This window comes from Pseudobacillus sp. FSL P4-0506 (assembly GCF_038003025.1).
Classification (GTDB): domain Bacteria; phylum Bacillota; class Bacilli; order Bacillales; family Domibacillaceae; genus Pseudobacillus.
Genome location: NZ_JBBOOI010000001.1, coordinates 3,152,952 through 3,210,622, shown reverse-complemented (window position 1 = coordinate 3,210,622; position 57,671 = coordinate 3,152,952). Strand labels below are relative to the sequence as shown.

Sequence of the window (57,671 nt, the reverse complement as noted above, 5' to 3'; positions counted from 1 at the left end):
TAGCCAAGACGCCTTTGCCTACACCCGATTCACCATGAATGAAAATAGAGGAATCTGTTGGCGCAACTCTTTCAGCTAGTTGAAGGGTAGAAATCATGTTTTGAGATTGTGTGATAAATTTTTGAGAACCAATCGTTCTTTGTGTGATCGGCGCGCCCTGATCCTGTTGGGCAGACTGCTTTTCCATTAACTGCCTCTTCATTTCTACAAGCTCTGAGATATCCCGTGAATTGCACACAATTCTGTATAATTTTCCTTCCTCGTCGAAAACGGGTGTCGCCGTGGCAAGAACGGTTTTTCCACTCGGATATTCTTGTTCTACAGAATGAATGGTATGTGTAGCCATGGTTTTCAAGGTAACTGAATTGGTGATGATGCCCTTGTCCACCAACTCATGAATATTTCTGTTGATAAATGCTTCCGGAGGAAGGCCCGTAAAATGCTTGCATGATTCGCTTACAAATAACACATTGCCTTTCTCATCTGTTACAAAAATTTCATCGTAAGTGGAATTTAATATTTGAGTAAATTCCTTGTTCTTTCTTAAAGCGATTTCCAGCTGTTCATGAAGTGATTGGTTGATCCCCAGCAAGCCATTGATTTTTTGTTGGTATTTCCATTCTCTTACTTCAGAGGCTGTATAGCATATGTATTGGCCTTCCCCCTCCATAATGAAGAAATCGTAGTGATAAGGATCATTTTCGCTTATCTCAGTTAATGAAGAGATCCTTAAAAAACGGAGGCTAATACAATTCTCAACTAGCTCATTTTTTCCTTCTGCTCTCTTTTTCCAAACACAGTTATCATCCAGCACACCCACCAAATAATTTAGTTTATCCACGACTAGAATAGGCCCCTGCTGAAACGGCAGCCAATTTTCCAATTCCTTTATGCGAATATGAGAGAAGACAGAAACCGCTTGTTTATTTTTTATATCCATCCTATTGCCACTCCTTTGCTTAAAATTGAACCTTTTTTGCATCAGAATTTGCTGTTTTTTTACGAGAAGGAAGTTTCTGCTGAATATATATCAAGGCATTAAGTGATATGAACCTTTTTTGCAACAATGGTGCAGAAAAGGTTCAGTATAATCTTCATTATAAGGGATAAGGTGTTTAATAGTAAGAATATTTCGTCTGCAATAGTCGGTCTTGAAGTGAATTTTGACCCTCTCCCAATGAAAAACAGTTGGTATGATTTTTGCTTATTAAAAGACAAAAGCCCAGTTTAGGAGTGAGGAATATGACACAATTTAAGCACCTATTCAGCCCAGTAACCATTGGCTGTATGGAATTGCCAAACAGAATATTAAGCACAGCTCATCAGACGAATCATGTGGTCAATGGTGTCCCCACCTCTGATATGACAGCCTATCATGTGGCAAGAGCAAGAGGGGGAGCAGGACTGCTGATTCTGGAGGCTGCCGCTGTTCACTCATCAGGAATGCTGACCACTCATACCATTGCCGGATATGACGAAAAGGTGGTCCCTGCTTATTTAGCACTGACAAAAGAAGTTCACAAATACGGAACGAAGGTGGTCCAGCAGCTGTTCCATGGAGGAAGAGAGGTGGTCTCCAGCGACTATCGAAGCCCGGCTTGGGCACCGTCTGCTGTTCCGAGTTTGCGATTTGGTACAATGCCAAGACCAATGAGCGTGGAAGAGATTCAAGAAGTGATTGAAGGTTTTGCTGTTTCAGCGAGGTTAGCAAAAGAGGGAGGAATGGATGGAGTAGAAGTTTGCTGTTCACATGGATACCTTCCTGCACAGTTCTGGTCAGAACATGCAAATCATCGAACGGATGAATACGGAGGTTCTTTTGAAAATAGGATGCGGTTCATTGTTGAAGTAATGCAGCGTGTGTGGGAGGAAGTAGGCAATGATTTCACTGTCGGCATACGGATGAGCGCAGATGAAATGACGATGGATGGTACAGACGTTAAAGATGCTGTGAAAATCGTAGAATATCTGGTCGATCAAGTAAGGGTAGACTTTGTGAACGTGACAGCAGGGGATTCCAGCACATATGCCGGCTCAACGCACATTGTGCCTCCATCGCCTATGAAACATGCATACGTTTCTCCACAAGCGTTCAACATACGGATGGCTGGTGCTGTTCCCGTATTCGTCGGATCCCGTATAGTTGACCCTGTTGAAGCTGAGCAAATTGTGGCGAAAGGGAAAGCGGATGTCGTAGGAATGACGAGAGCATTAATCGTTGACCCGGAAATGCCGAATAAAGCCAAGTCAGGAAATCACCATTTAATAGATGCCTGCCTTGGTTGCCTTCAAGCTTGCATAGGACATTATCATAAAGGACTGCCTATCGGCTGTGTGCAAAACCCGTCAACCGGAAAAGAAGCAGAGGTTCAAGCCCTGGAAGAAAGTCTTCGAGAGAAAAAGAAAGTAATGGTCATAGGGGCCGGTCCGGCTGGTTTGAAAGCAGCGTTAACGCTAGACGAGCTGGGGCATGAAGTCATATTGGCTGATAAGTGTGAGGAGGTCGGTGGGCTATTGCATGCATTAAAACGTGCACCGATGAGAAAAGAATTAGCTGAAACGATGCTTGATAATTATAGAAGAAAGCTGCTAAACAGCAGCGTGCAGCTGAAGCTTGGATGGGACGTAGGACCAGAAGAGGTTCTAAATGCGGCACCGGACGCTATTTTATGTGCCAGTGGTTCAAGGCCATTCATCCCTAAAATTCCTGGAATCCATGATCCGAGAGTGAAGACAGTCGATGAGCTTTTTAATAATCAACATAAAGAAATCGGGGAGAATGTATTAGTCTTTGACTTCGGAGGAGATTGGCCTGGAATGGAAGCAGCCATTCATCTGGCAGAAAAAGGTCATCAAGTGACATTGATTTCATCGAAGCTTTACATTGGGGAAGAGGTTCATCAATATTTGCGGAATGAATACTTGAAAAAGCTGTATCAACTAAAGATTAACATGATCACGCACCATGATCTGGGGGAGATAAGGAACAATCAAGCCATCATCCGGAACTTATTCTCATACGAGAAAGAAACAATGGAGAATTGGGACTCTATTATTCTGTCGCTTGGCCGTGTCCCGAATGTAGAGCTATATAACAGCATTAAAAATTTAAATTTGGAAGTTTATCAAATAGGGGATTGCTTAGCTCCAAGAACGTTAGAAGAAGCTACCTATGAAGGATTTATGACATCGTTACAAATTGGCATTCAGGAAGAAATTAAAATATAGGAAGAAAGAGGGTGTCTCCGAAGCATAGCTTCGGGGACACCCTCTATTCTGTAGAGGCGGCCATTTAAAGCTAACTATTGTTCGATGGTATAGCTACGCAGTTTAACTTAATGGCTCTGTTAAAGCTAAATGTTGTTTTTTACTCGTTGATTGTAACGGAAATCTCCCGCCTGCAGTGAAAATCAACACTCAAGTATAACAGAGCCAGCTTAATAAGTGGTTTATCCAGAACGAGGGCTAAACTTACGAATATAGTTAGCAATTTTGAAAAGATACACCCGTAGAGGATTGTACACCTACAGACGAGAATAGAATAATAATTTTAATAAGGATTTAGAGTTCTAATGAGAAATGTTTTCAAATTGATTGTTGAGAAGGAGAGCATAAATTATAATGGAAGTAAAGATTAAATTACCTATATTATAAGTGAGCTGATTCCATGATGAATGTGCAAGAAATGATTGATATTGATTTTTTGCAGAAGGTGCAGGATACATTTGCAAAAGCAACTGGGTTCGCTGCTGTAACGGTCGATTTTCGTGGAAATCCTATAACAAAATATAGTAATTTTTCTCCTTTTTGCAGTCTTGTCCGTCAAGACCCGCGGTTTGTGGATTCATGTCTAAAATGTGATGCTTATGGCGGATTAGAAGCGGCAAGAAGAGAGAAGCCTCATGTATATCATTGTCATGCCGGATTGGTTGATTTTGCTGTTCCTATTATTGTGAAGGGGAAGTTGGTAGGTTCTATGCTTGCGGGTCAGGTGACACTGCATGAACTTGATAATGGAAAGCTTTCTTCAATCACGAATGATCGTTCTTCCTGGGAGGAGAATGAGGAGATTGCAAGGGAGTATGCAAATATTCCGTCTAAATCCTATGAGAAAATCTATGCGGCAGCTGAGATGATGTTTTATGTTATCAACAACATGTTCGAAAAAGATATGAGGCATTATGTGAAGGAAGAATGGAATGAGAAAAAACATCAAATGATTGATCAGTTGAAAGTACAAGCAAATTTGGAACAAGAATTAACAGAAAAACACAAACAACCGTCCCATTCGTTTATAGACCCTCACTTTTTATTTACTGCTATGAATACACTGTCGTGTTTAGCCATTATAGAAAAGGCACCACAAACACAGGATACGATTTTAACCCTCACTGCTATGATGAACTATATGCTAACAACAAATGAGAGTCGTTTTGTCCCATTGGGGGAGGAAATGGATTATATTGAGCAATATGTAAAGCTGCAAAATGTAAGATTTAAAGCTGAGCTGTATGTTCTTATGGATATTCCTGAAGAGTATCAATCTATTTTTATCCCCTCCTTTATTCTCTACTCTATTATCAATCAGGCCATTCAACATAAAATAGAATCTAAAATGGGACATGGAAAGATTGTGATTAAGGGATATGTATATGGCGATGATTTCATTATAGAAGTTTCCGATCATGGGATGAGCTTCTCAAAAGAGCAATTAGCTGATCTTTACGACGTTTCACATTATGGAAGAAACTATACATTGACGGCTCATCCAAATCTGGAGGGAGGGACAACGGTTAAGATAAGAATTCCAAATGATGGGGTGGAGGGTTCGTATCGTGTATAAAGTACTTCTCTTAGATAACGAAGACTTGATGAGAGAAACCTTAAGATGTATTTTGGATGAGTTAGAAGAGATAACCGTCATTGGTGAGGCGGCTTCAACTGACGAAGCTCTCACATGGATTAATGTTGGGGACCCTGATATTATTTTCCTTAGTATAGATAATCCTGGAATAAATATTCAGAATTTATGTAATTATTTGAAAAGTGACTTGCGTAAACATCGTGTAGTTCTACTAATGGGTATTGATTCTTTCAGTAACCGGAATAAGCGGGTAAAAATAAAAGCGGATGGCTTCATAAGAAAGCCTATCAGCAAACAACATATCATCAAAAGTATTGGTCAACATGTACCTGTACATAGAAGCGGCAGAAAGAGTTTAGAAGAGATGATTGATGAATTCGTATCAGCGGTTTTTCAAAACGATGTTAGAAGTATAAAGAATGAGTGGAAAAAGCTTGCACAACTGCTTATTTCATCATGCAGCCACGATGTAAATAGTATGGGTTCGATTGTAGAAACAATAGTCGAGAAATTAGAAATTCTTTCTTATAAAGAAGGGTTATTCGCTGGCAAAGAAATAAAATGGAAAGAAAAAACGAGATGCGTAGATAAATATACATTAGAAAGTACAATGTTCGATCTTCTGGAAGAGCTATTTGCCGAAATGATCGAATATAAGCCTACCCGCAAAAAGAAAGAGATTCAATCAGCCCTCCATTATATTGAAAATAACTTTCATAAGGGAGTGACACTAGAAGAGGTGGCTTCTCATGTTCACTTAAGTCCATTCTATCTCAGCAAGCTTTTTAAGAAGGAACTAAATGTGAACTTTGTGAGTTACGTAACGGAAAGGAAAATGGAGAAGGCGAAAGAACTTCTCCAATCGACGGATATGCCGGTTTTAAATATTGCATTAGAACTAAACTATCAAGAGCCTAATTATTTTAGCAAGGTATTTAAAAAAGTAACAGGTATGACCCCATCAGATTTTAGGAAGACAAAGGAAAAAAGAGGAAATGACGCATTAAGAAAGCACCACCATATTCAAAATGGAAAATGGTATATATAAAAAGCAAATCCCTTCAGCCTGCATGTATTGGACGAAGGGATTGCTTTTTGTCTTGGGGAATCACGAAAATAATTAAATATAACAATAAATTACATGATTACAGCAAAAAAATTTCTTTTATATTTACTTGTTCAGTTCCTCAAAAATCAAAAGCAAAAATATATCTGAATATTCCAATTATTTTCACTTAGAGAGCAAGAACCTACAGCAAGTGCGGACAGTATTTTAGATATAGTAATTGTAAGCGTTATCAGCGAGGGAGTTAAGAAATAAGACCTCTTGATAGTTGCATGAAAAAATGGGGCTAAGGAGGGTTCGATATGCTTAAGGAAGCATTAGGAATGGTGGAAACAAGAGGTTTGATTAGCGCAATTGAAGCGGCAGATGCAATGGTTAAATCAGCAAACGTTACGCTGATGGGCTATCAAAAAATTGGATCAGGTCTTATTACTGTGATGGTTAGGGGCGATGTCGGAGCGATAAAGGCAGCAACGGATGCAGGGGCTGCTGCTGCAGAAAAAGTAGGTGAAGTCATATCTGTACATGTCATACCAAGACCGCATACAGAAATAGAAGGCATTTTACCTAAGGATGAACAAGAAAGAGTGGAGGGGAAGGTTAAGTGATGAGAGAGCAATTAATTGAAAAAATTATGGAAGAGGTAATAAAACAGGTCGATACGCCAAAGGCAGATGAAGCGCCAAAAAAAGAAGAAAAGAAGTATAGCAGCTTAACTGAATTCGTTGGTACAGGCATCGGTGATTCTATTGGTTTGGTGATTGCGAATGTAGACAACAGCATTCATGAAGCGATGAATCTTGATAAGAAATACCGTTCGATTGGTATTTTAGGTGCTCGTACGGGAGCAGGTCCGCAAATTATGGCAGCGGATGAAGCGGTGAAAGCAACAAATACAGAAATTTTAGCGGTAGAACTGGCACGTGATACGAAGGGTGGGGCAGGTCATGGCAGCTTGATTATTTTTGGAGCGGAGGATGTAGCGGATGCACGTCGAGCGGTAGAAGTGGCCCTTAAAGAGCTGGACCGGACGTTTGGTGATGTGTATGCCAATGAAGCAGGCCACATTGAACTTCAATATACGGCACGTGCAAGCTATGCGTGTGAAAAAGCATTTAATGCGCCAGTTGGCAAGTCCTTTGGATTGGTTGTTGGTGCGCCGGCTGCTATTGGGATTGTACTGGCAGATACAGTGGTGAAAGCGGCGAATGTGGATGTTATTAGCTACAGCTCTCCTGCTAAAGGGACGAGCTTTACCAATGAAGTGATTTTAACATTTAGCGGTGATTCAGGAGCCGTTCGTCAGGCGTTAATTACCGCAAGAGAAGCAGGGGTTGAGTTGTTAGGAACACTTGGAGATACAGCTGTTTCTACGACAGTTCCCTATATTTGAAAGAAGATCCGTCTTTGAAAGGAGAGGAAAATATGAAATCAAAACGTTTTGAAGTATTAGCAGCGCGACCAGTGAATCAAGACGGCTTCGTGGCCGAATGGCCGGAAGTAGGATTGATCGCTATGGATGGACCAAATGATCCCAAACCTAGCATCAAAATTGAAAATGGCCAAGTCATAGAACTAGACGGAAAAATGCGTGAGGAGTTTGACTTCATTGATCATTTCATCGCTAATCACAGCATTAATATCGAAAAAGCGGAAGAAGCTATGGCGATTGACTCTCTAGAGATTTCAAGAATGCTCGTAGACATTCATGTACCAAGAGAAGCTATCATTCCTTTGACTACAGCCATCACGCCGGCAAAAATCTGTGAAGTCGTTGGAAGAATGAATGTCGTTGAAATGATGATGGCTCTTCAAAAAATGAGGGCAAGAAAAACACCTTCAAACCAGTGCCATGTGACAAGTGTAAAAGACAATCCTGTCCAGATTGCGGCAGATGCGGCAGAGGCCGCAGTTAGAGGATTTGATGAAATGGAGACGACTGTTGGCATCCTTCGTTACTATCCATTTAATGCATTAAGCCTATTGGTTGGTTCCCAAACGGGGCGTGGCGGAATTTTAACTCAGTGTTCGGTAGAAGAAGCGACAGAGCTTCAGCTCGGAATGAGAGGATTAACTAGTTATGCAGAGACTGTATCTGTATATGGAACCGAGCAAGTATTCATAGACGGAGATGATACCCCATTTTCTAAAGCATTCCTTACCTCTGCTTATGCTTCCCGCGGATTAAAAATGCGTTTCACTTCAGGCACAGGCTCGGAAGTGCAGATGGGATATGCGGAAGGAAAGTCGATGCTTTATTTAGAAGCCCGCTGTGTTTTCATAACGAAAGGAGCAGGAGCTCAAGGTTTGCAAAATGGTTCAATCAGCTGTATTGGTGTTCCGGGAGGCGTGCCATCAGGTATACGGGCAGTATTAGCTGAAAATTTGTTTACGACCATGCTCGATATGGAAGTCGCTTCAGGAAACGACCAGACATTCTCCCACTCTGACATTAGAAGAACGGCTCGCACGCTGATGCAAATGCTTCCTGGCACAGACTTTATTTTTTCTGGCTATAGTTCCGTTCCGAACTACGACAATATGTTTGCGGGTTCCAATTTTGATGCGGAAGACTTTGATGATTACAACGTATTGCAACGCGATTTAAAAGTAGACGGCGGATTGCGCCCAGTTACCGAAGAGGAAGTCGTTGCTATTCGCAATAAAGCGGCGAAAGCTTTGCAGGCAGTGTTTGAAGAGTTGGGCCTCCCTGCTATTACTGATGAAGAAGTAGAAGCAGCCACTTATGCACATGGAAGTAAAGACATGCCGGAGCGCAATGTGATCGAAGATTTACGAGCTGCTGAAAATATGATGAAACAAGCCGTTAATGGACTTGATGTCGTAAAGGCGTTAAGCAAACACGGTTTCGAAGATGTGGCTCAAAATCTTTTAAATATGTTAAAGCAACGTGTATCCGGAGATTATTTGCATACATCAGCTATTATTGATGAAGACTTTAACGTTATCAGCGCGGTGAATGACGTCAACGATTATACGGGACCGGGAACAGGATACCGAATAAGTGACGAAAGGTGGGAGGAAATCAAAAACATTCCTCGAGCCATCAGCCCGGAAGATGTGAATTAAGAATGAAGAGAGGTGGAGAGAGATGGCTATTAATGAACAGATCATCCGTGAAGTAATTGAAGAAGTATTACAGAGCTTCAATAAGGAAGAGAAACAAAAGCAAAAGATAGAAGGCGAGCAAGAGCTTCCTGTTGAACAGTCAGACTTCCAAGCGGCCCATTCGAAGGAATTAGAGCTGATCGAAAAAGATGTAGCTGTACCAGGACTAAGAAAAGATGAAGTAGTCATTGCTCTTACGGCAGCTTTCGGCATCCATCAAACAAAAAGCATCGTAGGCATTCCACATAATGAATTGTTAAGAGAAGTGATTGCCGGCATAGAAGAAGAGGGGTTAACAGCTCGAATCGTTCGAGTCCATCGTACATCCGATGTCGGGTTTGTGGCACATGAGGGAGCTAAGCTAAGCGGATCTGGGATAGGCATCGGCATTCAATCAAAAGGAACAACAGTCATTCATCAAAAAGATCTTCAGCCATTAAATAATTTAGAACTGTTCCCCCAGGCACCTTTACTGGATTTAGAGACATTTCGTTTGATCGGAAAGAACGCTGCCAAATATGCGAAAGGAGAATCGCCAAATCCAGTACCCACAAGAAATGACCAAATGGCACGGCCGAAATATCAGGCTATTGCAGCATTGCTTCATATTAAAGAAACCCAATATGTTGATCCAAACAAAAAACCAATGGAATTACAAGTTACTTTTCATTAAGTGGAGGTAAATAGGATGAACCAACAACTCATTGAGCAGATTGTCAAAGAAGTGATGTTGTCTATAAGCGAAGCAAAAGAAATGGGTGAAGAAACAGCGGTAGCTGTCGCTGAACCAAAACCAGCTTTGGAGTCCGTATCGAAAGAAGATTATCCATTAGCAAAGAAACGGCCGGAGCTGATTAAAACGCCAACAGGAAAAACATTAGATGATATTACGCTGCAAGAGGTTCTTGGTGGAGCTGTAAAACCAGAAGATGTACGGATTTCCCCTGAAACATTAGAATTGCAAGCCCAGGTGGCAGAGTCTGTAGGGAGAGAGCCGTTTGCGCGGAACCTTCGCAGGGCAGCTGAGCTAATCACTGTTCCGGATGATAGAATCTTAGAGATTTATAATGCTTTACGGCCATATCGTTCAACGAAGGAGGAGCTCTTAGCTATCGCAGATGAACTGGAACATCAGTATAGCGCAAAAATAAATGCACATTTAGTTCGGGAGTCTGCAAAAGTATATGAATTGCGAGACAGATTGAAAAAGAATTAACTCTTTCGTCGTGTTGGGAGGTAAAGGAATGAAACTGGTTGCAGGCGTGGATATTGGAAATGCCACTACAGAGGTAGCGATTGCGGCTGTAACGGATGATCATCAAGTAACGGTTCTAACAAGCGGATTTGTAAAAACAACTGGGATCAAGGGAACACGCCAGAACATTCATGGTGTTCTTGATACAATGAGAAACACTCTTTCTGAGATTGATCGAACAATAGCTGATTTAAATCTTATTCGTATCAATGAAGCAGCTCCTGTTATCGGGGACGTGGCGATGGAAACCATTACGGAAACGATCATCACTGAGTCAACGATGATCGGCCATAATCCTTCTACACCTGGAGGGATAGGAACAGGTATCGGAAAAACGATTAATATTAATCGATTAGAGTATGCAAGTACAGAAGAAGACTGGATCGTTTTAATCGGAAGGGAAGTCGATTTCGAAGCAGCGGCTGCCAAAATCAATGAAGCGGTAGCAAAAAGAATTCGTATTACAGGAGCCATTGCGCAAAAAGATGATGGTGTACTCATTAGTAACAGAATCAAAAAGAAAATTCCCATTATTGACGAAGTGACGCTGATAGAAAAAGTGCCACTCGGCATGAAAGCGGCTATTGAAGTAGCTCCGCCCGGGGGTGTCGTTGAAATGTTATCTAATCCATATGGCATAGCCACAGTATTTGAATTAACCGGGGAAGAAACAAAGCTGATTGTGCCAATTGCCCGGGCGCTGATCGGCAACCGCTCTGCGGTAGTCATAAAAACGCCAAAAGGAGATGTACAAGCAAGAAGCATTCCCGCTGGAAAACTTCATATTTTTGGGAAAAGGAATGCAATAGTCGATGTAGATGAAGGGGCTGAACGAATGATGTCCGTATTAACGGCATCTGCACCGATCGAAAATATTAAAGGTGAGCCGGGCACGAATGCGGGTGGAATGCTGGAGCGTGTAAGGCAAGTCATGTCAGAGTTAACGGCACAGCCTCCTCATTCTATTAGAATTCAAGATTTGTTAGCAGTAAATACTTTTAATCCGCAAAAGGTGAAGGGAGGGCTGGCGGAGGAGTTTTCAATGGAGAATGCTGTTGGAATAGCGGCAATGGTAAAAGCCGATAAATTACAAATGCAAATGATCGCTGAAGAACTTCGCTCAAAGGTTGATATTGAAGTAGAAGTTGGTGGTGTCGAAGCAGATATGGCCATCCGCGGGGCTCTTTCCACCCCAGGTACAAATATTCCTGTGGCCATTGTCGATATGGGAGCTGGTTCAACAGATGCCTCTATGATGACGAGCACAGGACATGTTACATCCATCCATCTAGCCGGAGCAGGTGATATGGTCACGATGCTGATTAATTCTGAGCTAGGGCTCGATGACATGGATTTAGCAGAGGACATCAAAAAATGTCCTTTAGCGAAAGTCGAGAGCCTATTCCATATACGCCATGAAGATGGAACTGTACAGTTTTTCGAAGAGCCATTAGAGCCGAACGTATTTGCCAGGGTGGTCATCTTAAAAGATGGCTACATGGTTCCTCTTCCAGGCCAGCATTCTATTGAAGAAATTAGAACGGTTCGACGAGGGGCAAAAGAGAAAGTGTTTGTTACAAATGCTCTTAGAGCGTTGAGCATGATCTCCCCCACTGGAAGTATCCGAGACATGGAGTTTGTTGTATTAGTTGGTGGATCTGCATTGGATTTTGAAGTCCCTCAATTAGTTACCGATGCTTTATCACAATATGGAGTAGTGGCAGGAAGAGGAAATATAAGAGGGACAGAGGGGCCGCGAAACGCTGTAGCTACGGGATTAGTATTAGCTCTCGGTGAAGGGAGAATTGTTCAGTGGGCGCAAATGTGAACAAGGGTGAGGAGGTGCCGGCCATCCATGTATATTACCGTCCATTGCAGAACGGCAGTTGGCTTTTTCATTCATTGCTCCATGGAATAGAAGAGGAGGGAGTGCCCATCTTTTTGAAAGAGAGCCGTGAAAGCTCGGCTTTGGAATTAGGCTACCGGGCAGCTTTGGATTCCAGCTTAGGTGTCGGTATCGGTATCGGTGCAGATGATTGCATTATTCTTCATTATTCAAAGCTACTGAAAGATCGCCCTCTATTCCAAATTCATCAAAAAGAGACACATAAACAGCGGATACTCGGGGCTAACGCGGCAAGGTTAGTAAAGGGGATTCCATTCAAAATATTTGCTGAAGAGGCGGAGCATACCAACGCTTCTGAGGAATTGCCATCAAAAGAGGACATAGCTGCTATTGTGGAGATTGTAATCAAGAAACTAAAAGAAAGAGTTGGGAAGGAGGGGATTGGATGAATGCTTTGGGATTGATTGAAGTCATCGGTATGACGACAGCCGTGGCAGCTGCAGATGCAGCCGTTAAATCGGCCAACGTGACTTTGCTGGGATATGAGCTAGCAAAAGGTCGAGGAATGGTAACAATTAAGTTTGAGGGGGATGTCGGCGCAGCCAAAGCAGCACTTGAAGCAGCCTCCATAGAAGCGGATCGAATAGGAACGGTTGTGAGCAGGCACTTGATTCCAAGACCGTACAAGGAGCTGGAAAAACTCCTCTTTCCTCAGAATACACCGAACGAATCTCTTCCTTCAGTTAATTCGGAAGAGGGTGGGGGGACAGGCAGTGAACCAGAGGAAAATGAGAACAATCAAATGGAGTCAGCTGTAGGAGAGAAGAATTCAGACGACGGGGAATCGGGGCAAGAAAAACAGCGTAGTCAAGGACGGAAAAAGAAGAAAATGGACAAGGAAGGCCAGCAGAACAAGAAATCTGCCGTATCTGTAACGGATGGACTGGAACAGAAATAACCTGTATTTACTATAAGAGCATAGGGAGGAAATATTTAATGAGCAATGCATTAGGAATGATTGAAACAAAAGGCTTGGTTGGGGCAATTGAGGCAGCGGATGCTATGACAAAGGCAGCAAATGTTACACTAATCGGCTATGAAAAGATTGGCTCAGGCTTGATTACTGTTATGGTGCGAGGGGACGTTGGTGCAGTGAAGGCTGCAGTAGACGCTGGGGCCGCAGCAAGTGAAAAGGTTGGGGAGGTTATTTCCGTTCATGTAATCCCAAGGCCGCACGTGGATGTAGAAGTCATGCTGCCTCGTAACCCTGTTAATGTCTAACAAAGCGGCAGGGAGGGGCTTACATGGCATTCGATCAAGTAACGCAGGAAAGGATTATCAAGGAAGTAGTTAAGAGATTGCAAACGTTAGAGGAAGAACCTTATGTACCTATTGGGGTTTCTAACCGACATATCCATTTATGCCAAAAAGATTTAACCCTCTTGTTTGGAGAAGGTTTTCAGCTCACCCCAATGAAAGATCTCAGGCAGCCTGGACAATTTGCTGCAAATGAAACGCTGACTCTTATTGGAACTAAAGGAGAAATTACGGGTGTAAGAATCTTGGGACCGCTTAGGGATCACACTCAGGTGGAAATCTCCAGGACCGATTGTTTTAAGCTAGGAACAGTAGCACCTGTAAGAGAATCCGGAAAAGTAACAGGTACGCCGGGAATTATTTTAAAAGGGCCAAGAGGCACGGTTGAATTAAAAGAGGGCGTTATCGTAGCCCACCGGCATATCCACGTACCTCCAGGGTTTGCAGAAAAGTTTAAATTAAACGATCAAGATAGAGTGGAAGTAGAGGTTGGAAGGGAACGAAAGACGGTCTATAGCAATGTTCTTATTCGTGTGTCAGCCCAGTATGAACTAGAAATGCATGTAGATACAGATGAAGCGAATGCCGCTGGAGTCAAAACAGGGGATCTCGGGAAAATCCGGAAAGGCCAAGAAGACTGATGTCTATAGATTTGATAAAGGTTAATGACTATATAGATACTTTTGTTAGGTTAATAGATGAACAGAGAGTCAATGCGTATAAAGGGAAACTAAAAGTGGGTGTCGATCTTGGAACAGCTAATATTGTACTGGCTGTTGTGGATGAGAGCGGTCAAGCGGTTGCCGGTGCTCTTCAACCGTCTTCTGTCGTAAGGGACGGACTGATCGTCGATTATGTGGGGGCTGTGGCAATTGTCAAGACGCTCAAGGAACAGGTTGAGGGATTGCTTGGAACAACATTAACCTATGCAGCGACAGCTGTGCCGCCCGGTACCATTGATGGCAACAGGAAAGCTTTTTCAAATGTTGTCGAATCAGCCGGCATGGATGTCAGTAATATTGTCGATGAACCGACTGCTGCGGCAACAGTATTAGGTCTTTCTGACGGAATCGTTGTTGATGTCGGCGGCGGCACGACAGGGATTAGTATTCTTAAAAATGGAACAGTCACCTATACAGCAGATGAACCAACCGGTGGAACCCATATGAGCCTTGTTATTGCTGGAAACTATCATATTTCTTTCAAAGAAGCTGACGAGCTAAAAAAAGATCCTGCCAGACAAAGAGAGATTTTCCCAATTGTTCGGCCTGTGATCGAAAAAATGGCGTCCATCGTAAAAAGGCATATCAGTGGTGTGGAATCAACTGATATTTATATAGTGGGTGGAGCTAGCTGTTTCGATGAGTTTGAGGAAGTGTTCTATGAGGAGATTGGCATGAGAATCATTAAGCCAGCTCATCCTCTTTTCATCACTCCATTAGGCATTGCATTAAATGGTATGAAATGAGGGACTGAGAATGGATTCTGAAGAAGTGATACAGGCGATTGTAGCAGAAGTATGGAGAAGATTGCAGAAGAGGGTGAAAAAGGCAACGGCCTTCTTTACTGGAGGTGCTTACGGTTTTCAAGAGGCTATAGAGCAAATGAAGAATCTCTTAAAAGAAGAATGGGAGTTAAACATTCTGCTCTCCAATAGTGCTGAGTACGTACTAACTCCTCGATTGATCAAGGAAGAGTTAGGTCTTTCAAATGTGCATGTGGAGCATGAGGTCAAAAGTTTAAAGCCCTATTATGAGGGAGTTAGCACGTTGATTTTTCCTACCTTAACTTTGAATACAGCCGTGAAGATATCATTGGGTATAGCGGATAACCTGGCAACCAATTTAGCCTCTCATGCCATTATGAAAGGGCTGCCAATCATTGCAGCAAGAGATGGCTGCGACTTGAGAAACCCAATAAGAGAAGAATTAGGGTTACACAAAGCTCCGCCAGCTTACGTAGACCAGATAGAAGGTCATCTTCATGCGCTTGAAGATTATGGTTTTAAGCTTATAGAAGCAAAGAATTTGTCTCAGGCGGTTCGAGACCATACTCTAACCATTTTTCGAAAAGAAAAAGTGACGGACAGATTCAAGGAAGCCAGAGATTTTAAGAAAAAGGTTCTCACAAGATCAGATATTATCGAAGCAAAACAGAAGTCTCTTATTCTCAATGTTTCTTCTGCAACGATCATAAGCCCGCTTGCTCTTGAGACAGCCCAGGAGCTGGGGATAAAAGTGATACGAAATGAATAAGTGAAGGTGATAGATATGTATGTGGGAGTGGTCTCTGGTAGTATTGTTGCTACTGCAAAGGAAGAGGATCTTATAGGTAAAAAGCTCTTGATCGTACAAAAAGTAGCCATCCCTGAGAGAACAAGTATGAAGAAGAGCATAGAAATAGCCGTGGATGCTGTTGGAGCAGGAACAGGTGAATACGTTCTTGTGACGAAGGGAGAAGCGGCGAGAAATGTATTTGGTGCTTCCACCTCTGTTATTGATGCGGCCATCATAGCTATTGTCGATTCAATAGAAGTATACGAATAGGGAAGTGAAGCTTTATGGCAATTTATACAAAGAAGGGTGACAAAGGAGAGACAGGCCTTTTTGGAGGCAGCCGCATTGCCAAGAATAGTTTAAAGGTTAACTGTTACGGGACGCTTGATGAAGCAAATGCTTCTTTAGGTATTGCCTATTCATTAGTGAAAAGTGAAGAATTAAAGCATATCATCAGGACCATTCAGCAGCAGCTATTTATTGTAGGAGCAGAGCTGGCTAGTGATGATCAAGGAAAAAACCTGCTGAAAGAGAAAGTGAATAAAGAAAATGTAGCTTGGTTCGAGCAAATTATTGATCAATACGAGCAAAAGCTCGGTCCTATTTATGAATTCATCATTCCTGGCGAAACGACTGCTTCCGCATGTCTTCATTTGTCCCGGTCGATGATCCGGCGAGCAGAGCGGTTAATTGTTAAATTGAATGGGCATTCGAGCGTACGAAGTGAGTTGATTCAATATGTCAACCGATTATCAGACGTTTTATTTATGCTGGCTAGAGCAGAAGTTTATTTCCATCTTTTAGAGGAGGTAAAAAGCAAAGTGGCAGAAAAGATAAAAGAAACGAAAAGCACTCCTGCCGTTTTAACACTTGAACTGGCTTGTCAAATGGCAAAAGCCGCGGAGGAAAAGGCGGCTGCTATCGGGATACCTATTGTGTTTTCGGTTGCTGATTCGGGAGGGAATACGATATTAATCCACAGAATGGAAGAGGCTTTACTAGCGAGCTTGGATATATCACCCAATAAAGCTTATACGGCTGTTGCGTTAAAGATGGCCACGCATGAACTCGTTCCTCTTATACAGCCTGGAGGAGAACTATATGGTGTGCAGCTTTCGAATCAAAATAAAATTGTCACTTTTGGCGGGGGATATCCGCTTAAAATAGGTAAACAAGTTGTTGGCGGCATCGGTGTGAGTGGCGGCAGTGTAGAAGAAGACATGACGATAGCCGTTGAAGCTTTAAAGGTATTTAACCAAGGAGGGTGAACACAGTGGCCGTTCAAGAAAAAGAATTAGAAAGCATCGTAAAGAAGGTGTTGGAGGAACTGAGCAGGAAAGAGGCTGTGCCAGAAGCCCGGCAAGGGCTATTTGAGGACATGAATGATGCCATTGAAGCGGCAGGTAAGGCTCAAAAAGAGCTCATAGAGCTATCTCTTGAAAAACGAGCGGCCATTATTAGGGCGATTCGGGAAACAGCTAAGAAACATACAGAGACTTTCGCCCGCCTGGCAGTAGAAGAAACAGGCATGGGGAACTACGAAGATAAAGTCCGCAAAAATTTACTCGCCATTGAAAAAACGCCAGGTATTGAAGACTTAAAGACAGAGGCAGTTTCCGGTGACAATGGACTGACTGTCGTGGAACTCTCTCCATATGGCATCATTGGTTCCATTACGCCTACAACAAATCCGACGGAAACAATTATTTGCAATTCGATCGGAATGATTGCAGCTGGCAATGCAGTCGTATTCAGCCCTCATCCGGGTGCCAAAAATACTTCGCTAAAAGCGATAGAGGTGATTAACCAAGCTATTGTAGAAGCAGGAGGACCGAACAATTTAATCGCCTCTATTACAGAGCCTTCCATTGACCAAGCAAATATCATGATGAATCATAAAAAGATTAAGATGCTTGTCGCCACTGGCGGCCCTGGAGTGATGAAGGCAGTATTAAACTCAGGGAAAAAAGCAATTGGTGCAGGAGCGGGAAATCCACCAGTTGTTGTAGACGAAACAGCTGATCTTGAAAAAGCTGCGAAAGATATCGTTGACGGCTGCAGTTTTGATAATAATTTACCGTGCGTGGCAGAGAAAGAGGCATTTGTTGTTGAAGCTGTCGCTGATTATTTGGTTTTTCATCTGAAAAAGAATGGCGCCTTTCATCTTCATAAAAAAGAGCAAATTGAAAAGCTTACAGAGTTAGTAGTAGATAAAGGACATGCAAATAAAAAATTTGTCGGGAAAGATATTAGCTATATCTTACAGCAAATAGGCATTCAGGTTCCTCAAGGAACACGCATTGCCATTATGCATGTAGAGGCAAATCATCCGTTAGTTTCAGCAGAGTTAATGATGCCTATCCTCCCAATTGTTCGTGTAGAAAATGTAGATCAAGCGATTGAATTGGCAGTAAAAGCAGAACACGGATTTCGCCATACATCTATTATGCATTCTAAAAATATAGATAACTTAACGAAATTTGCTGCAGCTATTCAAACAACGATTTTTGTTAAGAATGGTCCATCTTACGCAGGACTGGGTGTGGGCGGTGAAGGCTATACAAGCTTCACCATTGCAGGACCTACTGGAGAAGGGTTGACTTCGGCGAAAGATTTTGCGAGAAAAAGAAGATGTGTTCTCGTAGATAGTCTGTTTATAAGATAGAAATAGAAAGGTCGTCGCTTAAAGTTTCTATGTTAAAAACGAGCGGAGGGGTGGAGCAAAATTCCTCGGAGGAAAGCAGCCAATGAAAACGTTTTGGATACAGCCAAAAATTTATTATGGAAGCAATTCGTTAGACTATTTAAATGAATTAGACGCAAAAAAAGTGCTCCTTATAACAGATAAATACACCATTCATTTAAATGCGGAAGAAGAAGTGATCAACCGTTTAAAATCAGCATCAGTTAAAGTGTTTTCTGAGATCGAGGATGCTTCCTCATTAGCGGTTGTAAAGAAGGGGCTGGCCTGCTTTTTACAAGAAGATCCGGACTTAATGGTTGCGCTTGGGGGCACAGCAGCCATTGATGCGGCTAAAGCTATCCGTTTTTTCTGTCACCAACCAGCCGTTCATGGCAGCAGAAAAAAACTGCCGTTTGTTGTTATACCGACAACAAGCGGCACAGGATCAGAGGTCACTCCTTATTCTGTCATAACGGGGGGAGAAGATAACGAGCGAATGCCTTTACATGATGAAAGAATGCTGCCCGATGCCGTGATTTTGAATGCACAACTAACCGTGGTCACTTCTCCTTCTGTGACAGCTGATACGGGGATGGACTTGCTTACTCATGCGATAGAGTCATATGTTTCATTAGAAGCGACAGAATTCACCACTCTTTTTTCTGAAAAAGCGATAAAATTAGTGTTTACACACCTGCTCAGAGCTTATCGGTTTGGAGAAGATTTGACAGCGAGGGAGAGTTTGCAGCTTGCTTCTTGTATGGCAGGATTTGCTTTCGTCAATTCTTCTTTAGGGGTGAATCATAGTATAGCTCACGCCATGGAAGCGGAGTTTCCGCTATCTCATGGCCGAATTAATGCGATGCTACTTCCTTACATCATAGAGTACAATGGAGGGCTATGTGACGGCACTCTCCATTCCTCGGAAGCAGCAAAAAAATACATGAATATCGCAAACATGCTGGGACTTCCCTGTTCAACGGTAGAAGAGGGGATAAGAAGCTTGTCCACAGCGGTTAAACTCCTAAATAAAAAATTTAATATTCCGTTAACTTTTCAGGATAGCTTGATTGAAAAAAATACTTTTGAGAAGAGCATTCCGCTCATCGCCAAGAAAGCACTCCAGGATGTTTGTACAGCTGGAAACCCAAAGCAGGTGAAAGAGATGGATCTCGTCTACCTGTTAAAGTGGGCATACACAGGCTGACCCGTTCACATTTTGTGATGTGAAAAGTTCATTGTGAAATAACATGCCATGTAGTAGCTGAAAAGCAGCAATCTCGCTGTAAAAATAATTATTCAATGGGAGGTTCCTATGACCAATATTATCTTTGTATCGCCGGGTAAATATGTACAGGGCAAAGGAGCTTTAAACAGTATTGGAAAATATGTAAAACAGCTTGGACAAAAGCCGTTGATTTTAGCTGGAAAGACGGCGTGGGAAGTGACAGGTAAAGGGATTAAAAGCAGCTTGCAGGCAGAAGGCATAGATTTTCACTCTCTTCAATTTAGGGGTGAATCGTCTATTAATGAAGTGAACCGGATCAAGAAAGAAGGAGAGGCACACTCAGTGGATATGGTCATCGGAGTAGGTGGAGGAAAGGCGCTCGATACGGCAAAAGCGGTAGCTGACGAGCTGAAAGTAAAGGTAGTTATCGTGCCTAGCATTGCCTCGACAGATGCCCCGACAAGCGCATTGTCCGTCATTTACACGGATGAAGGTGTCTTTGAGGCTTACAAATTTTATAGTAAAAACCCCGACCTCGTTCTTGTGGACACGGCCATTATTGCTAAAGCACCTGCAAGATTATTCGCTTCAGGAATTGCTGATGCAATGGCTACATGGGTAGAAGCCAGAGCGACATTGAATAGTAATGGCACCGCTATGGCTGGCGGGAGGACAAGCATTGCAGCGAGAGCGATTGCCGAAATGTGTGAAAATACGCTGTTCAATCATGCGATACCAGCATACAAGGCGGTTCAAAAAGGCGTTGTCACAAAGCATGTAGAAGCCGTTGTAGAAGCGAATACGTTACTGTCTGGATTAGGTTTTGAAAGCGGAGGGCTCGCAGCCGCTCATGCCATTCATAACGGATTCACAGAGCTAGACGGCGACATTCACCATTTAACACATGGTGAAAAAGTCGCTTATGGCACGCTTGTGCAATTAATGCTAGAGTTTCACCCGGAAGAGGAATTGCACAGGTATATCACATTTTATCGCAAGCTGGGATTGCCTACTACACTGAAAGAATTACACTTAGAGGACGTATCCTATGAAGATCTGCTGAAGGTCGGCCAAGCCGCCACTCAAGAAGGAGAAACAATGAAGAACTTATCCTCTGACATTACTGCTGAAGATGTGGCAAATGGCATTCTAGCTGTTGACCAGCTGAGTGCGCCAGTAGGAATATGAAGAAGATTGAAATGGGCTGCGTACCAGTAGGCTAAACGAGACAACCCGAGTAGAGGCAGCTGAAATTGGCAAAAAAATTCGAGATACAATATTATTTATTTTAGCTCCCCGTTAGTTGTGCCAAAAGGCAGCTATCATGTTAAATCGTAGGCTTCAAATACAGTAGCTTTAAAACGTTTTACGTGTATGAATAAAATCTTTGAGCGTAAACAATGATATTTTAATCCCTCTTTTCTATAAAAGGCAGGTCTATTCTAAGGCAAACCCGCGCATGTTGAATCCTCTTTTTTAATGCGTGGGTTTTTTCTAATGCAAAATCAGATTAACATTCCAAATATAGCCTTCCCAAGGAGCAAAAAGAGCAGAAGCCACAGAGGAAGAAATAGCCGGAGTCATTATGGTGGCTACATCATTAAACGGAGATGTTAAACTTTTTAGCAGGAGGATTTATTTATCGTTGTAAAGTCGTGTTCCTTTGACGGCACCCTTTGTAAAAAATTATGCGAAAATGATGATATAACTGTCACTGGCCTGTATTTTCTAGTATTAGCTATACTTTTTAAGTCCTCATATAATCTTCTATCCGTCATTTAAAAATATCCATAATTTTTTTGTTGATAAAGGAATAAAAATCATGTAGTCTTTTAGTTGCTGTGACAAAAAAATAAGATTTTTTCTTCTTATCAAGAGAGATGGAGGGACTGGCCCGATGAGATCTCGGCAACGGAACTTAGTGATTAAGTTGCTGTGCCAAATCCAGCAAGCAAAGGCTTGATAGATAAGAGGAGTGTTTTATAGATATAAGGCCTCTTCTTGTCGTTCAAGATGAGGTCTTTTTTCGAGGCAAAGAATGGGCAAAAGACGTGTCCCATTTTATTTTTTGGAGGTGGAACAATGAAGAGAGGGAATCCATGGGCGTTGATCCCATTTGTTGTTTTTTTAATTTTATTTATTGGTTCAGGGGTTATTACAGGTGATTTTTACGCCTTCCCTGTCATTGTAGCCATTGCTATTTCGGGCGCTGTGGCTCTGGCGATGAATCGAAAAGAACCCTTTGGGCGAAAGGTGGATATTTTTTGCCAGGGCGCAGGAAACGTAAATGTGATGCTGATGGTTGTTATTTTTCTATTGGCGGGAGCCTTTTCAGAAGTAGCAAAAGGCATGGGGGCAGTGGACTCTACTGTTAACTTTGCTTTAGCGGTTGTTCCGCAAAACTTGCTTGTCGTAGGCTTGTTCGTCATTGCCTGCTTTATCTCCCTATCCATGGGTACATCAATGGGAACGATTGTTGCATTGGCGCCAATTGGAGTGGGGATAAGCGAGCATATTGACCTTCCCATGGCTTTAGTCATGGCGGCGATTATTGGCGGTTCAATGTTTGGCGATAATTTATCCTTTATTTCCGACACAACCATTACTGCCGTTCGTTCACAGGGCGCACAAATGAAGGACAAATTTAAGGTGAATTTTTGGATTGTGCTGCCGGCAGCTATTGTAACGGGTGTTATTTTAGGGGCTATCACAATGGGGGAAACGGCGCAAGTGGAACATTTAAGCTATAATTGGGTAAAAATTGTTCCCTATGTTTTAGTCATTATTCTAGCGTTAACTGGAATGAATGTTTTTCTTGTGCTAGCACTTGGAATTGTTCTCGCTGGAGCTGTTGGCTTAGCGGATGGCAGCTATCATTTAATGAGCCTTTTGCAAAAGATGGGCGAAGGAATGGCTAGCATGTATGAAATGGCCTTTCTTGCGATATTAATAGCTGGAATGGTGGAGGTTATTAAGTTTAACGGCGGGATTGACTTTCTGCTTCACCTCGCAACAAGAAGAATTAAATCGAAAAAGGGTGCTGAATTTGGGATTGCCGGTCTTGTCGGCCTAACGAATTTATCGACGGCTAATAATACGATTGCTATTTTAATTGCTGGTCCGCTTGCAAAAAATATGGCTGATCAGTATGAAATTGAGCCGCGAAAGTCTGCAAGCATATTAGATATCTTCTCCTGTGTGATTCAAGGACTTTTGCCGTATGGAGCCCAATTCCTGGCAGCCGCAAGCGTAGCCGGAATATCGCCAGTGAGCATCGTACAATACTCTTTCTATCCAATCCTTATAGGAATCTGCGGAATCATCGCTATCCTCATCGGATACCCGAAAAAAAAGCAAGTCTGAGTTTCACCACTTTAAACAAATGGAGAGCCTATTCCGTTTGTTTAAAGCGGTAAATATTTAATATATCGGTGATTGCTCTCGAATTCATTGAAGTTTGGAACATTTGACTGCGTCCTTTCGATAGTTTACTTAGTTAGAATTTTAACTGGAATCATATTTATGGGTGTTACTCTTTCGCTTTAAATGCCGTTTGTAAAAGTCAAACTTTTACGAACGGTTATTTTTTTATCCAAAAAAGGCTGTTTTTCACTTTGTTTAAGTCTAAAAATTATTTTCGAACATTTTTGCTAGCATGGATCATACAAGAAGAGCGGGAGCGGATTCGAAGGCAGCAGCGTGAAGGAATGGATGTGGCCTATATAATTTATCCTTGTTACGATCATCCTTATAATAAAAGAGGGAAACGGACCTTCTAATTTGACTATATAGCAGATTAAATGCCGATGAAAAATTAATAGAAACCATAAAAGCAAATCCAGATGAGGATTTGCTTTTATTTTTAAGGTTTATTTAAGGTTTGGATTAAGGTGGTGTAAGGTCTAGGAATTATAATCATCATTAGTTACAAGGAGGGCATATCAATGAAAACCATTTTACAAGCAAAAAACGTTCAAAAAATATTTGATACAAAAGGAAATGTTTATAAAGCATTAGAAGATATTGATTTGAAAATTAAAGAGGGAGAATTTATCGGCATCATGGGACCTTCTGGTGCTGGGAAATCGACATTATTAAATGTTTTGTCCACTATAGATACACCAACATCAGGGGATATTATCATCAATGATCAACATATTGTGGGCATGAAAGAAAAACAATTAGCGGAGTTCCGCCGAAATCAGCTTGGCTTCATTTTTCAAGATTATAACCTTCTGGATACGTTAACGGTTAAGGAAAATATTCTACTTCCACTTGCATTATCAAAAGTTTCAACTAGTGAAATTGAAAAACGTGTTGAACAAATTGCAGAGACGTTTGGAATACGTGACATACTCGATAAATATCCCTATCACATATCAGGCGGCCAAAAACAGCGAACAGCGGCATCAAGGGCCATTATTACTAACCCAAGCCTAATATTGGCGGACGAACCAACAGGTGCATTGGACTCAAAATCCGCAACCAGCTTGCTAGAAAGTTTGTCTATGTTAAACGAACAGAATAACTCGACGATTATGATGGTTACGCATGATGCTTTTGCCGCCAGCTTCTGCAAGCGAATTTTGTTTATTAAAGATGGCAAGATCGATGTTGAGATTCATAAAATACGGCAATCCCGTGAAGAATTCTTTCAAAAAATATTAGATGTTCTCGCTTCACTTGGGGGTGGCCGTTAAATGTCGCTATTTAGCATTGCAGGGAAAAATATAAGAAAAAATTTTAAAAATTACTTTTTATATTTTGCTTCGATAACTTTTAGTATTGTGATTTACTTTACATTTGTTTCATTGAAATATGATAAAACAATCGCTGCCACGTCGGAATCTTCAACTAAAATTAGCTCCGTTTTTAATGCTGCATCGGTTGTGTTGATCATCTTTGTTGCAATTTTCATCTGGTATTCGAACTCTTTCTTTACAAGGAAACGAAAAAAAGAGATCGGACTGTATTCATTGTTAGGTGTACGCAAGAAACAAATAGGTCGAATGCTGTTTTATGAAAATTTTTTAATGGGAGTTATAGCCCTTTTTATTGGAATTTTGCTCGGTTCCATTTTATCCAAGTTTTTTGTTCTAATTTTAATGAAGGTGATGGGCTATGATGTGATCGTAAATTTTGCTGTTTCGCCTGCTGCGATTATAAACACTATTATCGTGTTTACTCTCATTACAGCTGTTACCTCATTTTACGGTTATAGATTAATTTATCGATTTAAGCTGATTGAGTTATTTCAAGCGGACAAAGAGAGAGAAAAAGAGCCAAGAGCATCTTTGTCTATTGCCGCATTATCCATTATTTTTATTGGGATTGGTTATTGGCTCGCTCTTCAAAACATAATGGAATCAGAAGTTTGGAGAAAAATCGGTTTTATGGTAACACCACTTACCATAATCATCTCCGTTATTTTAGGTACTTATTTATTGTTTAGCACATTAACTGTCTATCTATTGGGTCTTTCAAAAAAGAACAAGAGGAAATTTTGGAGAGGGATTAATTTAATAAGCACATCTCAACTTCTGTATCGCATGAAAGGTAATGCACGCATATTAACGATCATTGCCATTCTCAGTGCGACCACATTAACTGCTGTTGGGGCTTCCTATAGCTTGTATTATAACAATAAAGGGAACGCTAGGTTAGCAAATCCAAATAGCATGATGTTCATAAACAATGATGAGCATATAACGAATAAGGTGAATGATAGAATATCGCAAGAAAAGGACCATAGTGTCATCTATCATAAAATTATTCCCACCTTACAAATTGAGGTAGATACTTCTAGTTTAAATAGCAAAATGGGTGAAGTTAAAACGATTTATACTATTATCTCAAATAATGCTTTTAATGACATGGCAAACCTTCAGGGAAGAAAAGTCCATCTTTCACTGAAAGGAAACGAGGCAGCCGTACTAGATGCAGGATACTATGAAGGGTTATCACCAGAATATATAGGCTCAAGCATTCCTTTACATGTAGGTGACCTTGCAGAAGATCTTACGTTTAAAAAGCTGATGAAATATAATGTCCTTAATATTCAGACTGCAAATGTTACTGTGGTGACAAGCAATCAATTATTCTCCCAATTAGAGAAAAAAACAGACCCTGTCAACATGGAAGCCTATAAATTTTCCAATGAAGAGAGTTCAAAAGTATTAAATGAAGAGGTTCAATCTATTCTTCCTGAAGATGCAGGTTTCTCGAGTTTTTACAATGAGTATGCTCTTGGGATGGAGACAACAGGGTTAATGATCTTTATTGGTGCTTTCTTAGGTTTAGTCTTTCTTGCTGCAACGGGAAGCATCATTTACTTTAAACAGTTAACAGAGGCAAATTCTGATAAAGAGCGCTATGTGGTTCTCCACAAAATCGGCGTAAACAAAGAAGAGATCAGAAATTCAATTGCTAAACAGGTATTCTATATTTTTGTCCTGCCATTATTAGCAGGAATAGTACACAGTGCTATAGCATTAACTGCTTTATCAAGGTTAATGCAAACAAACTTGGTTATTCCTGTATTAATCTGTATCGGTGTATATATTTTCATTTACCTAATTTATTACTTATTAACAGTGCGAACCTACTACAAAATTGTGACTAAATAAAATAAGTGAGGAGTGGAACCATGAAAAAATTAATCTTAGCTGTTGGAATAGGGATAGTGATTATCGTTGGTGCTTTGATTTTTATGCAAAATGTAAATTTTAATCGAATAGGAACGGATAAATATTACACACAAATAAATGGAGAAGGAAGTAAAATGGAGGATAAAGGAAGCAATGGAGTGGTTTATGTAAGATATGAATATGAATTACCTGCTTATGATCAAGATGGCGACAAAAAAACATTAACATTTACTTCCGAAAAGCAACTACGGGAAAAAGCCTACTTACTTCTGTATACGAAAAGTGGAAAAGGAGTTACATCTTATCAGGAAATACCTGCTAAAGAATTACCTGAAAAAGCTGCCAAAATGTTAAAGTAATATTTTACCGAAATCAAGTTCAGAAGAATCCTTAATCATAAGGATTCTTTTTGGTGTACATGGAATGATAAGCCTATTATGGCATTAGATTTATTTGCTTTATAATGAAAGTACTGAAGGTATGGAGGTAGTAATGAATGACACTAAACAAAACAGTATTAATCATTGATGATGAGGAAGACATTTTAAGAATTATTAAAACGGTTCTAATAAAAGAAGGAATTGAAAAAGTTGTAACATCTACCACTGCTAAAGAAGGCTTTGCTCAATTCCAACAAACACAACCAGATCTTGTTTTATTAGATATTATGTTGCCGGATGGCGAAGGGTATGATGTATGTAAACAAATGAGAACTATCTCGAATGTGCCGATTTTATTTATATCAGCAAAAACGGAGGAGCTTGATAAGATCGTGGGCTTTGCTATAGGTGGCGATGATTATATAACGAAGCCATTTAGTCCTAAAGAAGTTGCGTATCGAGTAAAAGCGCAGTTGCGAAGAGCGGACTATACGCAAACGGATAACCAGACAGCGCCTGTTATAATAGCTGGTCCATTTAAATTAAACGAACAAAAAGCAGAGCTGTTAAAAAATGGGAAAATGATTGAATTAAAGCCGAAAGAACTCGGTTTAATGAAGTATTTCCTCCAAAATACGAATAAGGTGATTAGCAAAGAAAGGCTTTACGACACCGTCTGGGGTGAGAACTATTTTGGCTCTGATAATACGGTAATGGTACATATCCGGCGATTAAGAGAAAAAATAGAAATAGATCCCTCTGACCCTAAATTTTTAATTACTGTAAAAGGCCTGGGCTATAAATTCACTGTTGAGGATGAATAGGTCATGAAATGGAAGCTGACTGGCAGGTATATACTTTCCATCGTTTTAGTCGTTATTCTAGTTGTTTTCATAAACACTTTTATTATGCTTTCTTTAATAATGGCACAGTCTGTTTTTAATTTACCAATATTTCAAGGAGAAGAAACAACACCCGAGCAATTTGCAAGACAATTTCAAGATAAAATAAATATAGAAAATCATCATCTATCTATTACTGAATCAGGAAAAAAGGAGCTGGTTGAAAAAAACGCATGGATCCAGATCTTAGACGAGAATGGTAAAGTGATTCATAGCTATAGAACGCCAACAGGGATAAAGGAGAAATATACGCCGGCAGAAATCATTCAAACATATAAGTACAAAGAGATTGATGCAAACACTACAGTATTTGTTAGTGAGAAAAAGAAAGGAACCAATCGTTATAGTTATTTTATTGGAATAGAGAATCCCAGCTTTAATCGCTATTTTATTTCATATGACAATCGTGACATATTTCAAGTAGTTAAAATTGGCGGTATCGTTTTTATAATAGATATTTTAATCGCCTTATTGATTGGATACCTTTTTAGTAAACGTCTAACGAAGCCTTTACAAGCACTCATCAACGGAATCAAAAAATTGGCTAATAAAGATTATAATGTCAATTATGAACCTAAAGGGGTTTATAAAGATGTCTTTCATAATGTCAATTTTTTATCAAATCAACTAACAGCCAATGAAAAAGAAAGGAAGAAATTGGAGGTTATGAAGGAAGAGTGGATAGGAAACATTTCACATGATATAAAAACACCACTAGCCTCCGTACAAGGATATGCAGAATTAATAAAAGACCAAGACTATACCCCTACTTTACCGGAAATAAGAGAATACGCCGAAATTATTGAACAAAAGTCGTTGTATATAAAAGAGGTAATAGATGATCTTAATATATCGACAAGATTGAAAAATAAAGCACTGACTTTAAATAAAAAAACAGTTAACATTGTCGCTTTATTAAGACATATTGTGATTGATATATTAAATGATCCTAAATATTCTAATCGCCAGATTACCTTTCATGTAAATCAAGAGAATATTCCAATGGAAGTTGATGAAATATTGTTTCGAAGAGCTATTAATAATTTAATTTATAATGCGATTGTTCATAATGACGAAAATGTGAAAATAGATGTGTGTGTTGAAAAAGATGAACAAATATATATAAAAATAATGGATAATGGAAAAGGCATAAAGAAAGAAGAACTCGATAGAATCTTTGACCGTTATTATCGAGGAACAAATACGGGGGAAGCGCATAAAGGTTCCGGACTGGGAATGGCCATTTCAAAAGATATTATTGAAGAGCATAATGGAGAGCTTGTGGCTAGCAGTGAGATTGATCATGGAACAGAGATTGAAATTAAATTTTAAAGATCTTTGAAAAGAGAAAGTTTACTAAGCCGCTGAGTGAACAATATTTTTCGAGATAAAGCTGGATATACAATTTCTCTAAATTGTACATCCAGCTTTATTCAGTTGTAGGGTGTTTTTATGGGGCAACCCAAAAGTCGTATTCTCCAATTGAACGCAAAAAATTAGGTTTTTTACTATTCGAATTTTCTTACCGTTGTAACCGCGCATTTTTCTGACACTATCCCTTAATGAGTCGATGATCTCTCGTGTATAAAACGGCTAAAACAATGATGGCCTAGTAGACATTATCAAATAAAAAGATCCCCTGATCATTCCGTCTGGAAAACGAACAGGGGTTCATACTTGGCAATCTACATACATCAAATCACCTCTCTATTTATTTGGATGCTATTGTTTTGAACATTTCTACAAAAGTAAGTTCGCGATTCCTTTCACCTGCTTGATAAGCCTTATCCAACATTTCTAACGACTCGATAACAGATTTCCATAATTTCAACATATAAAATTACCTCCTCAATATGTGAATGACTGTCATTCATTATTGCATCTTTATTATCTCTTATTTGTTATCTTTTTACAAAGTCAATATACCTTGGAAAAACTACAATTATTGGTGATTTAAGCGAATGTAAGCGAGCATCAAAGGGGTTAATCTCATGATTTCTAAGTTTTTCTCTATATTGCTCGTATCTTTATATAGTTTGATGTGAAAAAATTTCGGAAGAAGCTTTATTAACTGGGAAGCTGCTTATTCAGCCAATAGAGGCTTATCCTCCATGTGGCAGATGTAATTGATCTTCCATAATTGAGCGCGATGGCTGAGCATCCTAGAACGAACGGATGCGTTAGTGCAATTAGAATTAAATAACTTTATTTTCTCTTTACTCCCGTATCGTTTAGCTGCTCAAGTATGCGTACACGCTAAATTTTGCGAGGAATGCAGCGTTTAATGAAATTTATTAAATAAAGCTTGTCAAGAAATATACTTAAGCCGATGACGCAGGTTAGTATGCCAAGCAGAAGTGATACAATAATAAAATAGGACTTGCTTTCAAGGAGGTAAAACATGGATTATATTGCACCGAAAGAAGCGGTGTTAAAGGTGAAACGGTGGCCTAAAGATACCATAGCGGCGGGTCGCCGTCATACCGTTGGTCTTCAATCGGACGGTACGGTGGTGGCTGTCGGTGATAATGAGTATGGCCAATGCGACATAAGCGGTTGGCGCGCCATCCAACTGCCCAGCAATTAGTTTTTGGTTGAAAGAATACAATTCCTGCAACTAATAAACCTCAAAAAAGAGTAACATAAAAGATAAAAAGTCCTTCTTCAGCTGATGAGGGCTTTCGTTTAATATTTTAATCGTGTACATAAATAATCTAATGCACATAATCAGCTCCATCAGCGAGTTGTTATGTGCATTTTTATTAAATACAGCTTGTCTTAATCTTGGGTGAATATAGAATCAAGAATAAATGAAAGAAAGGTAAAGAATGTGCAGGTTGATTGAATTTGACACTGAAGATGATGAAGCAGAGGTCTTCTAACAATAGGAGGAATGTATACAAAAAGGCTGAGTAAGTTACATCTTCTATGAAAATTTTTCGAAACAGAACTTATATTGACTTATATATTAGTCCATACTAATATGATAATATTGAATATATTAGTATGGACTAACACTTTAGGAGGCTTCGATATGAGTTGTAATTATGATGTGAAGACCAAATTCCTTCGAGGATTTGCTGATAAAACGCGGCTGCAAATATTGGATTGTATTATGGAGAAGGAAAAAAACGTTTCACAAATTGTGAGAGAGATCAATGGAAACCAGTCCAATATTTCTCAGCATTTATCATGCTTAAAGGGATGCGGAATTATCACTAGCCGACAGGATGGAAGAAGTGTTTATTATAGCATTCGAAACGAAGAAACAAGGCAGCTGCTTTCTATGTTTGACATTGTGTTGAATCAAGTAGAACAAGACGTAGCCTGCTGTGAAATAAACAAGCAGCTTTTACCAGAAGAGAAGGTGGAGGAAAATGTCTGATACTCCCAAGAGAGATTCTTGTTGTGCTAGTGATTCTTGTTCGAAAGAGCAAGCTTATTCAGGGGATAAAAAACATAAAACAGAGAGTGAACTGAAAAGCTCTTGTTGCAACACTAAGGCCCAGTCAAATATAGATGAAGCTCCTTCAACAAAAAGTATACAAATTCCACTAATTCTGATTGAATCTTCGAAAAAACAGGCAGAAGACTCTTGCTGTGCAAGCAGCTCGTGTTCTGAGACGCCAGTTCCTTCAGCAACTGGCAGCGAAGAGACGAGTTCTTGTTGTGCAGGTGATACGTCATGTGCAGTGACTAAAACAGAATCACAGCCACAAAGAAGAGTGGATGAACCTGTCAACTTGCTTGAATATCGTATACAAGGCATGGATTGTCCGGCATGCGCAGCCACTATTGAAAAAAGTCTGGTTAAGATGCCTGGTATAAAAGCGATTCAAGTGAATTACAGTACAGCCAAAATGCAAGTGACGGCAGATGAAGTTATTTCACCCTCTCTTATTGAAAAACAAGTTGAAAAACTAGGATTTAATGCTGAATCACTGGCCCGAAACGGGAAGAGCGAAACATTTACGATTGAGGGAATGGACTGCGGAGCATGCGCTGTTACCCTTGAAAAGCATATGAGAAATGTTCCAACCGTTGAAGAAGTCAGAATCAATTTTTCTACAGGGAAAATGCAGATCACACATGACTTAAGTGTGGAAGCTATTGCAAAAGAAGTAGCAAATGCTGGATTTGAAGCGGTATTATCTGCAGGCAGAAAGAATGAAGTTCCTATCCATAAAAAAAGGGCATCTACCACAACCATTTCTGGTATTCTGTTAGCCCTCGGATTTTTGGGGTCATTTAACGGAGTGACTCCATCGCTTATTACGGTATTGTATGGGCTATCGATTCTTATTGGTGGATACAAGCCTGCAAGAAGCGCTTACTATGCAATCAAAAGCAGATCATTAGACATGAATGTTTTAATGATATCGGCAGCCATTGGAGCTGCATTGATTGGCGAATGGTTTGAAGGGGCAACCGTTGTCTGGTTATTTGCTGTAGGTGCCGCTCTGCAAAATAAATCAATTGAACGAACAAGAGAGTCTATTCGTGGACTAATGAATTTAGCTCCGCAAGAAGCCTGGATTAAAGTAGGCCAAAGTCTGTCTCGCAAACCGGTAGAAACCATTCGAATCGGTGACATCGTTGTCATTAAGCCCGGCGAGAAAATTCCTTTGGATGGAGAGGTCATTGCAGGGGCTTCTACTGTCAATCAGGCACCGATAACGGGAGAGTCCCTTCCAGTGGACAAAAACATACAGGATGTTGTCTATGCTGGGACTGTCAATGAAAGTGGATCGTTAGAAGTCAAAGTTACGAAGCTTGTCAAAGATACAGCCATCGCACGAATTATCCATCTTGTAGAAGAGGCCCAGGAACAAAAAGCGCCGACTGAGGCATTTATTGATCGTTTTGCGAGAATCTATACACCGGTTGTTTTTATGCTGGCGATCATTCTCATGGCTATTCCTCCTTTGCTTGGCTGGGGCTCATGGGGAGAGTGGTTCTATAAGGGACTTGAACTTTTAGTGGTTGCCTGTCCTTGTGCACTTGTTATCTCAACACCAGTGGCGATTGTGTCAGCCATAGGCAATGCAGCAAAGAATGGCATTCTAATTAAAGGCGGCACGTTTTTGGAAACGGCAGGAGCTTTAAATGCTATTGCGTTTGATAAGACAGGAACCCTGACGGAAGGGAAACCGCAGGTCTCCAGTCTACACGTAGTAAATGGAACAGAAGAGGAACTGCTTGCCATTGCCCGAACGATTGAAGAACACTCTCAGCATCCTATCGCTTCAGCTATTGTGATATATGCTTCAGAGCGAGGAGTTTCTGCTTTATCGGGGGAAGATTTCACGGCGATTGCAGGAAAAGGGGCGAAAGCAAATATTAATGGAATCGACCATTTTGCCGGAAATCCGAAATTATTCCGAGAACTGAGCGTCTCATTAGGAGATATGGAAAGTCGGATTCAATCTTTGCAGGATGAGGGGAATACATTAGTAATTGTAGGCACACATTCGAAAATCCTTGGAATGATTGCAGTCGCTGATACCATTCGGAATTCTACAGCAAAAGCATTAAAAGGTATTAAGAGTGTAGGGGTGGAACAAGTTGTCATGCTGACGGGTGACAATGAAGGAACCGCCAAAAAAATCAGTTCTCAAGCGGGGGTAGATCGTTTCTTTGCTGAATTAATGCCCGAGGACAAAGTTAACGTCGTTAAGCAGCTTCAAAATGAAGGGAAAATCGTAGCAATGGTTGGCGATGGCATTAATGATGCCCCGGCGTTAGCGACAGCTGATCTAGGGATTGCTATGGGGGGAGCTGGAACAGACACAGCAATGGAAACAGCAGATATTGTGCTCATGGCTGATAATTTAGAAAAACTTCCTCATACCGTGAAGTTAAGCCGAAAAGCTTTGAACATTATCAAACAAAATATATGGTTTTCTTTACTGACAAAGCTCGCTGCGCTTATCTTAATTTTCACCGGTGATCTTACGTTGTGGATGGCTGTGATGAGTGATACAGGTGCAGCTATACTAGTCATTTTAAACAGCATGAGGTTGCTTCAGCTTAAAAACTAGATAGAAGGGATAGGATTCCCCTCTATCATACATGGAACTGGGCAGGACATTTTGCATTTTTAACTAAAGCGGCCTGCTTTAGTTCTCACTCTATTCATTTTCTTACCGCCAGTAGTTGGACAGATGTGTTGTTAGTTGGCGGCTGGTTTTCAAAAGATAAAAAAAGCTGGCTGTCATGGTTATTTCCATGTACTGGGCATTAATATTGAGTATTTATTAAAAGAATGATCACAAGAATACTGCACTTCAACACTTAAATATGGTGACTGAATAAGTAAATAACACCGATACCCAGCAATAATAGAAAAAAAGAAGCGAAGAAGTGTACCTTTTTGTAAGTAGCGATAATAAATTCCCAAACAGCGGTAAAACTTAAAAAACCTATAGAAATGCCCAAAATAAGCCCATTCAATTTGAGTGTCAGATTTAAAAAGCTGCCCATAATCGAGAATAAAAGAAAAAAGCCAGATAGGATTAAACAAATGGAAAGAAAGAGCGAAAAATTAAATTGCTGTCTTCTTGAATTTAATAAGGAGACCATAATCGCTAACCCTTCTGGTACTTGATGCAGCAAAATAGCTGTTACGAAAGATGAAGACAGTAGTTGATTATCCAGAGTTGAACCTATAGCTAAGCCAGTCGGAATATTATGAACAGTGATTGCAGTAACTAAGAATACTACCGATCTGTAACGAAAAGAAGGCAATTGATCGAAAAAATTGTGAAGACAGATGCATAGCAGTATGCCTAATGAAGTACCAAGCACAATACTAATTAAACCAAATTCTGTAACAGAATGTGGAACCAGCTCTAACATAATCAATCCTACTAATACTCCTCCACAGAGAAGATACAAATGCTGTACTTTTATTCTGGAAAATTTATAAAGGAACAAAGCAACAAGCGCTCCAAAGCTAGTTCCCAAAAAAATATAACAACTAAGTAAATAATTAGCTGTACTCATAGTTGCCTCCTATTAAAAAAGATAGTTTATTCTTATTCAAGTCGTTGGACAAATAGTCAACGATTAACATGTAATTCTACACACCTTTTAGTTCGAGTCATGTTGGCTAGTTAAACCATAGAACCAAATAGTATACAGATAAATGCTTCATCTAATATTTGTTAAGGGTGAGATAATATGTACCATACAGTCGTAATAGGGGCCGGACAAGCAGGGTTAGCCATGGGTTATTATTTAAAACAACTGAAACAACCTTTTATCATTTTGGATAGAGCCCAAAAGGTGGGGGAAGAGTGGAGCAAGAGATACGACTCTTTAGTCTTATTCACACCAAGGGGATACAGCTCTTTACCGGGTTTGAGAATGGAGGGTGAATCACAAGGTTTTCCTTCGAAAGATGAGGTAGCAAGGTACCTGAACACCTATGCAAGTGTTTTTGATTTGCCTATTCAGTTGAACACAGAAGTAGAGCATGTATGGAAGGAAAATAACCATTTTTCCATTAAAACCAATCGTGAGGAATTCAAAGCAACAAATGTGGTCGTTGCAACGGGGCCTTTCCAGAAACCAAGAATCCCTGACTTTGCGAAGAATCTATCGGTGGACATTATTCAGCTCCATTCTTCTCAATATAAAAACCCAGCTGATCTTCAAAAGGGAACTGTGCTGGTCGTTGGGGGTGGAAATAGTGGTGCTCAAATAGCAGTGGAACTTTCGAAAGAGAGGGAAACCTATCTATCGATCAGTCAAAAGATGAGATTTCTGCCGTTGAAAATAGGAAACAAGAGCATTTTTTGGTGGTTAGATAAGATTGGTATATTGAAAGCTTCCCATAATTCTTGGATTGGTCGAAGAGTACAGGCAAGGGGGGACACGATTTTTGGTTCTGAATTAAAAGAAGCAATTGGAAACGGACGTATCACCCTTAAGGAGCGAACGGTTCATGGCAATGAAACCATCCTGCAATTCAAAGATCAATCTGCCCTTGAAGCACAAAATATTATTTGGGCTACGGGTTTTATATCGGATTATAGCTGGCTTGATATTAAAGGTGGGTTTAACGATAGAGGAACGCCTATTCATCATAGAGGGAAGACAAGTGTACCTGGTCTTTACTTTTTAGGCTTGCCCTGGCAGCATCGTCGGGGGTCTGCGCTCCTTCAGGGAGTGGGAGATGACGCTGAGTACATAATGCATGATATCCAAATAAGAAGTTAAAATAAAAACAATTTGAAGTGCTCTGTGAAAAACAATAAAAAGATCGTGGTTGCTACGTTGATTCTTTTCGCGGCTATCATTGGACTTGTTTTATTCTTAAATCGCGAAAAAGAGACTGTGACAGAAACTGAAAGCAGTCTAAAAAAACATCCACCCATTGAAAACCAGCCGACAATAGGGGAGGCGGATGCACCTGATTCTAGTGTAGAATTCGGAAACTATAAATGTCCTTGGAAAGGAATCAACACTTACAGCAGGTAGCGTTATGTTAACGAGAAGTAATCAAAAGGGGGAGTACCCCTTTTTGGTTTTGCACAAAAATCAACAACGAAACTTAATAGAGCCTTCATATTAAACTATCTTATATAGTAAGTGAACAATGGTTGGATGAAGAAAGAGGAGGACGGGACTTTCCTAATATTTTTAGTTACTCGATTATGTGTATAAAATCTACGTGTAATATAGATTTCAATAAAGTTTACTGTATCAAGATTGCAAAGAAATATAATTAAGCTAAAGGACCGTTTAACAGGGGGCTTAATGTCAAAATAAAAAAGCTTAGGTCAAGTTTACCTAAGCTCATCTATGCAAAATTAACTCTTTATTTGATTGACTTGTATCATGATTTTAGTGACATAATGTTCCTTATGGTTCATGACAACTGTATCGTAAATATATTCTTCAAAAACATAATCACCTAAGGCTAAATTTAAACGATCCATCTCCAAGAAAAGTCGCTTATATGTTTTATGTATTGTTTTCTCATCTCCTATATGATATCCGCTGAGAAACTCACCCTTTACACTTTTAAAATACAGATGTCCTTCCTTCGGATTTGGCTGCTCGATATATAAATAGCTATAATTAGTGAATTCTCCCTTTAATACTTGCTCTCGTTTCGTTATTACACCTATTGGATAACCCGTATCAAGTTGTAATACGTCCAATTCATTAATAAAATCCGAAAAAACCTCTACAAATTCCTCATTGTTTATATTTTCAATATTTCTACTTAAATAAAGCGTGGCTTCTGGCAATTGTTCAAGTTTGACTTGATGAAAATCCAGGTGCAATGCTTCCTCCATTAAGGTTATTTTTGTGTCAATAATTTTTTCCTTTATTTCGATTTCCTGACGTTTTTTCTCAATCTCTGCCTTTTTTTGATACATGATGGACAAAAAGCTTTCAGGTGATTTATTTTGCGTATATTGTTGAATATCACTTAGCGACATGCCGAGATCCTTTAATAAATCGATAACAGAAAATAGTTCTATCTGGCGAATTGAATAATAACGATAACCTTTTTTGTTCTTATATTCTGGGGAGAAAAGCCCGATTTGATCGTAATAAAGGAGTGTCTGTTTGTTTACCTTGCAAAGCTTCGCGAATTCCCCGGTAGTCAAATATTTTCCGTTTTTTTTATTCATTTTTTACAGCTCCGTTCTTGACTATATAGTTACTATATACACTAAAATGGAAATTGTAAAAGATGAAAACCATACAAATTAGTTTGTAATGACGGTAATTAGTTTGTTAAGGAGAATGTAAAAGATGAGGACTCATAAAGTCACCTTAGGATTATTATTAATGAACTTATTCATAGCTTTTTTGGGAATTGGTCTTGTCATTCCAGTATTACCTACACTGATGAATGAATTGGGCATTACTGGAGCAACGGTTGGCTATTTAACAGCAACGTTTGCCATTGCTCAATTGATTGTTTCCCCATTTGCAGGAAAAGCGGCAGATAAATTCGGCAGAAAAATTATGATTGTAACTGGCTTGTTTATTTTCGGGATTTCAGAGTTTTTATTTGGTATCGGTACGGAGATTAAAATCTTATTTATTTCTCGTATTTTGGGCGGTATTAGTGCGGCGTTCATTATGCCGGCTGTCACAGCTTTCATCGCGGATATTACAACTTTAGATACCCGCGCGAAAGCACTAGGTTATATGTCAGCTGCGATCAGCACAGGATTTATTATTGGTCCAGGTATTGGCGGGTTCTTGGCGGAGTTTGGAACACGTATACCTTTCTTCTTTGCAGGGGCCCTTGGTGTAATTGCGGCTATACTCTCCATTATTTTACTATCTGAGCCGGACCGTAATGAAGAGCATAATGAACAAGCCTCGGATGGCAAAGCTGGCTTCAAGCGTATTATGGCCCCAAAATATTTCCTTGCGTTTATTTTAATTTTTATTGCCTCATTTGGTTTAGCCGCTTTTGAATCGTTCTTTAGTCTATTTGTGGATCATAAATTTCAATTTAAACCATCTGATATAGCGATTGTTATTACAGGTGGGGCGATTTTCGGTGCAGTTTCACAGGTCATTCTATTTGATAAGCTTACACGAATTTGGGGCGAAATTAAATTGATTCGATATAGCTTGATATTGTCGGCCTTGCTTGTCTTTTTAATGACTGTTGCCCATTCATATTTCTCCATTTTGCTTGTTACATTTATTGTTTTTGTAGGGTTTGATCTATTCCGGCCAGCAGTTACGTCATACCTTTCCACTGTCGCCGGGAACGAACAAGGCTTCGTTGGGGGGATGAACTCTATGTTTACAAGTTTAGCGAACATTAGCGGTCCGATTCTAGGGGGGATATTATTTGATATAGACATTAATTACCCTTACTACTTTGCGACGGTGATCCTATCTCTAGGAATCGCTATTACATTTTTCTGGAAGAAGCAAGCCAAGGATTCTTTAAGTGAAGTGAAGCCTAGTGCAGATAATTAATCAAGTTGAAATGAAGGGCATGTTTTGTAAGAAATCTTAAATGATTCCCATAGGGAACAAATCATTCTTTATAGACAGTTAAGACTACCACTTATTGTGGTAGTCTTTTTTATTTTGCTTGTGAATGGGGGCTGTTGATTTCCATTCCAGGCGCTTTGCTTTCCGTGGAGCGAGCGGTGAGCCTCCTCGCCGCGAAAGAGCCTGCGGGGTCTCAACTGTCCCGCTAATCCCGCAGGAGTCTTTGCACCTTTATTTGTCAATGCTGAGGTGGTTTTAGCTCTCCTGCTATTTTGGTGAAGAGCCTTCCAGGGAGTATAGGCAATCACCCTTACAAAATTTTATATTCTTTTTACATCAATCCTCTCAAAAATTAATATTCTATTGCTATTTTTAATAGGAAATCTACTCAAATAAATGAAATTATAGGAGATGTTGAGATTGAGAGGAAAATGGTTACCTGCTTTTGGTGCTCTTGTATTAGGAATCGGGGTCATTACTGGGGGAGGGACGGTCCTTGCAAAAGAGAAACATAAGGATATTTTGAATGTATCCCATCGCGGGGCGTCGGGGTACGCTCCAGAACATACACTAGTATCCTATGACAGAGGAGAAAAAATGCATGGGGACTACATTGAAATTGACTTGCAAATGACTAAGGATGGACAATTAATTGCCATGCATGATGAGAAAGTGGATCGGACGACAGATGGGACAGGCCTTGTTAAGGATTATACATTAGCGGAAATCAAGCAATTAGACGCAGGAAGCTGGTTTAACGAACAATATCCACAATACGCTGATCCAGATTATGTAGGATTAGAAGTACCAACTCTTGAAGAAATTTTCCGGAAATTTGGGAAAAACAACAAATATTATATTGAAACAAAGTCACCGGACATTTACCCGGGCATGGAAAAAGAACTCTTACGTCTCATCGATAAGTATCGCATAGATAAAGAGACACTTCTTGTTCAATCTTTTAGCCCGCAAAGCTTAGAAATTATGCACAAGCTCGATCCATCTGTGAAGCTAATTCAATTACTATCTTATAAAACAAATGCGGTAATAACAGATGAAGAAGTAGCAGCCATTAAGGGTTATGCGATTGGAGTAGGCCCTAACCATACATACTTAAATAAAGAATACGTACAAAAGGTCGTTAATAAGGGACTTGAAATCCATCCATATACAGTAAATGATAAAGAAAGAATGAAGCTGTTAATTAACTGGGGTGTGACAGGAATGTTCACGAACTTCCCAGATTTGCTTCATGAAGTTAAAAAGGGAAAATAAGTTTCTTTTGTTTAAGCGAGGGGAGAGAAGTCATATGTTTAGAAATTTAAAGCATCCTTTTTTAAGCTCTAGAAGAAAATAGATATAATAGTTAGCATTACACTGAATAGGGAGTTTAACAGAATGAAGGGTATGACTGCAGAAAAGCAGTCTGCAGCTAAAAACATTGCAGATGCTTTGAAAATAAGAACGAAAAAAGAGGGGGATTTTGAGGACAAAGGTTATATCACCACATAGGTTTTTCAATAATAACCAAAAGACACTTAAAAAATATACGGGTTGATTAGATTTGTAAAGTGACAATAAAGTTATTTATTTTCAAAATCTCAAATACACAAAACCCCGTTCTGCTTTTAGATCGTGGTTTTGTGTATTTAATTATTGATGTAAAAAACTTTGCCATACTTAAAAATACCACGGTAAAGTTGTTTAAATGAAAGAGCCCGTAAACTCATTCTAAATGATTGTTCACTTTTTTTAACACTGTTGCAGGCACTCCTGCAACAACAGTATTTTCAGGGACATCCTTCGTTACGACTGCACCTGCCGCGACAACAGAGTTGTTTCCAATCGTCACACCGGGCAGTATAGTGGCGTTCGAACCAATCCACACATTCTTGCCAATCACGACCGGGGAAGGGTATGTTGTTTAAACATTTATGATTCCACGATTAAAAGTTGACTGTTTTCCGCCTTACACATGGATTCATCAAAAGTAGGGTAAATCATTTACTTTTATACTATCCATCCCTGCTGCGATATTTTCAGATAGTTTTCTATCTTCTAGTTTTTAACTCTTTTCTCTATGCTCCATCCCATGAGAAGGAGCATAGAGAGAGTTAATGATTTTAAATAGCTCAGTGTTATTAGCGATTTTCTATTGTTTTGACATTGTTCTTGTCTTAGTCGTTCTCTAACGAGACGCTTTATTGAGAAAAATAAGGTATCCCATTTTTATTCACAAAATCGGTGCTTCCTTAACCAAATTCACATTGTGCTCGTGTCAATGACGAATCGATACTTCACATCAGAAGCCAATACTCGTTCGTAGGCTTCGTCAATTTGATCCGCTGAAATAACTTCAATCTTAGGAGCAATAGTATGTTTTGCACAGAAGTCTAACATTTCCTGAGTCTCACGGATGCCTCCGATCATCGAACCTGCAAATGAGCGGCGATGACCGATTAAATTTATCACGTTTAGCGACAGCGGTTCTGCAGGAGCACCGACGTTTACCAGCGTGCCATCAAGAGTGAGTAGTCCTAAATAGGCATCCAGGTTAATCTTTGCGCTGACCGTGTTAATAATTAAGTCAAAATTTCCGGCAAGTTTCTCAAATGTTTCTAGGTCGCTTGTGGCATAGTAATGATCTGCTCCTAACTGCAAACCATCTTCCTTTTTCTTCAATGTTTGCGATAGAACAGTGACCTCAGCTCCCATAGCATGTGCAATTTGGACAGCCATATGACCAAGGCCGCCCATACCTACAACAGCCACTTTCTTCCCGGGCCCCGCACCCCAATGGTTTAATGGAGAATAGGTCGTAATGCCTGCGCAAAGTAATGGTGCTGCAGCGTCCATTTCTATGCTATCAGGAATTCTGAGAACGAAATCTTCCTGTACGACAATGTGGGTAGAATAGCCGCCTTGGGTAGGTTCTCCGTATTTATCAACACCAGCGTAGGTTTGAATATTTCCTTTGAGACAGTATTGTTCTTCTCCTTTGCGGCAGTTTCCGCATTCACCGCAGGAGTCAACCATACATCCGACCCCTACCCGGTCACCGACTTTATATTTTGTAACATTAGGTCCTGTTGCTGTGACAACTCCTGCAATCTCGTGTCCGGGGACGAGTGGATAATTCACTGGACCCCACTCGCCATGAGCGGTGTGAATGTCAGAATGGCATATTCCTGCGTATTTAATTTCAATTAGAACATCGTGCAAATCAAGGTCGCGTCGTTTAATTTCAGCTATTCGAAACGGTTTGTCTGGCCCATCAACAGCTCTTGCTTTAGCGATGATCATTCATAAAGCCTCCTATAATTTATACTTTCCAAGAGAATGTGCTTGTATCAGGCAAATGAATCACTCAGGTCAAGCTCCTCTTCATTCATTTCTATCCCAGCAGTTTTCTCTTGCAAAACAATGTTAATACCTATAGTTAACTCTAGGTCAAGTGATTGATTTATACTTTTTAAAGCGCTTCTTAACCATACACATTTCAAGTCAGCTATCAATTTAATTGAGAGCTAGCCATGTCTTTTTGAAAATATATTCTTCTCTACTAATCAAGCTAGTCTTTATTTTCCTTTGATAGGACTTTGACATTCAGCAAACATTAAGATAACGTCTCCTTATAATATTAGAGTTAACTCGAGGTCTATGATATTAAGAAAGGGAGAGTAATATTGAAGACATATTCTATCAGTGAAGTGGCTAAAGAATTAAATTTGACAGTATATACTTTGCGTTATTACGACAAAGAGGGACTTATGCCTTTTGTAGAACGGACAGCTAGCGGTACACGCTTGTTTAAGGAGTCTGATATCGATGCTTTAAAAATCGTGGAATGTCTAAAATCCACCGGAATGCCTATTAAGGAGATTAAAAACTTCATTGATTGGTGTTCTGAAGGGGATTCCACGTTGCAACAAAGGTATGACATGTTTATGGAAAGAAAGGCTAATGCAGAAGCACAGATGGAAGAATTGAAGAAAACAATGAAACTGATTGAGCATAAATGCTTATATTACAAAACTGCATTGGAAGCCGGTACGGAAGATATTCATAAAAACAATAAAATAGAGATTCCTAATTAATAGAAGACATTTATATTCATGTATATATAGTGCAGGTAGTCTGTTTGCATCATTTGCTACGGTTAACATATAAAGAAGAAGCCGGTTTTCCAAAGTGAATTTCGGCTTTTTTCTTTAACTTTGTAAAGATTTATACTTAAATTGAAAAGAGTGATTGTTTAACAAGAACTAAAAGATTTAGACACCAATAAAACACAGAGATTTTGATTTGTCGCTTTTATTTGATTTGTCGTTTTTCTTGATGAAATATGACGCCTAAAAGGGCTATTCCTCTTATAAGAGATATTTGACTGTTTCTTTTGCATCTGTTACGATAAATTTTAATAAAAGCATACAAATTCGTTGATGAGAAAAAGTAGCGTTTCGTCTTGATCCACAGAGAGCTGACATTTTGGTGCAAGTCAGTGTTCGAGTGTTACGTGAAGATCCTCTCTGAGAAGCTAGACCGAATTTTAAAGTAAGTCTAGCCGGGCGTCTACCGTTACAAGGAACACGTATGATTGTACGTTGCTAAGTGCTATTGATCGGATCAATAGAATTAGGGTGGTATCGCGGTTAACCCCGTCCCTTACTAGGGATGGGGTTTTTGTGTGCTTTAAAAAAATTTTAGGAGCGATATCTATGAACTCTAATGAAGAAAGTAAAGAAACAGTTGTACAGCGGGAGAAACAAATACGGAATTATTGGGCAGAAGCAGATACCTTTCGTCAATCTGTACAATTAAGAGAAGGCAAAACACCTTTTGTTTTTTACGAAGGGCCTCCCACTGCCAACGGTCTACCCCATGTAGGGCATGCCTTTGGTCGAACGATTAAAGATGTAGTGGCAAGATACAAAACAATGCAAGGCTTTCAAGTAGAAAGAAAGGCTGGCTGGGATACTCATGGTCTTCCTGTAGAACTGGGGGTTGAAAAGCAGCTCGGTATTTCAGGAAAACATGAGATTGAACGCTACGGTGTAGAAGCTTTTATTAATCAATGCAAGGAAAATGTATTCACTTACGAGAAGAAATGGCGATCGTTTACGGAAGAATTAGGCTATTGGGTGGATATGGATCACCCCTATATGACACTAAGCAATAAATATATCGAAAGTGTTTGGAACATTTTAAGTAAGGTTCACAAAGATGGGCGATTATATAAAGGGCATCGTGTGTCACCATACTGTCCTAGCTGTCAAACTTCTCTGAGTACGCATGAAGTAGCGCAAGGCTACAAAGATGTAAAGGATTTATCAGCAACGATAAAATTTAAGCGCCTTGATGCAGATGAAGAATATTTCTTAGGATGGACAACAACACCATGGACATTGCCTGCAAATGTTGCCCTTGCCATGAATCCAACGTTAACATATGTGCGTGTTCAAAAGGATAATGTAATTTATATACTGGCCAAATCATTAGTAGGAAAGGTACTTGGTGATGAGGTAAGTATACTTAGTGAACATAGTGGTCATGAGTTTGAGGGAGTACATTATGCTCCACCATTTGATTATGTAACAGTTAAGAGAGGACATCATGTCGTATTAGCAGATTATGTTACTGAGGATAGCGGAACCGGTATTGTTCATATTGCTCCCGCTTACGGTGAAGAAGATTATAAAACCGTCCAGCAGAATGATTTATCCTTTGTCAATATTGTCGACCAAAGAGGATGTTATACAAACGACGTTACAGAACTTTCAGGGAAGTTTGTGAAGGACTGTGATGTAGACATTATCAAAATGCTTTCTGAACGAGGCATCCTTTTTCACAAGGAAAAATATGAGCATAGCTATCCGCATTGCTGGAGATGTGATTCTCCTTTACTGTACTATGCAACGGATAGTTGGTTCATTAAGATGTCGTCTTTAAAGGATCAGATGCTTGCGAACAATTCAGCTGTTAATTGGTACCCAGAGCACATTAAAAACGGACGTTTTGGAAACTTTCTTGAAAATCTTATGGATTGGAACATAAGCAGAAATCGATACTGGGGCACCCCTTTAAATGTTTGGATATGTTCAAATTGTCATTATGAAGAAGCGCCTGGCAGTATAGAAGAACTTCAAAAAATAGCCAGGGCTCCGCTAGCAGACACGCTGGAATTGCATAAGCCCTATATTGATAAAGTACAGTGTATATGTCCGAAGTGTGAGAGCGTAATGCAGCGAACGCCTGAAGTCATTGATGTTTGGTTTGATAGTGGTTCTATGCCATTCGCACAGCATCACTATCCGTTTGAAAACAAAGAAAAGTTTGAGTCGCAATTTCCTGCAGATGTCGTTATTGAGGGGATTGACCAGACGAGAGGTTTCTTCTACAGCCTGCTTGCTGTTTCGACCTTATTTACGGGAAAAGCTCCATATAAAAACGTCTTGTCACTTGGACACGTACTTGATGAAAACGGACAAAAAATGTCTAAGAGCAAAGGGAATGCTTTAGATCCTGTTGAGCTTATAAAGCAATACGGTGCGGACGCACTTCGCTGGGCATTTCTGGTTGATAGTTCACCATGGAATCCAAAGCGTTTTTCAAAGAAAAATGTGCAAGATGCAAAATCAAAATTGATTGACACATTAGATAATACTTACAAATTTTATGCCATGTATGCGAAGATAGATGGGTTCGTATATGATGGAAAGCAAACAGGTGAGAGAACAACCCTGGATAAGTGGATACTTTCACGCCTTCATAATACGGTTAAACTCGTTAATCGTTATATGGATCACTATCAATTCACTCAAGCCACACGAGAAATTGCCATGTTAGTTGATGAATTAAGCAATTGGTATGTACGACGGTCAAGAACTCGTTTCTGGGTGTCAGGGCTTTCAGAAAATAAAAAAGCAGCCTATTCAACGCTATTTGAAGCACTTACTACGATCAGTCGCTTGTTAGCTCCGTTTGTTCCATATGTTGCAGAAGATATCTATTTGAAATTAGATCAAGAAAGTGTTCATTTACAAGACTATCCAAAAGCTAATGAGTCGATGATTAATCCTAATTTAGAGGAAGATATGCAAACGATCTTGAAGATAGTAGAATTGGGCCGGAGTGTTCGTAACGCCCAAAGCATTAAGGTTAAGCAGCCCTTGCAGAAAATAATCGTATGGAATAGTGAAGGGGAACACCTTTTGCAAGATTACACAGACATTATTAAAGACGAACTGAATGTTAAAAATGTTATTTATACGAAAGATTTATCACAATATGAATCCACTACATTAAAACTGAATTTTAAAACAGCAGGTGCAACGTTTGGTAAACTGGTAAATGCAGTGAAACAATATGTCGATCAACTAACTGATACTGAGAAGAATACATTACTTGATTACGGTCAAATAAAAATCAATATAGAGGGGCAAACGGTAATATTACAGAAGGAGCATATCAACGTTGAGTATGCAGTTTCCTCTGGTTTTGAGACGGCGGGCGATCAGCAGCTAAAGGTAATAGTGGACACAAAACTTACCCCTCAATTAGTAGAAGAGGGGCAAGTTAGAGAATTAATTCGAGCGATACAAGACACTCGCAAAAAAATAGGTTTACCTGTTGAGATGTATATAGCGGTCAATATTTCAGCAACAGCTAAGGCGAAAGAAATAATTCAGCGCTTTGAGAGCCTAATTAAAGAAAACGTGCTTGTTCACGATATTAGCTTTGAAATGCTAAGCGATTCCGAACAGTATATGGAAGTAAAACTTGGTGATGAGACAGTAAAGGTCTCATTGAGGTATTAGGTTATCATACAAAAAAAGAAAAGCCCTGCGGTCAGCTAATTTTCAAACTGGCCGCAGGACTTTTTTAATACAATCTCCTAAAAAGCAGTGAAACATTCGGGTTTAAAAACCTTCTTTTTACAACATTTTGATTATGATAGGTTAAAGGGTTGATCTTACGATTGTAGATGGAGTAAATCGTTTAAAACTGCCAGGCATTGAAGTATTAAGAGGATGTTTGATGATATCAACATTGGGATTATAATGATCAGTATGCCGGGCATACAGCGAAAGTTATCTTGCTATCATAGCTGTTCGAATCTTTTAATTTCCGCGCTAGAAATTTTCAATACTGAGTATATAATTTTAGTTTTCTAGGCATGATTATACATGATAAAAAAAGCAGGGTGAATTTATAAATATAACAAAATCATTTGGAAAGGAAAGGGGTTTTTTGATGGTAAACTAAAAAAATAGGAAAAAATAAAAAAGGCTTTATAAACTGATACTACTATCATGTATAATGAATTGGGCAATCTTTTAAGAAATCGAGGTATAAAATGGTTATTCTTGGACTTATTACTCTTGCTTTATTTGTTGTTTTCCTGGGATTTTATTTAACAGATCCTAGACGAATGATAAACGGTTTTCTATTTAACCTGTTTTTTTGTTCATTACTTACTTTTTGTGGTTATGTAGGGTTCAGCTCAGGTAATCGGATTTTTATGATAATTGCTATTATTCCACTTGTATTTCTACTCTTTATCTCAACATTTGGATTATTCGCTTTAAGTATAGGGTTATTTTTAAATGGACGAATCCTGATGAAAAAAGAAAGCAGGCGATTCTCCAACAGTTTAACCCTCATTTCAGGGATCTTTCTTTTATTATTGTTCTTATTTAGAACCATGAATCCTGAGCGTTTTTTATCTGCTGAATTTCGACCTCTATACGCTGGGGCTTCTTTAATAATCGTTTATTTCTTTCTACACTTAACCAATTTTTTAACTGCTTATTTTTTGTATCAATTTAATAAGCCGAAATATGACCAAGACTTTATCATCGTGCTTGGCAGCGGGTTAATTAACGATAAAGTGCCGCCGCTTTTGGCCAGTCGAATTAATAAGGCAATTGATTTTTATTGGAAACAAGCGGATGCTGCTTTCCCGCCTATTATCCTTTTCTCAGGCGGACAAGGACCGGATGAAAACCTTTCTGAAGCGGAAGCCATGCAAAAGTATGCTATAGAGAAAGGAATTCCTTTTGAGCATACATTAACAGAAACACGTTCAGTTAATACATTCCAGAATATGCTTTACTCAAAACAAATAATGGATTCAGTAAAAGGAGACAAATATAACAGCATCTTTACTACAAACAATTTCCATTTATTCAGGGCTAGCCTGTATGCAAAAAAGGCAGGTTTAAAGAGCCAAGGAATTGGTTCAAAAACTGCACTCTACTACTGGCCAAATGCCATGATTCGCGAGTATATTGCCATTGTCGTGATGCAACGTAAACGCCATACCATTGTAGTAGGAACAATTTTAGGATTTTCAGTCCTGCTAACCATTATTTATTTATTAGTTTTATAACCAATACAAAAAGCCATTCACCTTTTGTGAATGGCTTTTCTAATATGAATTAGTTAAGTTTAAAGACGCATCATCGATCAAGTTTAAATGTCAATCGTTGCTCCATAGCCAACCTCGCGATGAATAGTGATTCTTCCATCATGAACTTTAATGATGTTATTGGCCATGCCCAATCTTAGTTCGGATCCTCTATGTGCTGATCCAGTGTTGGTTCCGCGAATAAATCTTAAAAAATGAAACAAATCCTGTTTTAAGAAATTCCCTTATTTTTTCTTGGGACAATATCTGCAGCATGGTCAAAGTAGAAAGTGCGTTTCCCTTTTTTTAACATGACCAAAACGGCATGAATGCATAAAGTCAGCCACATGATGCTAACAAACGTGAAGATAGCCACTGTTACCCATACATGAATAGCGTAAAAGTGAGATTCTATTTCTAATTTAATGTGGTCGAGAAGGTTAAGTGACATAGATGCCAGCCAAGGTAAATATAAGGCAACGGTTCTTTTTAGCATAGCTTGCCATGAAGGGATATCCCCCTCCAAATTCGCGAGTTTAAATCGCATTATACTTGTTCCGATTGTTTTTCCTCCCCATAGGAGAGGCAAAACAAAGTACAGCACCACAAAGCCAACTGTTGTATATATCAGTTCTGCGAATCCACTTGATGTGAATAGTCCGACTGTGAAAGTAAACGTTAACTTAATGACAATATAATCTATAAGTACAGCAAGTAATTGCGACAGCGGCGGCACTAGAGGGCTCTTCTGCATTTTTTCCGCTTTCGCCAATAGTTTTTCCTTGGAAGGAAATAAAGCCAATATGACTGGAGCCACAAGAAAACCAAAGAGCGCACCTGTACTATTTAACATTAAATCGTCAACATCAAATAAACGATAGGGGCATTTATAAATTCCATAAATTCCAGTAACCTGTGTTATTTCGTAAAAGAGAGACAGGGCAAATCCTAAAGCTAATGCCTTTTTCCAATATTGTTTTTCTTTGAAAAAGTATCTCAAATATACGCCAAAAGGAAGTAATAATAGAAAATTAAATGCTGCCTGCCAGAAGGCACTTTGATTGAATATCTGAATATACGACCTCGGTTGTGACCAAATAATTGAACTGCTTTTAAAAATATCTCCTATAAAGGTGAATGGCTTTAATGAATAATAAATGGTATCTGGTGATTGAAAAGCACAAGTATTCCTAGTTGATGGAAGCGGCAGGAGAACTAAAAATAGTGCTGATAGCATATAGAAAATAAACGAGTAAACAACAATGGAAGCCCAAATACTAAAATATCCATACTTTCGATAGCTATATACCAGCCAGGGAATGACAAGTAGATAACCCAATACACCAAACATAATAAAGGCGGTCATGATCGGTTGGATATATACAGACATACATACACCTCTTTTTGCTCAGTATACTTTGAATCAATTTAAAAAGCAGGCAAAATGCGCTGATATTTACGCATCTTGTCTGCCTTATTATTGTTTAATTGGATACAAGATATTCATAGCGCAATTTTAAAGTAATTAGATAAGTCATTAGGCTGGCATGGTAAAATTAGGTGTAATTTTCCTGTTTTATTAATGAGGGGAGGCACCCAATTTATGAAGCTAACAATTTTGCATATAGAAGATGATCAAGAAATTGGCTCATGGGTAAGCAAATTTTTAACAGAACGTGGATATGAAGTCATTTGGATTACGTCTGGTCATGAGGCAATGAAGCATATGGAACGGGCTGATCTTGTTATCTTGGATATTATGTTGCCGGGGTTAGATGGTTATACAATCGGTCAGCGTCTGAAGAAGAAATACCCGAATACACCAATTATGATGCTATCGGCAAGAACTTCTATGGAAGATAAGTTACAGGGACTCAGTTTCGCGGATGATTATATGACAAAGCCGTATCATCCTGATGAGTTAGCTGCCCGTATTCAAGTACTAGTAAGGCGATTAGGAGTTATTGCCCCAGAAAATATCGAGGTTATGCATTTACGAATTGATCAGAAGTCAAATCGGATCATCAATACAATTTCTAAGGAAGATATTATTTTGACGGGAAAACAATTTCATATATTTATGTATTTATTAGACCACTTGAATCAAATATTGACGAAAAAACAAATTTACGAAGCAGTGTGGGGAGATGCTTATATTGAAAGGGATAAAACATTAATGGTTCACATACGCCATTTGCGTGAAAAAATTGAGTTGGACACAAGCAATCCGCAAATCATTGAAACAATCCGAGGGCTTGGATATAGGATGAAATCATGAATATCATACAATCTTTAATGACGAGATATTTGTTTCTTATTTTATTTGCCCTCGTCCTTTTTCCTCTTATTCCAGCCATTTATTATTCCCCTCTTCTGTTCAATAAAGGATTATACGATCCAAAGGAAATAGAAGCTATATGGAAGCGGGAAGCAGTTGAATTAGATGGCAAGGAAGCGAAGATAATTCATCATCGTCTTCAGTCTATAAAAAATAAGTATCCAAAGGCTAAGGTTTTCTGGGTAAATGGAAGTGGCGAATCTAGATTTATTGGAAAGAGGTCTGCCGATATTCCTGAAAATTGGACATTTACCGATTCTCTTATATTTATGGAGGAAAGCAAGTTTCATGTGGATACGTTTTTACAAAATAAAAACCCTCAAAATGTATATACCATTACGGCATTAATAGGAAACGATCCTAGACAAGGGATAATGGTTCTTCAAGTTCCAATTACTGATACAAACCTTGGCAGTATTTCTCTATACAAAGACTTTCCATTTATCATATTTTTTATTTCTGTTAGTGGAGCTTTTTTATTAATCTCTTGGTTTTTCTTCTTTAATATACGCAACCGGCTTGTTAAGCTTCAATTTGCGATGTCTGAAACGGGAGATGAAGGTATCCCTGATGAAGTCGGGATTAGAAAAATGGACGAGATTGGAAGGCTTGAAGGTGCTTTTAACGAGATGATCAACCAGTTGAAATGCAGCAGGGATAGAGAGAAAGAGGAAGAAAATCTTAGGAAACAGCTAATCGCCAATATGTCTCATGACTTGCGAACACCCTTAACAGTCATGAGACAGCACGTATATTCCGCAAAGAAGTACCCAGCATCCTCTGCAGTAATAGAATCACTTCAAATTGTTGAAAACAAACTGGATGATATGGACAAAATGATCAACAATCTTCTTTCTTACACACTGCTTTCAGCTGGTAAACATCCGATTGAAATGCGAGACACGGATATATTGGATGAAGTTCGGAAAGTTATAGCGGAATGGTATCCTATATTTGAACGGTATAAGTTTGACATAGATATTGATTTACCGGAAAGATCGCTGATATGGAAGGTAGACCCTATTTGGTTTAAAAGTATTTTGGATAATTTAATTCAAAATGTTACTCGGCATGCTCGTTCAGGGCGATATATTGGAATTCAGGCGGTTGAATGTCATGGCTCCACTTTCATTGTCATTAGGGACAGGGGGGAAGGGTTTAATCATGAATCTGAAGATAAAGGTGCCGGAATTGGGCTATCAATTGTTTCGCTTATGATGAAGGAAATGAATTTAGATTGGGAAATTGCCACTTCCTCGGAGGGAACCAGCATTTATTTGGGCATGAAAACTTAAACAAAACTTAAACAAGAAGTCATCTTAATGAACACCTTTGCAGTATATCCTTTTTATAAATAACAAATAGAAAGGATTGTGTTCAAATGGAGATGAGTACTCAAAAAATGAGAATGAGAAGAGAGAATGTCTTTTGAACTTAAAACATGAGAAACAATTAAAGTCAGAAATAGCTGACAAAACTTATTTGACTAAAGGATGGGGCTATACTGCAGCTCTTGCACTGTTGCCGTATGCGATTTTAAAATCGCTTTGGGCATGGGGATCAACGGTAGGAATTGAAACAAAACAAGCTCTACGAGATGTAGCAGGATTTGGCGATACCTTAAAGGAAGGACCTGCTTTTCTATTTACGTTATATACCATCGGAATAGACTTCACCGCTGTCTTAGCGATACTGGCATCTTTATTTGCTTTAGCTCTTGTGACTTCCTGGGGGGAGAAACTGCCAAAATGGTTGTTAATCTTATCAGGGTGGTCAGTTGGGGTGTTGACAGTTCTAGTTAGCTTCTTGACAGCTCTTCAATTTTTGGGAGTGCTTCCTAAAGGATACACCGAAGGGTTAGCCACTTGGGTGTATGTAGTAACGTATGGAGGATTGTTCTTGTGGGGAGTAACTGTATTTATAGCAACTTTGTCGTTCCAGCATCGGATTAAAAACAAATAATTTCATAAAGATAAAGGATATTTTAAGCGATAACCTACTTCCAGAGCTTATCTTGAATACCCCTTTCAGTGTCCAAAAACACTTAACACTGAAAGGGGATTTGATGGTTGCCATCTCAAGGTACTTGAGCGCAGTACAGAATTAAAAGTGGTTGGCGCAGGTCTGGGTCTTAGTTCCAACGCTTGGAAAGGGATCGTGCGTTTGGGAACTATCGATGATTTAGAAATAAAATGCCGCCTCATAAAAAGCATGAAATTCCTTGATCAAAAAGGAGATCTGATAAGCGAAATGGATATTGAATGCTTAAACCATAAATATAAGGAAAAAGTCAGTTAGGGAGAATAAACATGAGCTTTAGAAGAGAGTCAAAAATTTTAGAAATCCCCAAATGGGGGGATATTTACATAAGTCCTGAGAAAGTGCCTTCGCCGTTCATGTAACTAAAGAAGAAAGAGATGCTATTTATTTAGATAGTTTTCTATGGCATTTAGGTAGTTGGAAAGCTGTTAATTTTTCTGCTAAAGATGAAGCTGTAGAATTTTTTAAAAAAAGAGCACTTAAATTTAAAAGACAAATATCTATGCATTTTCATTAAAAAGAGATTTTCAAAAATAAAAGAATACCCATCAGTAACTTTTTTTAATAGATGAGTGTAAAGTCTTTCACCCATTTATAAATCGTTGTTTCTGGCACGCCAAATCGCTGCTTAATTCTTTAACCGGGCTCCCGGAACGATACAAATCGACATTCTCTTAAAGTCATCATTATATTTTTCGCCTGCAGGTTTATCTTCTAATTCGGCCACATCCTCTCAAAATAATTCCAGGGGCTTAATTAAACGGTGTCCACGAAACTATATTAACTCCGCGTCTTTATACCCTAATCTAAATTAAAGGAAATAGATACAAATAGTTTCTTTTTGAACAATTGGTCTATAAACCTGTTTTTTGAAAATTAACACCTTTTTAACAATGTACTTACAGTAAAAGTACAATCTTTATTTAAAATGTAAAAGAAGCATTTTTAATAAGGAGGAAGTTATGGGGAAAAGGTCTGTTTATACGTTAGCACTTGCCACTTGTTTATCTGTTTCAACATTTGTCTCAGAAATATCTGCCGAAGGGACGACGGAGTCTGTACAAACACCCAAGTTAGATGTTCAAAAAAACCCCTCATTACTTATTACTGAGTTGGTTCCGAATACAACTAATGTACCTGGCAGTTCAACCGATGCCTACGAATTTATTGAGATATATAACAATAGTGATCAACCTGTGTCATTGAAAAACTATCAATTAATTTATCGCTATCCAGATGGAAGTAAAGGAGATGCAACATGGACATTTAAAGAAAATAAAACGATTCCTGCACAAGGCACGATCGTAGTTTGGGTGAAAAATGAAGCCAATGCAGATTTGACATTAGCTGACTTTAACAAGCAGTTCAATAGTCAATTGACAGAAGATCAATTAGCGACGGTAGAATCAGCAGGAATGTCGAATACAGCTGCACGGACATTAGCAATTGCTGATACATATACGAACGAATTATCAGAAGCAAGCTATTCATCAGACCAAGTGCGAGAAAATAAAGGTATTCAATATCAATTATCGGCTGATCAAAAAAAGATGGATGTCATCCATTTTAGTGAGCCGGCAACTCCAGGAGCAGTCTTGCCAGAGCAAGTGCCGGAAGAACCTGTGCATGTTGTTGAGGATACAGTAGCTCCTGTGATCGAACATACTCCTGTGGCTTCTATTCAAGCAGGTGAAGATGTCCAGCTGAATGCTCAAGTGACAGATGATACAACCGTGAAAAATGTCAAAGTCACGTATCGATTGAATCAAGATAGCCCTTCGACAGAAATAAATATGTCAGCTGATGCACAGACGCCGAATACATATACGACAGTAATTCCTAAAGAAGAGATGGTAGGAAAAGAAATCTTTTATCAAATCCATGCATTTGATGGAGTGAATATAGCAAAAACAGAAGAATATAAAGTAACCGTAGAAGGGCATACATACGATTCGCAGAAAGTTCCTCAACTGTTAATGACGGAACTTGTGCCTGATTCCGCTAATGTTGGCGGTCTTGATGGGTATGAGTTTATCGAGGTGTATAACAATACGACAGAAACGGTGAGCTTGAAAGACTATAAGATTCGTTATCGTTATCCAGCAGAAGGCCCAGGCGCTGATTTGATTTGGGGACCAGAGAAAGAAGACATCCTTTTGCCATCAGGTGGAACAATGGTATTTTGGATCATTAATGGAGCGAATCAAGATAAAACAGTAGCTGACTTTAACAGTCACTATAATGTTGATTTAATAGAAGACAAGAATATTGTGAAGGTATTTTCTGATGGAATGGCAAATAGCGGCGCTCGCGGCATTTCAATTGCGACAAATACAGGGAAAGACGTTTCAGTAGGCTATTATAATGATGAAGGAACGAAAGATGATACGATAGCTGACAAAGGCATCTTGTATACATTTCCGACAACACCGGGTGATACGGTAATGAAGAAATACAGCAGCGGCAAGGATATGGCAACACCAGGAACACTAGCCGACCGTCAAAAGCCAGCTCAAAAGGTAAAATTACCAATTGATAATGAAAAACCAGTCGTATCGGATATTACGGATCAAACACCCGTATCTGAAATGAATGATATCCAACTAACTTTTGATCTAAAAGACAATCATGCTGTGAAAACAGCCCGTTTATTTTACAAAACAAATAAAGATTCTCATTATCAATCTGTTGATTTAACAGAGAACTATGATGATAAATTGTACCACCATGCCATTTACTCTCCTAGTTTAATAGGCAAACAATCGGTTGAATATTATCTGGTTGTGTCGGATGGAGTGAATGAGACAAAGACAGAGGCGAAGAAGATTTCTATTTTACAAGATCAGCAACAAACCGGGATCGGTTTGAATGTAGAAGATGACTCTTTATTAAATAAAACAGCTTTAATTAAAGCTTCCCATCCAAAAGAATTTGCGAATACGAAGCTTTCCATTGATGGCAAGGATGTAACAGCGGAAACCACACCAGCTTTAGCAGAACCGGCCTATTTTGCTTTCGATGTAAAGAAAGTAAACCTTTATTTTAAAAATGGTGTCACTATTGGCGATGAAACATTACATATTTTTGATGATACGATCGATACATATGTAACAAAAACTGTTCCGGTCGATCCCAAATATTTTGAGCAAGGAAAGGATGCTATTATTTCCATCCGCTCCGGAACAAAGGTATCTCCTTTTGATGAAGAATCCGAGGAAAACCGAGATGATTTTTACGTAAAAAACGTCCGGCTCGTATTAAAAGATGGAACGATCATTTACGATCCTGCTTACAGCAATCCAGATAAAGAAATTTCAGTAGGAGACGGAGCGTCAGCCAAACCAGTCATTGATTTCTCTTTTAAAGTGCCAGATGAGAAATTTATTGCGAAAGCTTATAAATGGGACACAACGAAAGCACAGGAAGGCACTCACATTGTTGAGGCAACAAACGGAGAGGAAAAAGCCCGGGCAAACGTCATTGTTGATAATCGCGGGCCAGTCTTGACAGCCACTCTAGAAGAGGGGAAGGAATATAAAGGTCCGATCTCTATTAATGTTGAGGCAAAGGATGATTTGTCAGGGGTTGATAAAGTAACAGCAGAACTTGATGGCAAAGAAATCAGCCTTCCGCTTGAAACATCTTCCGCCAAACTAAAACCGGGTGCACATACGCTAAAAATAACAGCTGTCGATCAGGTAGGAAATGAAGCGGCTAAAACTGTTACATTTCATGTTGCTGAAGAGCAGCCGTATAAGCCAGAAGCAGTAAATCCAAAAGATGGTGCGAAGAATGTTTCTACTTCTACAAAATTAAAAGTGAAAGTGTCTGACCCAACAAAAGATGCTCTTGATGTGTCATTTATGAAAGGTTATCAGTATAAAGCGAATGAAGCAGATCATGTGTCTGTATACGAAAACAACGTGGATCGTGAACCGCCAAAGGAAATGATCCCTGCTGGAGAACAGCCTGTAACAGATGTTGACAAGTTAGCAGCGGCTGATCAACAGTATGTGACAACGAAGTCAACCGATCAATTTCCATACCAGCGCTTTGAAGTGAAAGTAGACGAAGAGGTTAGTGAAAATGATGAAATTGAGCTGAACTGGGAAGGGAAATCACTAATTGGCCGTAAAGTGTCCATGTATGTATGGAATTACAAAGCGAACAAATGGGAACTAACAGAGTGGAAAGTGGCTGAAGATGATAAGAACTTTAAGTTACAAGGTAGTGTGAAGGGTTCCGATTATGTGAAGGATAAGAAAGTACAGGTAATGGTTCAAGATGAGATTGCCTCGACAACTCAATTTGATTATTCCTTTATTTGGATGTCTGACACACAATATTACTCTGAAAGCTATCCGCATATTTTTAAGAAAATGACTGAGTGGACCGTTGCTCAAAAAGAAGAGATGAATATTAAATATGCCTTTCATACGGGAGATCTTGTAGATGAGGCTGACCAGGAGTATCAGTGGAAACACGCTGACGAATATATGGGATATTTAGATAAAGGGAATGTCCCGTATGGCGTGTTGGCCGGTAATCATGATGTTGGCCATAAAACAGGTGATTATAATGAATATGGAAAATACTTTGGAGAAGCTCGTTTTAAAGACAAAGATTACTACGGGGAATCTTATAAAAATAACCGTGGTCATTATGACCTGATTAGCTCAAATGGCAATGATTTTATCATGCTGTATATGGGATGGGGGATCAATGACGAAGATATTGCCTGGATGAATAAAGTACTGGCTAAATACCCTGAGAGGAAAGCAATTCTAAGCTTCCATGAATACTTACTTGTGTCAGGAAATCGCAGTCCAATCGGTGATAAAGTGTATAATGAAGTGGTTCTTCCGAATCAAAATATTATTGCTGTTTTATCCGGTCATTATCATGATAGTGAAACGTTAGTGGATGAAATTGATGATGATAAAGATGGCAAGCCCGATAGAAAAGTATATCAAATGCTAGCTGATTACCAAGGGGGACCAGAAGGTGGACAAGGGTTTCTGCGTATTATGCAAGTAAATCCCGTTGAAAACAAAATTTACATGAAAACGTACTCCCCTTACCTTGATAAATTTAATTACTATAATACGACGGAGTATCCAGGAAAAGATGAGTTTGTCATTGAAACGGATTTGACACCAAAGGAAAAAGTAGTAGCTACCGACTCCTTTAAAGCGAATGTATTCACAGATAAGAAAATCGGTGAACAAACAGGTGTGAAAGATCAACAAACACCAGAGGTTTCTTGGAATAACCTTCAGGCGAATAAAGAGCATGGCTGGTATGT

General features: G+C 39.4%; 46 protein-coding genes, 2 pseudogenes, 1 riboswitch and 1 other annotated feature (2 of these 50 cut by a window edge). Of the genes and pseudogenes, 40 read left to right on the top strand and 8 right to left on the bottom strand.

Annotated elements, in window-relative coordinates; genetic code table 11:
• Positions 1-940, bottom strand: the 5' portion of a protein-coding gene (locus tag MKZ02_RS15985) for a sigma-54 interaction domain-containing protein (protein WP_340854481.1). Its footprint begins 821 nt before the window's first position; the window shows 940 of its 1,761 coding nt (coding positions 1-940); the start codon lies at positions 938-940; its stop codon lies beyond the left edge, outside the window.
• 302 nt (positions 941-1,242) lie between these two features.
• Here MKZ02_RS15985 and MKZ02_RS15980 point away from each other — a divergent pair, with 302 nt between their 5' ends.
• The 22 genes from MKZ02_RS15980 to MKZ02_RS15875 all read left to right on the top strand — a co-directional run bounded on the left by MKZ02_RS15980 (position 1,243) and on the right by MKZ02_RS15875 (position 24,364).
• Complete coding sequence (locus MKZ02_RS15980) at positions 1,243-3,228, top strand: oxidoreductase (RefSeq protein ID WP_340854479.1); 1,986 nt, start codon at positions 1,243-1,245, stop codon at positions 3,226-3,228.
• A 439-nt stretch (positions 3,229-3,667) separates the two neighbouring features.
• Entirely contained in the window at positions 3,668-4,843 is a 1,176-nt protein-coding gene (locus MKZ02_RS15975; RefSeq protein WP_340854477.1) for a PocR ligand-binding domain-containing protein, read from the top strand.
• Complete coding sequence (locus tag MKZ02_RS15970) at positions 4,836-5,912, top strand: helix-turn-helix domain-containing protein (RefSeq protein WP_340854475.1); 1,077 nt, start codon at positions 4,836-4,838, stop codon at positions 5,910-5,912. Before MKZ02_RS15975 ends, MKZ02_RS15970 begins: the two co-directional genes overlap by 8 nt.
• A gap of 320 nt (positions 5,913-6,232) precedes the next feature.
• On the top strand, positions 6,233-6,538 hold the full coding sequence (gene pduA, locus MKZ02_RS15965) for a propanediol utilization microcompartment protein PduA (protein WP_120037551.1): 306 nt from the start codon (positions 6,233-6,235) through the stop codon (positions 6,536-6,538).
• Positions 6,538-7,323 carry a propanediol utilization microcompartment protein PduB gene (gene pduB / locus MKZ02_RS15960; protein WP_340856422.1) on the top strand — a complete coding sequence of 262 codons (786 nt, stop codon included), beginning with the start codon at positions 6,538-6,540 and terminating at the stop codon, positions 7,321-7,323. Before pduA ends, pduB begins: the two co-directional genes overlap by 1 nt.
• A gap of 32 nt (positions 7,324-7,355) precedes the next feature.
• Positions 7,356-9,020, top strand: coding sequence for a propanediol/glycerol family dehydratase large subunit (locus MKZ02_RS15955; RefSeq protein WP_340854474.1), 1,665 nt, complete (start codon positions 7,356-7,358; stop codon positions 9,018-9,020).
• Between the two features lie 22 nt (positions 9,021-9,042).
• Positions 9,043-9,732: a propanediol/glycerol family dehydratase medium subunit gene (locus MKZ02_RS15950; protein ID WP_340854472.1), complete on the top strand. Its 690-nt coding sequence runs from the start codon at positions 9,043-9,045 to the stop codon at positions 9,730-9,732.
• Positions 9,733-9,747: 15 nt separating this feature from the next.
• Positions 9,748-10,275 carry a diol dehydratase small subunit gene (locus MKZ02_RS15945; protein ID WP_340854470.1) on the top strand — a complete coding sequence of 176 codons (528 nt, stop codon included), beginning with the start codon at positions 9,748-9,750 and terminating at the stop codon, positions 10,273-10,275.
• Positions 10,276-10,303: 28 nt separating this feature from the next.
• The gene (locus MKZ02_RS15940) at positions 10,304-12,142 is read left to right on the top strand and encodes a diol dehydratase reactivase subunit alpha (protein WP_340854469.1); all 1,839 of its coding nucleotides are present in this window, start codon (positions 10,304-10,306) and stop codon (positions 12,140-12,142) included.
• Positions 12,127-12,609: a glycerol dehydratase reactivase beta/small subunit family protein gene (locus tag MKZ02_RS15935; RefSeq protein WP_340854467.1), complete on the top strand. Its 483-nt coding sequence runs from the start codon at positions 12,127-12,129 to the stop codon at positions 12,607-12,609. Before MKZ02_RS15940 ends, MKZ02_RS15935 begins: the two co-directional genes overlap by 16 nt.
• Complete coding sequence (locus tag MKZ02_RS24025; protein WP_120037560.1) at positions 12,606-13,118, top strand: BMC domain-containing protein; 513 nt, start codon at positions 12,606-12,608, stop codon at positions 13,116-13,118. The genes MKZ02_RS15935 and MKZ02_RS24025 overlap by 4 nt, the downstream gene beginning before the upstream one ends.
• Positions 13,119-13,156: 38 nt before the next feature.
• Positions 13,157-13,441 carry a BMC domain-containing protein gene (locus MKZ02_RS15925; RefSeq protein ID WP_340854465.1) on the top strand — a complete coding sequence of 95 codons (285 nt, stop codon included), beginning with the start codon at positions 13,157-13,159 and terminating at the stop codon, positions 13,439-13,441.
• A 23-nt stretch (positions 13,442-13,464) separates the two neighbouring features.
• Complete coding sequence (gene pduL / locus MKZ02_RS15920; protein ID WP_340854464.1) at positions 13,465-14,118, top strand: phosphate propanoyltransferase; 654 nt, start codon at positions 13,465-13,467, stop codon at positions 14,116-14,118.
• Positions 14,118-14,945 (top strand): ethanolamine utilization protein EutJ, encoded by an 828-nt coding sequence (gene eutJ / locus MKZ02_RS15915; RefSeq protein ID WP_340854462.1) that lies wholly within the window; start codon positions 14,118-14,120, stop codon positions 14,943-14,945. The genes pduL and eutJ overlap by 1 nt, the downstream gene beginning before the upstream one ends.
• Before the next feature lie 10 nt (positions 14,946-14,955).
• On the top strand, positions 14,956-15,732 hold the full coding sequence (locus tag MKZ02_RS15910) for a flavoprotein (protein WP_340854461.1): 777 nt from the start codon (positions 14,956-14,958) through the stop codon (positions 15,730-15,732).
• A gap of 15 nt (positions 15,733-15,747) precedes the next feature.
• Positions 15,748-16,023: a EutN/CcmL family microcompartment protein gene (locus MKZ02_RS15905; RefSeq protein ID WP_340854459.1), complete on the top strand. Its 276-nt coding sequence runs from the start codon at positions 15,748-15,750 to the stop codon at positions 16,021-16,023.
• A 14-nt stretch (positions 16,024-16,037) separates the two neighbouring features.
• On the top strand, positions 16,038-17,021 hold the full coding sequence (locus MKZ02_RS15900; RefSeq protein ID WP_340854458.1) for a cob(I)yrinic acid a,c-diamide adenosyltransferase: 984 nt from the start codon (positions 16,038-16,040) through the stop codon (positions 17,019-17,021).
• Between the two features lie 5 nt (positions 17,022-17,026).
• The gene (locus MKZ02_RS15895) at positions 17,027-18,418 is read left to right on the top strand and encodes an aldehyde dehydrogenase family protein (protein WP_340854456.1); all 1,392 of its coding nucleotides are present in this window, start codon (positions 17,027-17,029) and stop codon (positions 18,416-18,418) included.
• A gap of 82 nt (positions 18,419-18,500) precedes the next feature.
• A complete protein-coding gene (locus MKZ02_RS15890; RefSeq protein WP_340854454.1) occupies positions 18,501-19,643 on the top strand; it encodes a 1-propanol dehydrogenase PduQ in 1,143 nt (380 codons plus the stop codon).
• 108 nt (positions 19,644-19,751) lie between these two features.
• Positions 19,752-20,852 (top strand): glycerol dehydrogenase, encoded by a 1,101-nt coding sequence (locus MKZ02_RS15885; protein ID WP_340854452.1) that lies wholly within the window; start codon positions 19,752-19,754, stop codon positions 20,850-20,852.
• Between the two features lie 677 nt (positions 20,853-21,529).
• Positions 21,530-21,637: riboswitch (SAM riboswitch) on the top strand.
• Between the two features lie 109 nt (positions 21,638-21,746).
• Positions 21,747-23,027: a Na+/H+ antiporter NhaC family protein gene (locus MKZ02_RS15880; RefSeq protein ID WP_340854450.1), complete on the top strand. Its 1,281-nt coding sequence runs from the start codon at positions 21,747-21,749 to the stop codon at positions 23,025-23,027.
• A gap of 581 nt (positions 23,028-23,608) precedes the next feature.
• Positions 23,609-24,364 (top strand): ABC transporter ATP-binding protein, encoded by a 756-nt coding sequence (locus tag MKZ02_RS15875; protein ID WP_340854448.1) that lies wholly within the window; start codon positions 23,609-23,611, stop codon positions 24,362-24,364.
• Positions 24,365-24,456: 92 nt separating this feature from the next.
• Here the strand turns inward: MKZ02_RS15875 and MKZ02_RS15870 are convergent, their stop codons facing one another.
• A complete protein-coding gene (locus MKZ02_RS15870; protein WP_340856479.1) occupies positions 24,457-24,582 on the bottom strand; it encodes a hypothetical protein in 126 nt (41 codons plus the stop codon).
• Here MKZ02_RS15870 and MKZ02_RS15865 point away from each other — a divergent pair.
• The 4 genes from MKZ02_RS15865 (at position 24,554) to MKZ02_RS15850 (ending at position 28,925) form a co-directional block, all read left to right on the top strand.
• Complete coding sequence (locus tag MKZ02_RS15865; RefSeq protein WP_340856421.1) at positions 24,554-26,290, top strand: ABC transporter permease; 1,737 nt, start codon at positions 24,554-24,556, stop codon at positions 26,288-26,290. The two genes, MKZ02_RS15870 and MKZ02_RS15865, sit on opposite strands and share 29 nt — an antisense overlap.
• A 20-nt stretch (positions 26,291-26,310) precedes the next feature.
• Positions 26,311-26,670: a YxeA family protein gene (locus MKZ02_RS15860; RefSeq protein WP_340854447.1), complete on the top strand. Its 360-nt coding sequence runs from the start codon at positions 26,311-26,313 to the stop codon at positions 26,668-26,670.
• Between the two features lie 137 nt (positions 26,671-26,807).
• Complete coding sequence (locus MKZ02_RS15855; protein ID WP_340854445.1) at positions 26,808-27,515, top strand: response regulator transcription factor; 708 nt, start codon at positions 26,808-26,810, stop codon at positions 27,513-27,515.
• 3 nt (positions 27,516-27,518) lie between these two features.
• Positions 27,519-28,925, top strand: a complete 1,407-nt coding sequence (locus MKZ02_RS15850) for a sensor histidine kinase (protein ID WP_340854443.1) — start codon at positions 27,519-27,521, stop codon at positions 28,923-28,925.
• Between the two features lie 379 nt (positions 28,926-29,304).
• On the opposite strand, the gene MKZ02_RS15845 is transcribed toward MKZ02_RS15850, so the two are convergent.
• Positions 29,305-29,427, bottom strand: coding sequence for a hypothetical protein (locus tag MKZ02_RS15845; protein WP_259455748.1), 123 nt, complete (start codon positions 29,425-29,427; stop codon positions 29,305-29,307).
• Between the two features lie 567 nt (positions 29,428-29,994).
• On the opposite strand from MKZ02_RS15845, the pseudogene MKZ02_RS15840 reads away from it, so the two are divergent.
• The 3 genes and pseudogenes from MKZ02_RS15840 to MKZ02_RS15830 all read left to right on the top strand — a co-directional run.
• A pseudogene (locus MKZ02_RS15840) lies at positions 29,995-30,162 on the top strand (RCC1-like domain-containing protein); the annotation flags it as partial.
• 465 nt (positions 30,163-30,627) lie between these two features.
• Positions 30,628-30,978 carry an ArsR/SmtB family transcription factor gene (locus MKZ02_RS15835; protein ID WP_120037588.1) on the top strand — a complete coding sequence of 117 codons (351 nt, stop codon included), beginning with the start codon at positions 30,628-30,630 and terminating at the stop codon, positions 30,976-30,978.
• 175 nt (positions 30,979-31,153) lie between these two features.
• Positions 31,154-33,634, top strand: a complete 2,481-nt coding sequence (locus MKZ02_RS15830; protein ID WP_445324340.1) for a heavy metal translocating P-type ATPase — start codon at positions 31,154-31,156, stop codon at positions 33,632-33,634.
• A 253-nt stretch (positions 33,635-33,887) separates the two neighbouring features.
• On the opposite strand, the gene MKZ02_RS15825 is transcribed toward MKZ02_RS15830, so the two are convergent.
• Positions 33,888-34,598: a ZIP family metal transporter gene (locus MKZ02_RS15825; protein WP_340854438.1), complete on the bottom strand. Its 711-nt coding sequence runs from the start codon at positions 34,596-34,598 to the stop codon at positions 33,888-33,890.
• A gap of 177 nt (positions 34,599-34,775) precedes the next feature.
• On the opposite strand from MKZ02_RS15825, the gene MKZ02_RS15820 reads away from it, so the two are divergent.
• Complete coding sequence (locus tag MKZ02_RS15820) at positions 34,776-35,816, top strand: flavin-containing monooxygenase (RefSeq protein ID WP_340854436.1); 1,041 nt, start codon at positions 34,776-34,778, stop codon at positions 35,814-35,816.
• A 24-nt stretch (positions 35,817-35,840) separates the two neighbouring features.
• Positions 35,841-36,077, top strand: coding sequence for a hypothetical protein (locus MKZ02_RS15815; RefSeq protein ID WP_340854434.1), 237 nt, complete (start codon positions 35,841-35,843; stop codon positions 36,075-36,077).
• A 332-nt stretch (positions 36,078-36,409) separates the two neighbouring features.
• Here the strand turns inward: MKZ02_RS15815 and MKZ02_RS15810 are convergent, their stop codons facing one another.
• Positions 36,410-37,243 (bottom strand): MerR family transcriptional regulator, encoded by an 834-nt coding sequence (locus MKZ02_RS15810; protein WP_340854432.1) that lies wholly within the window; start codon positions 37,241-37,243, stop codon positions 36,410-36,412.
• A gap of 124 nt (positions 37,244-37,367) precedes the next feature.
• On the opposite strand from MKZ02_RS15810, the gene norA reads away from it, so the two are divergent.
• Both norA and MKZ02_RS15800 read left to right on the top strand, forming a co-directional pair.
• A complete protein-coding gene (norA, locus tag MKZ02_RS15805) occupies positions 37,368-38,561 on the top strand; it encodes a multidrug efflux MFS transporter NorA (RefSeq protein WP_340854430.1) in 1,194 nt (397 codons plus the stop codon).
• Positions 38,562-38,990: 429 nt separating this feature from the next.
• Positions 38,991-39,854: a glycerophosphodiester phosphodiesterase gene (locus MKZ02_RS15800; RefSeq protein ID WP_120037600.1), complete on the top strand. Its 864-nt coding sequence runs from the start codon at positions 38,991-38,993 to the stop codon at positions 39,852-39,854.
• 451 nt (positions 39,855-40,305) lie between these two features.
• Here the strand turns inward: MKZ02_RS15800 and MKZ02_RS15795 are convergent.
• Both MKZ02_RS15795 and MKZ02_RS15790 read right to left on the bottom strand, forming a co-directional pair.
• Positions 40,306-40,503: pseudogene (locus MKZ02_RS15795) on the bottom strand (DapH/DapD/GlmU-related protein); the annotation flags it as partial.
• Between the two features lie 338 nt (positions 40,504-40,841).
• Entirely contained in the window at positions 40,842-41,882 is a 1,041-nt protein-coding gene (locus MKZ02_RS15790; RefSeq protein ID WP_340854429.1) for an NAD(P)-dependent alcohol dehydrogenase, read from the bottom strand.
• A gap of 383 nt (positions 41,883-42,265) precedes the next feature.
• On the opposite strand from MKZ02_RS15790, the gene MKZ02_RS15785 reads away from it, so the two are divergent.
• The 3 genes from MKZ02_RS15785 to MKZ02_RS15775 all read left to right on the top strand — a co-directional run bounded on the left by MKZ02_RS15785 (position 42,266) and on the right by MKZ02_RS15775 (position 47,970).
• Positions 42,266-42,676, top strand: coding sequence for a MerR family transcriptional regulator (locus tag MKZ02_RS15785; protein WP_340854427.1), 411 nt, complete (start codon positions 42,266-42,268; stop codon positions 42,674-42,676).
• Between the two features lie 333 nt (positions 42,677-43,009).
• Positions 43,010-43,248 (top strand) — a binding site (T-box leader).
• A gap of 49 nt (positions 43,249-43,297) precedes the next feature.
• Complete coding sequence (ileS, locus tag MKZ02_RS15780) at positions 43,298-46,396, top strand: isoleucine--tRNA ligase (RefSeq protein ID WP_340854425.1); 3,099 nt, start codon at positions 43,298-43,300, stop codon at positions 46,394-46,396.
• A 539-nt stretch (positions 46,397-46,935) separates the two neighbouring features.
• Positions 46,936-47,970, top strand: coding sequence for a YdcF family protein (locus tag MKZ02_RS15775; RefSeq protein WP_340854424.1), 1,035 nt, complete (start codon positions 46,936-46,938; stop codon positions 47,968-47,970).
• A gap of 250 nt (positions 47,971-48,220) precedes the next feature.
• Here MKZ02_RS15775 and MKZ02_RS15770 read toward each other — a convergent pair whose 3' ends face one another.
• Entirely contained in the window at positions 48,221-49,378 is a 1,158-nt protein-coding gene (locus tag MKZ02_RS15770) for a VanZ family protein (RefSeq protein ID WP_340854423.1), read from the bottom strand.
• Positions 49,379-49,591: 213 nt separating this feature from the next.
• Between MKZ02_RS15770 and MKZ02_RS15765 the strand changes: the two genes are divergently transcribed.
• From MKZ02_RS15765 to MKZ02_RS15750, 4 genes are all read left to right on the top strand, one after another.
• A complete protein-coding gene (locus MKZ02_RS15765; RefSeq protein ID WP_340854421.1) occupies positions 49,592-50,266 on the top strand; it encodes a response regulator transcription factor in 675 nt (224 codons plus the stop codon).
• Positions 50,263-51,621, top strand: coding sequence for a sensor histidine kinase (locus MKZ02_RS15760; protein WP_340854419.1), 1,359 nt, complete (start codon positions 50,263-50,265; stop codon positions 51,619-51,621). Before MKZ02_RS15765 ends, MKZ02_RS15760 begins: the two co-directional genes overlap by 4 nt.
• A gap of 133 nt (positions 51,622-51,754) precedes the next feature.
• On the top strand, positions 51,755-52,288 hold the full coding sequence (locus tag MKZ02_RS15755; RefSeq protein ID WP_340854418.1) for a hypothetical protein: 534 nt from the start codon (positions 51,755-51,757) through the stop codon (positions 52,286-52,288).
• Between the two features lie 1,040 nt (positions 52,289-53,328).
• A protein-coding gene (locus MKZ02_RS15750) for an S-layer homology domain-containing protein (RefSeq protein WP_340854416.1) crosses the window boundary here: on the top strand, positions 53,329-57,671 show its 5' portion. 1,216 nt of this gene lie beyond the right edge of the window; only the first 4,343 of its 5,559 coding nucleotides appear in the window; its start codon is at positions 53,329-53,331; its stop codon lies beyond the right edge, outside the window.

What these genes read in the sequence shown, in the direction of transcription:
- MKZ02_RS15850 (WP_340854443.1), top strand. Translation starts at nt 27,519, where the DNA reads ATGAAATGGAAGCTGACTGGCAGGTATATACTTTCCATCGTTTTAGTC.
- MKZ02_RS15770 (WP_340854423.1), bottom strand. Translation starts at nt 49,378, where the DNA reads ATGTCTGTATATATCCAACCGATCATGACCGCCTTTATTATGTTTGGT.
- pduA (WP_120037551.1), top strand. Translation starts at nt 6,233, where the DNA reads ATGCTTAAGGAAGCATTAGGAATGGTGGAAACAAGAGGTTTGATTAGC.
- pduL (WP_340854464.1), top strand. Translation starts at nt 13,465, where the DNA reads ATGGCATTCGATCAAGTAACGCAGGAAAGGATTATCAAGGAAGTAGTT.
- MKZ02_RS15905 (WP_340854459.1), top strand. Translation starts at nt 15,748, where the DNA reads ATGTATGTGGGAGTGGTCTCTGGTAGTATTGTTGCTACTGCAAAGGAA.
- MKZ02_RS15940 (WP_340854469.1), top strand. Translation starts at nt 10,304, where the DNA reads ATGAAACTGGTTGCAGGCGTGGATATTGGAAATGCCACTACAGAGGTA.
- MKZ02_RS15910 (WP_340854461.1), top strand. Translation starts at nt 14,956, where the DNA reads ATGGATTCTGAAGAAGTGATACAGGCGATTGTAGCAGAAGTATGGAGA.
- MKZ02_RS15790 (WP_340854429.1), bottom strand. Translation starts at nt 41,882, where the DNA reads ATGATCATCGCTAAAGCAAGAGCTGTTGATGGGCCAGACAAACCGTTT.
- MKZ02_RS15980 (WP_340854479.1), top strand. Translation starts at nt 1,243, where the DNA reads ATGACACAATTTAAGCACCTATTCAGCCCAGTAACCATTGGCTGTATG.
- MKZ02_RS15925 (WP_340854465.1), top strand. Translation starts at nt 13,157, where the DNA reads ATGAGCAATGCATTAGGAATGATTGAAACAAAAGGCTTGGTTGGGGCA.
- MKZ02_RS15835 (WP_120037588.1), top strand. Translation starts at nt 30,628, where the DNA reads ATGAGTTGTAATTATGATGTGAAGACCAAATTCCTTCGAGGATTTGCT.
- MKZ02_RS15945 (WP_340854470.1), top strand. Translation starts at nt 9,748, where the DNA reads ATGAACCAACAACTCATTGAGCAGATTGTCAAAGAAGTGATGTTGTCT.
- MKZ02_RS15845 (WP_259455748.1), bottom strand. Translation starts at nt 29,427, where the DNA reads ATGTTGAAATTATGGAAATCTGTTATCGAGTCGTTAGAAATGTTGGAT.
- MKZ02_RS15810 (WP_340854432.1), bottom strand. Translation starts at nt 37,243, where the DNA reads ATGAATAAAAAAAACGGAAAATATTTGACTACCGGGGAATTCGCGAAG.
- MKZ02_RS15870 (WP_340856479.1), bottom strand. Translation starts at nt 24,582, where the DNA reads ATGAAAATTGCAACAAAGATGATCAACACAACCGATGCAGCATTAAAA.
- eutJ (WP_340854462.1), top strand. Translation starts at nt 14,118, where the DNA reads ATGTCTATAGATTTGATAAAGGTTAATGACTATATAGATACTTTTGTT.
- MKZ02_RS15820 (WP_340854436.1), top strand. Translation starts at nt 34,776, where the DNA reads ATGTACCATACAGTCGTAATAGGGGCCGGACAAGCAGGGTTAGCCATG.
- MKZ02_RS15875 (WP_340854448.1), top strand. Translation starts at nt 23,609, where the DNA reads ATGAAAACCATTTTACAAGCAAAAAACGTTCAAAAAATATTTGATACA.
- MKZ02_RS15880 (WP_340854450.1), top strand. Translation starts at nt 21,747, where the DNA reads ATGAAGAGAGGGAATCCATGGGCGTTGATCCCATTTGTTGTTTTTTTA.
- MKZ02_RS15890 (WP_340854454.1), top strand. Translation starts at nt 18,501, where the DNA reads ATGAAAACGTTTTGGATACAGCCAAAAATTTATTATGGAAGCAATTCG.
- MKZ02_RS15900 (WP_340854458.1), top strand. Translation starts at nt 16,038, where the DNA reads ATGGCAATTTATACAAAGAAGGGTGACAAAGGAGAGACAGGCCTTTTT.
- MKZ02_RS15775 (WP_340854424.1), top strand. Translation starts at nt 46,936, where the DNA reads ATGGTTATTCTTGGACTTATTACTCTTGCTTTATTTGTTGTTTTCCTG.
- MKZ02_RS15800 (WP_120037600.1), top strand. Translation starts at nt 38,991, where the DNA reads ATGTTGAGATTGAGAGGAAAATGGTTACCTGCTTTTGGTGCTCTTGTA.
- pduB (WP_340856422.1), top strand. Translation starts at nt 6,538, where the DNA reads ATGAGAGAGCAATTAATTGAAAAAATTATGGAAGAGGTAATAAAACAG.
- MKZ02_RS15765 (WP_340854421.1), top strand. Translation starts at nt 49,592, where the DNA reads ATGAAGCTAACAATTTTGCATATAGAAGATGATCAAGAAATTGGCTCA.
- norA (WP_340854430.1), top strand. Translation starts at nt 37,368, where the DNA reads ATGAGGACTCATAAAGTCACCTTAGGATTATTATTAATGAACTTATTC.
- MKZ02_RS15760 (WP_340854419.1), top strand. Translation starts at nt 50,263, where the DNA reads ATGAATATCATACAATCTTTAATGACGAGATATTTGTTTCTTATTTTA.
- MKZ02_RS15955 (WP_340854474.1), top strand. Translation starts at nt 7,356, where the DNA reads ATGAAATCAAAACGTTTTGAAGTATTAGCAGCGCGACCAGTGAATCAA.
- MKZ02_RS15885 (WP_340854452.1), top strand. Translation starts at nt 19,752, where the DNA reads ATGACCAATATTATCTTTGTATCGCCGGGTAAATATGTACAGGGCAAA.
- ileS (WP_340854425.1), top strand. Translation starts at nt 43,298, where the DNA reads ATGAACTCTAATGAAGAAAGTAAAGAAACAGTTGTACAGCGGGAGAAA.
- MKZ02_RS15950 (WP_340854472.1), top strand. Translation starts at nt 9,043, where the DNA reads ATGGCTATTAATGAACAGATCATCCGTGAAGTAATTGAAGAAGTATTA.
- MKZ02_RS15860 (WP_340854447.1), top strand. Translation starts at nt 26,311, where the DNA reads ATGAAAAAATTAATCTTAGCTGTTGGAATAGGGATAGTGATTATCGTT.
- MKZ02_RS15855 (WP_340854445.1), top strand. Translation starts at nt 26,808, where the DNA reads ATGACACTAAACAAAACAGTATTAATCATTGATGATGAGGAAGACATT.
- MKZ02_RS15975 (WP_340854477.1), top strand. Translation starts at nt 3,668, where the DNA reads ATGATGAATGTGCAAGAAATGATTGATATTGATTTTTTGCAGAAGGTG.
- MKZ02_RS15825 (WP_340854438.1), bottom strand. Translation starts at nt 34,598, where the DNA reads ATGAGTACAGCTAATTATTTACTTAGTTGTTATATTTTTTTGGGAACT.
- MKZ02_RS24025 (WP_120037560.1), top strand. Translation starts at nt 12,606, where the DNA reads ATGAATGCTTTGGGATTGATTGAAGTCATCGGTATGACGACAGCCGTG.